The following is a 56887-nucleotide window of genomic DNA, read 5'->3' on the forward strand; positions in this document are numbered from 1 at the left end:
GCCGAAGGAGCGGGCGCCGATCGGTGTCCGCTCCGGCACGGTGATGACCGTTACCGGCCCCGTCGCGATCGCCGACATGGGTGTGACGCTGATGCATGAGCACATCCTGCTCGACGGCGCGAAATCCTGGAAATGCCCGTGCCATCCCGACGAGAAGAAGATCGCCGAGCAGCCCGTCAACATGGAGATTATCGGCGAGCTGCGGATGAACCCCTACATGAACCGCGACAACGTCTCGCTCGACAACAGCGACCTGGCCCTTTCGGAACTAGCGAAATACCGGGCGCTCGGTGGCCACACTGTGGTGGACGCCACCAATATCGGCATTGGTCGCGATCCGGTGAAGCTGGCGCGCATCGCCCGATCCTCTGGGCTGCGTGTTATCATGGGAACAGGCTTCTACCTGCAGCACACCCACCCCGACTGGCTGAAAGCGATGGACGTCGACGATGTCACCGAATTCCTGGTCAACGATGTCGGCGGGGGAGCGACACAGCCCGAAATCATGGCCGGCATCATCGGCGAGGTCGGCGTCAGCAAGGATTTCACCGACGAGGAGCGCAAGTCGCTGCAGGCTTCGGCGCGGGCGGCGAAAATCACCGGCGTACCGCTGACCATCCATCTGCCCGGCTGGGAACGGCTGGCGCACGACGTGCTTGACGTGGTCGAGGCGGAAGGCGCGGATCTGAGGCACACGGTGCTTTGCCATATGAACCCGAGCCACAACGATCTCGCCTACCAGAAAAGCCTGGCCGAGCGCGGCGCCTTCCTGGAATACGATATGATCGGCATGGATTTCTATTATGCCGACCAGGACGCCCAATCGCCGTCCGACGAGCAGAATGCACAGGCAATCCGCTCGCTGATCGACATGGGGTTGGTCGACCGAATTCTGCTGTCGCAGGATGTCTTCCTGAAAATCATGCTGACGCGCTTCGGCGGCTTCGGCTACGGCTTCATTCTCAAGCATTTCGTGCCGAGGCTGAAACGCCATGGCGTCGAGCAGTCGGCTATCGACCGCATACTCATCGACAATCCAAAGACCGTGTTCGCCGCCGGTCTCTGAGCCGCGGCCTCAAGCAGTAAGGAAGTATACATGTCCAGGAAGAAGGTTCTTCTCGCAGGTGAGTCCTGGGTCTCGACCGCGACCCACATCAAGGGCTTCGACCAGTTCCCGACCGTGACCTATCACACCGGCGCCGATGAATTGCTGGCCGCATTGAAGGACGGTCCGTTCGATGTCACGTTCATGCCGGCGCATGAGGCGCAGCGGAATTTCCCCCAGACCATGGAGACGCTTTCGGCCTACGACGCGGTCGTGCTTTCCGATATTGGCGCCAACACGCTGCTGCTTCATCCCGACACCTGGGTCCACTCCAAGCCCACGCCGAACCGGCTGCGGCTGCTGCGTGACTATGTTGGCAATGGCGGCGGCCTCTTGATGTTCGGCGGCTATTACAGCTTCCAGGGCATCAATGGCGGCGCGCGCTATCACAAGACGCCGGTCGAGGAGGTTCTGCCGGTCAACTGCCTGCCGGTGGACGACCGCGTCGAGGTTCCGGAAGGTTATGCGCCGGTTGTCACCGGCCCACACGACCATCCGATCCTGAAGGGGCTCGGCAAGGATTGGCCGATCCTGCTCGGCTTCAACGAGGTCACGGTCAAAGACGGCGCGGAAGTCCTCGCTACCGTGTCTTCCGACTACCGTTCGCTACCGCTGCTGGTGACCGGCAAATACGGCAAGGGCCGCACGCTGGCTTGGACCTCGGATGTCGGCCCGCACTGGCTGCCCTCGAGCTTCATCGCCTGGGATGGCTACAAGACATTGTTCGAACAGATGCTGGGCTGGGCAACGGCCAGGGACTGATCATGCGCGTCCATGTCGTCGGCAATGTCTGCGTCGATACGACGTTTCGGCTGGACCGGTTTCCGCAGCCGGGCGAAACGTTGAACGCGTCGAACCATACCGACGGACTTGGCGGCAAGGGTGCGAACCAGGCCGTGGCCACCGCCCGCACCGGTGCCGATGTCCGCTTCCACGCGGCGATCGGCAACGATGCCGCCGGAGCATGGATAAGAGACCAACTCAGCCGCGAGCTCGACGACAGCCATCTGACGATGCTGCCACTAACCAGCGACCGATCGACTGTTATGGTCGATGCGCGGGGAGAGAACCTCATCGTCACCGGCGCGAGTTGCGCCGCCGCCTTCGATCCGCTGACAGATAGCGATTTCCTGCCATCGATCGAACGCGGTGACATCGTGGTGATGCAGGGTAATCTGGATCCGGATGTGACGGTCGCTTGCCTGCTCGCGGCGCGCGCCGCGGGAGCCATGACGATCTTCAATCCGAGCCCGCTTGCGGCTGACTCCGCACCGGATCTGAGCAACGTCGGGCTAGTCATTGCCAACGCCGGCGAGGCAGCACATTTGACTGAAGGCGCAGAGCCTGCCGAGGCGGCCCGCGCGCTGATCCGACAAGGGGCCGATGCCGCGATCGTGACGCTTGGCGCGCAGGGCTGCCTGGTGGCCGACGGCGGAGGAAACATCGAATGGATCGCGGTGCCCAAGGTGGCTGTGATAGACACCAGCGGCGCCGGCGATGTCTTTTGCGGCTGCCTCGCCGGTTGTCTTGCGGCCGGCATCGACCTCACCAAAGCGGCGCGGATCGCCGTACGCGCCGCGGCCATCTCGGTCGGACGCGCCGGCACTCTCCAATCTTGCCCCGAGGGACCGGAGATGAAAACGCTCATGGAAACGACGGAAGCGGAAACCGCATGACAAAATCCCCCAAAGCCATCGGATCCAAACAGATCACGGACGACGCGCTGCGGTCGATTTTCGGCAGAAGCAAGGTGGTGATCGGCGTCGTTCACCTCGCCCCCCTACCGGGCGCGCCGCGCTACGACGGCGAGGCGGTGGAGATCATCTACCAGCGCGGCCTCGACGACGCCAAAGCCTATCTCGATGGCGGCTGCGATGGTGTGATCGTCGAAAATCACGGCGACGTGCCGTTTGCCAAACCGGATGACATCGGGCCGGAAACCTCCGCCTACATGTCCGTCGTCGCCGACCGCATCCGCCGTGAGCTTGGCCGGCCGATCGGCATCAACGTGCTCGCCAATGCCTCCATCCCCGCCCTTTCGATCGCCAGCGCCTCCGGTTCATCCTTCGTGCGTGTCAATCAATGGGCCAACGCCTACATCGCCAATGAAGGCTTCATCGAAGGCGAAGCGGCGCGCGCCATGCGGTTCCGCGCCAGGCTTCGGGCCAATGGCATCCGCATCTTCGCCGATGCCCATGTCAAGCATGGCGCTCATGCCATCGTCGGCGACCGGCCGGTCGAGGAACAGGTCAAGGACCTGGTGTTCTTCGATGCCGATGCTGTGATCGCCACCGGCCAGCGCACCGGCCACGCCGCCGACCTCGGCTATATCAGGATGATCAAGGACGCAGCTGGACTGCCGACGCTGGTCGGCAGCGGTGTCACGCCCGACAACGCCAACGACATCCTCGACATAGTCGACGGCGTCATCGTCGCCAGCTCGCTGAAATATGACGGCGTCTGGTGGAATGAGGTCGATCCGCAACGGGTGAAAGCGTTCATCGGCGGCCTCAAGCGGTGACTTTGGTGCCGGAGATCAACGGCGAGCGGCTGCTTGGACGGCTCGACGCCTTCGCCCGCATCGGCGCGACGCCAGCCGGAGGGGTCAATCGGCAGGCGTTCAGCATCGAGGACCGCAGTGCCCGGCGCCTGCTTGCGGAATTGGCACTGGCGCGCGGCTTCACGGTCTTTCAGGACGGCATCGCGAACCTCTTCATCCGCCGCGAAGGGTCGGATGCCACGCTGCCGCCACTCATGATCGGCAGCCATCTCGACAGCCAGCCCAACGGCGGGCGCTTCGACGGCGCGCTCGGCACGCTTTGCGCCTTCGAGGCGCTCGAAGCGCTGGAGGACGCGAAGGCTCAAACCAGGAGGCCGATCGAGGTGGTTGCCTGGGCCAATGAAGAAGGCAGTCGCTTCGTGCCGGGCGTCATGGGCTCCATGGCCTTCACCGGTGCGGATACCGACGCGTGGAAATCGACCGTCGGTGCTGACGGAGCGCCCCTGGCGACGGAGCTCGAAGCGACGATCGCGGCCTTGCCGGAGGCGAGACTTCGCCCGACCGGCATGCCGATATCAGGCTATATCGAGCTGCATATCGAACAGGGGCCTTCGCTGGAAAAGGAACTGGTGCCGATCGGTGTCGTCACCGCCGTTCAGGGCACGCGCTGGCTGGAAGTTTGCATCGAGGGCAGTGCCGGTCACGCCGGTACGACGGGCCTCGCCTATCGCAGGGATCCGATGGTTGCCGCGATTGCCGCGATACACAGGCTGCAGAAGACGATCATGCCGCTCGACGCCAGCGCGCGTCTGACGGTCGGCCGGATATTGGCTCAGCCGGGATCGATCAACGCCATACCGCAATCCGTGATCTTCACGGTGGATCTGCGGCATCCACGGCCGGAGCGGCTCGATGCCATCGAGGCCGAGGTGCGCGCGGTCTGCGCTGCGGAGGTGGAGGGCCAGCATTGCTCCGCAACGATCAGGCCGTCGTTCGATATGCCAGGGGCCGCGTTCTCTCCCGATATGATAAAAATCGTCGAAGATGCCGCCAGTGCCCTGCAGCTAACCCACAAACAGATGATATCGGGCGCGTTCCACGATGCGTTGTTCATCGCCCGCGTGGCGCCTACCGCGATGATCTTCGTGCCGTGCCGTGACGGGCTGAGCCACAATGAGGCGGAATATGTAGAGCCCGTGGATGCGATCACCGGCGCACGGGTCCTGTTGCAGGCAACGATCGCAGCCTCGGCGGCTCGGACAAGGTGATCTCGCCGACCTGAAACCGACCAGGCGCATTGTTTTCGGGGTATCGACGGCCTCCCCTGCCCCGTCGCGCCAACAAACCTTGCGGCTGTGTCCTCGGCGCCCTTGTGGGTATCGCCAAAATGGATGAATAGTCCGACAGGGCGCCGCCCTGAAATTGCCCGCTTGCGGTTTTCAGGTCGCGCCAGAGCCGAGCCGGGTTTTTGAATGGTCAACCCTGAACCACGCAAGAGAAGAGGTCCGATCGCCTCCCGCCTTCTGGCGCTGGACGCGTGGCTCGATTCCTCTCTCTATGAGATCGGGTTCAAGGCGCGCCAGTTCTGGGAGGCCGCGACGATCTTCTCGCGGCGCTTCCGTCTCAAGGGCTGGCGCCGTGGCTTCATCGAACTTTTGAGCGAAGGTTTTACACTCGGCGCCGGCGGCATGGTGGTGATGCTGGCGCTGGCGATACCCGCTTTCCAGGACACCACCGGCGACTGGCGTGCCCAGGGCGACTTCGCCGTCACCTTCCTTGACCGGTACGGCAACGAGATCGGCCAGCGCGGCATCATCCAGCGCGATTCCGTGCCGGTCGACGAGATGCCGGACCACGTCATCAAGGCGGTGCTCGCCACGGAGGATCGCAGGTTTTTCGATCATTACGGTATCGACGTGCTCGGCCTGTCGCGCGCGATCTTCGAGAATGTGCGGGCAAACTCGGTCGTCCAGGGCGGCTCGAGCATCACCCAGCAGCTGGCCAAGAACCTGTTCCTGACCAACGAGCGCACGTTCGAGCGCAAGATCAAGGAAGCCTTCCTGTCGCTGTGGCTGGAGGCCAATCTGTCGAAAAAGGAAATCCTGCAGCTCTATCTCGACCGCGCCTATATGGGCGGCGGCACATTCGGTATCGAGGCGGCGGCGGATTTCTATTTCGGCAAGAGCGTCAAGGACCTGAACCTTGCCGAGGCGGCGATGCTCGCCGGCCTGTTCAAGGCGCCGACCAAATACGCGCCGCACATCAACCTGCCGGCGGCGCGCGCTCGCGCCAATGTGGTGCTGTCCAACCTTGTCGATTCCGGTTTCATGACCGAAGGCCAGGTGCTGCAGGCAAGGCTGCATCCGGCCGATGTCGTCGATCGCGGCGAACAGAAAAGTCCCGACTATTTCCTCGACTGGGCCTTCGACGAGGTCAAGAAGATCGCCAAGCCCGGCCAGCACTCGCTGGTCGCTCACACCACCTTCGACGCCAACATCCAGAAAGCGGCGGAGGAATCCGTCGAGTTCCACCTGCGCCAGTTCGGCAAGGAATACAACGTCACCGAAGGTGCCGTGGTGGTCATCGAGACCAATGGTGCGGTGCGAGCGATCGTCGGCGGCCGTGACTACGGCGCCAGCCAGTTCAACCGCGCCACCAAAGCGCTGCGCCAGACCGGCTCGTCGTTCAAGCCCTATGTCTACGCCACGGCGATGGAACACGGTTTCACGCCGAACTCGATCATTTCTGGCGGGCCGATCAGCTGGGGCAACTGGTCACCGCATAATTACAGCGGCGAATCGGCGGGCAACATCACCCTGATCATGGCGATGGCCAAGTCGATCAACACGGTGCCGGTGCGGCTGGCCAAGGACCATCTCGGCATCGCGCCGATCAAAGCATTGGCGGAATCGTTTGGCGTGGAATCGCCGCTCGAAGGGCACAAGACGATGGTGCTCGGCACCTCGGGCATGACCGTGATGGACCAGGCGACGGGCTACAGCGTGTTCGCCCAGAACGGCTTCGTCGGCTCCCGGCACGGCATCACCCAGCTCGTCACGCGTACCGGCGACGTGGTTTACGACTGGACCAAGGACGCGCCGCCGCCGCACCGCGTGCTGTCCGAGCAGGCGCTGAAATCCATGAACACCATGCTGACGGCCGTGCCGGTGATGGGCACGGCGCGGCGGGCGCAAATTCCCAACATCGTCGTCGCCGGCAAGACCGGCACGACGCAGTCCTACCGCGATGCCTGGTTCGTCGGCTTCACCGGCAACTACACGGCGGCCGTGTGGCTGGGCAATGACGATTTCACACCGACCAAGAACATGACCGGCGGTTCGCTGCCGGCGATGGTGTGGCAGCGGCTGATGGTCTACGCGCACCAGAACATCGACCTGAAGCCGATCCCCGGCATCGACAAACCCTTCGCCGACGAGGAGATCGCGGCCAAGGCCGCCGAGGCGCAGAAGAAGAGCGAGGAGCAGGCAGCGGCCGATACCGCCGCCGAGCGGCCGCCGGTGCTGTCCAGCCGAACCACGCAGACGCTGAGGGACATGAGCCAGCTGTTCCAGACGGCGCCCAAACTCGACGCCCCCACTCCACCCGAAACGCTTTCGGCCCTGTGACATCCGCCCCGGCGCGAGCCGGGTCGGCAGGCAAATCCATCACGCCGGCTTGCCACAAGACCCCGCGCCGCGATATCCCCGAACTGCAATCCTTCGCGCACCCGGCCCTTCATGCTCAAGAACGCCTTCCTGATGCTGATCTCGCTTGCCATAGCCATTGGCGGGGGCGGCGCCAGCGTCTGGTATGCGCTGAGGATCCAGGACGGGGTCGGCGCAATCAGGATCGGCCAGTGGACCGCCTTCCCCGACATCGGCACACCGGCCGCGGACCCCTATTCCAAGGCGCGCGTGGCGCGCGAGGGGGTGCTGGCGCTCGGCCGCGCCGAAGGCCTGTCCTTCGTAGCGGAAAACGACGCCGCCGGCGACCAGCTCAAGCGGGAATGCGCCTACAGGATCGAGGGTGGATTTCCGACAGCCCGGTTCTGGACGCTTTATGCCGCCGATCGATCGCTCGGCGTCGTCGAGACCGGCAAATCGCGGCTTGCGGCACTTCAGTCCTACGAGGTGCTGCGCCAACCAGACAATTCCGTGATCATCTCCGTTGGCCATCACCCGATGCCGGGCAACTGGCTTCTGACCGACGGTTCCGGGAAGATGTATTTCGTCCTGACCTTCTACGACACGCCGATCGCCAGCAGCACCGGCCTGTCCGACGTTTCGCTGCCCAGGATCGTGAGGGCGGGCTGCGATGCGTAGTCTGCATGCCGCGCTGCGCAGGCTTCTGCACGCCGTCCTGCTGGGCCTCGTCGGCGCCGGCATTGTCCACATTATCGTCCTGCTTCTGGTGCCGGATTTTTCCGAACGTGACGCCTGGTCGCGTCTTTCCATGGCATCCGATCTCTACAGGATGAACCGGCTCGATGCCGAAGCCGGCGGCGCGCCGGTGGTGAAATCGGTCGACCCGCTGTTCTATGCCACAGCCTGCCGCTTCGACCTCGAGGAAGGAATGGTCCGGATCAAGGCGCCGGGAGACGTCCCCTTCTGGTCGGTGTCGGTCTATGACCGCAGCGGTCACAACATCTATTCCTTCAACGACCACACGGCGACCGGTGGCAAGCTGGATGCGGTCGTGCTGACGCCGGCGCAGATGATCGACGTGCGCAAGGACCTGCCCGAAGACCTCCAGGGAGCGATTTTCGTCGAAGCGCCCATCGACGAAGGCATCTTCGTCATCCGCAGCTTCGTGCCGGACGAGAGCTGGAAGCCGATCGTGTCGCGCTTTCTCGATCAGAGTTCCTGCGAGCTGCAGGATTTCTAGGGCTTCAGCAAGCTCAGTGGTGCGGCACGGGCGTCCGTGGCGATCCCGGCTTGTCCGGCCCTGCGGGCCGCGCTTCGCCGGTGCTGGACCGCTCATAGCGGATGCCGGGAAATATGATTACGGCCGCCGGTATTTCGGTGGTTTGCTTTGCTCGATTGGTCGGTGCCGCACGCGGCACGAAAGACAGTACCATGCCCATGGTTCGCGCATTCCTCTCGGTTTCCCCGGAGCACAACGCAACGCCTCCAAATATCATTAAGGCCGGCAGAGGGTTAACGGAGCGCTAACGGATCGCCGCTAACTTGATCTTTGTTCCCAGGTCAGAGAGTTCTGACCGAGGCAAACGCGAAACCGACATGTTCCGGTGGCGCGATGTCGAGTGTGTATCTGTCGTCAGGCGTATCGTTCGTGTCATCTTCGGACTTCAGGCAAATCGCGATAAGGACGGAATCGGGAAAAGCCGAAAGGCTGTTCCGCGCCGCCGTGTCGGCGTTCTGCTCGCTGACCCGACCGTCACGCCGCGAGATCGGCCAGCTCGAAGACCTGACGCTGCCGCTGTTCGACAGCGTATCCGTCGAATCGCGGCGCTACGTGGCAGCCGCCCTTTCCGAATGCGAATATGCACCCGCGGCCCTGGTGCGGCGCCTTTGCGAGGAACCGGTCGACATTGCCGCTCCGCTGCTCATCCGCTCGCGCGCGGTCAGCGATATCGACCTGATCGCGCTGATTGGCCGGCACGGGCTGCCGCATGCGCGCGCCATAGCACGGCGCAAGGACCTGAACCCAACCATCGCCGATCTGATCAGGGCGCTGGAAAGACCGACCCTGGTGCGGATGCGGGATCCGGAAGCAGCCCCGGCGCAAAGCCCTGCCGTGAAGACGCAAGCGACGGCGGACAGCGCGGAAACTCAGCAGACGCCCGGCCTTGCCGCCGAGAACGCGCGGCGCAGGCTGCGCTCCATGATGCACACCGGCGACGAAGCCCTGGCGGCGAAGGTCGATGCGTTCCCAGGTGCGGATACCTATATCAAACTGCGCGAGACGGCATTGACGGGAAACGCCGCGTTCTTCCAGACCGCGCTTGCCGATGCCCTCGACATTGATTTCTCGATCGCGCAATCGCTGACCGCCAACCAGAATTATGCGCCGCTGCTTGCGGCGCTGCGTTCGCTCGATTTCAGCGAGGACCGGGCATTCCTGATCACGGTTGCCGTCTATCCCGGCCTGTTCCCGCATCCGCAGGCCATCCGCACCTATCTCGACCGTTACCGCCTACTGCACCGCGATGCGGCCCTGGACAAAGTGCGGGGATGGAAAGCCAAAACCCCGTCCAGGGCGGCTCGCGATGCTTCGCCGACAAACGGCGACAGCCGCAAGGCCTCCAACAGCGACGAAGCCGACGCCCCCGGCCTCAGGGTGTCTTCACGGAAATAAGCTCCTCGACGGGAACATTCCCGGCCTCGATCTCGACCACCCAAATGTCGGGATCGAATTTTTTCTCGCGCTCAAGTCTCGCATCCAGCACGGACGCATCATCGCCGGCGGCGAGAAGGCTGAAAAAACGCTCTTCGGGCTTGGCCGAATCGTAGCTTGTCTGCGGTGCCGGCCCGTAGAGAGCCGTTTCACCCATCCTGCCCCGCGCCAGGATGAACACAGCCCCGGCCTCTGTCGCGCCGCGATTGACCACGGCGGCAAATCCGCCAGCGCCGAAAACCCGGCGCAACAGGGCCGAAACCCACAGATCAGCGGTTACGCGCATCGAAGACTCCCGACAACATGCGGGCTCTCTATCGAAATTTCCGATGCAGGGCGAGCCGTCGTTTCGGCTGTCAGTTGGTCAGGCCGATCTCGCGCATCTTGACGTAGACGATCTCGTCGGGTTCGCCGGTCTGCGGCAACCCGAACAGCGTCTGGAACTCCTTGATCGCCGCCTTCGTGCGTGCACCGACGACGCCATCCAGTTGCATGTCGTCATTGCCGAAGGCCTTGAGCCCGGCCTGAATCTTGACGATGCGGGGATCAGGCCCCTGCAAAGCGGCATTCGTCTGCGCCTCATTCGTCTGCAAGGACACGGGAACAGCGGCCGGCGCCATGTCGGGACGAGGCTGCGGCTTGGGCACGGCGGCCGTCTTCGGCGTTGCACCCAGTTGATCCAGCAGCAGCGCATCGATCTCGCCCGAGGCGTTCAGCCCGACCTTCTGCTGATAGGCCTGTATGGCCTTGCGCGTGTTGGGGCCGGAAATGCCGTCGACGGTACCGGAATAGAAATCGAGGTCCTTCAATATGCCTTGCACCTGCTCGACCACCGGGTCGCCCTTGATCGGGGCGGGCGCGGCATTGGGCCGCACGATGTTAATTGTCGTCTCCGGCTCGTCGGCTGCGGCGTGCGGAAAGCCCTGGAAATGACGCGTGGCGAAAAACGCCCCGGCGTGCGGGAAAGGCTGATACCATAGCGCGTTGGCCGAGACGTAGAACAGCGTCACCAGGAATGCGGTCGATCCTCCCACCAGGACGGGATTGCGCGAAATCATGCCGCCAACGGCGATGGCGCCGTCCTGCAAGGCGTTGCTGCGGCGTTTGACCGCCTTAGCCTGTTTTGCGGAGCGAGCCATTTCCGTCCCCTTTCGCCCTCGTCACCGGCATCGTCAGCACTCCGGTCGAGTTGGCGGGGCGTCCCTTCGGCCCGCAGACCGGCAGGCTGATGGTCACCGTGGTGCCCTTGCCCGGCATGCTTTCGATCGACATCGTGCCTTCATGCAAGGCCACCAGCCCCTTCACCAGGGAAAGGCCAAGACCCGTTCCCTCGAAACGGCGGGTATAGTCGTTCTGGATCTGCATGAAGGGTTTGCCGAGATTGGCGAAATCCTCCTCGGCAATGCCGATGCCGGTGTCCCTGACCCAGAAAAGCAGACGTGAGCCGATCCGCCTGGCGCCGACGACGACATCGCCGCCGTCGGGCGTGAACTTGATCGCGTTGGAAACGAGGTTGATGAGCATCTGCTGTACGGCGCGGCGATCGGCATTGATATCGCCTGCGTCTGGGGCGATCTGCGTCTGCAGGTCGATGTTCTTGGCCTGGGCCTGCAGCCGCATCATCGACTGGCACATGTCCACGGCTTCCATGAACCGGAACGGCTCCGGCTCGGTGGCGTAGACACCCGATTCGATCCTCGAGACGTCGAGGATGGATGTCACGACTGCCAGCAGATGCTGGCCCGAATCCCGCACGAGGCCGACATATTCCTTCTGGCGCGGATCCTTGAAGGCGCCGAACATCTCGTGCAGCAGCATGTCGGAGAAGCCGATGATGGCATTCAAGGGTGTGCGCAGTTCATGGCTCACCACTGCGAGGAAGCGGCCCTTGGCCACTTCGGCGGCGGCCGCCGTCTCATTGGCTTGCGCCAGTTCTTCGCGCAACCGCGCGGTCTCGTCGTTCTTGCGCAGGACAAGCGTGAAAACGTCGCTTTGTTCCTCGCCGCGCACCAGTTCGAGCGCGAATGGCTGGTAGTTGTCGGCCACCAAACCATTTCCGTTGTGGGCGCCGTTGCCACTCTGGGGCAACCTGATGCGCAATTCGAGGCGGCGCGATAGTGCGCCATCACGCATGTCGGCCAGGGCGCTGAGATAGGAGACACGGTCCGACAGGTGGACGCGGTCGAAGAGGCCCGTTCCGGACAACAATTCAGGTGGCAATTTCAGAAGCGTACGCGCCTTGGCGGACGCCTCCACGACTTCGCCGTGGCGGGTGACCCGAAAGACCACCGCGTCGATGATGTCTTCCAATCCGTCACCCGCATCGAGCGTAGGGGCCGCGCCGGCGGTGCCGCGAACAGCCGATATGCGCGGGAGGAGGGTCAGCGCCCACGCCAATGGCACCAGCCAGTGCCAGGCGGCGATGTGCGCGTCCGCGAATGGAAGGAAGGTGGCCGACAGGGACTGAAGGGCGATGGCGATGACGGCCGAGGCGCCCCCCCACACAGCAGCACGCCGCGAGGCGCCGATCCACCAGGCTTCGAATGGCAGCGCCAAGGCAAGCATGGCGACAGGTGAACTCAATCCGCCGGCGGCACCGATGAGACCGCCAAGGGCAATCGCCGCCATCGCCAGGGCGATCGGCCCGGCGGCGGCCATCTTGCCGGTCGCTGCTACCAGCAGAGCGACGAACCAGCACAGACCGAAGGCCGCGAAAATGGCGGCCATGGTCACGGCAGCCCCCATGCCCGACGTAACCAGCGTGACCGCGGCACCCGCTGCAAAGAACGGCGCGGCCAGCATCACGCCGATGAAACGGCGCTGGCGCTCGCGGTCGCTGCGCCCGAGAACGCTGGGATGAACCATGCGTTCACAACCGGCCGCCATTGCGCCAGGCAATTCAGCGTATCTGGCCTCGATCGGCATCAACTCAACGCACTCGCACTCGTCGTGAACAGCTCTGCTTTTGCAGATTGTCTTGGGTGGCTTTGAAACTCGCATCCAGCGTTTAAGGAATGGATAAGGCAGGGCCGACCAAGGCCTGCCCTGCGGCAAATATCGGGACGACAGCCGCCGAAAGCCCGGGCAAATGCAGCCATAGTAAACGGAGGGTTATTCGCGAACGCCCGTCATCAGCGGCCCAGAGGCAGGAACGGGATCGCCTCCATTTACGAAAAATCCGCTAGAAACAACCGGATAGACGGTTATCGGATGGTAACGAGAATCGTCCCGATATGAAACAAATCGAAAACAAAACGCTTCGTTTCGAATTTGCCTAAAATTTGAGGAAAATTCTCGGCGATCATGCAAGCCGTCCTTTGTGCCTGTGTGCCAACATCCTGCCCATAAAAGAGGTCCTGCCATATGATGCATGATCCGGTCACGACGAGAGGCAAGGCATGTTCTTCCTGATAAGAATGGCTTTCTGGTTTTCACTGGTGCTGCTGGCGCTGCCGCTGGGTTTCGGGTCCGATGAAACGGGCCAGCAAAGCGTCGGGCCGGTCCAGGCCCTGTTCGCGGCGCGAGACGCCGTCGGCGACATCGCCGGGATCTGCGAACGCAAGCCGGATGTCTGCGAAACCGGCAAATCGGCGATGCACACCATCACCGCACGCGCCAAGGAGACCGCCAAGATCGCGGCCGCCATGCTGGACGACAAGTCCGCCGGCCCCGACATCTCGACAGTGACGGGCAGCGTGCCGGAAGAAATCGTCCTGCCCCAAACGGTCAACCTGCCGATAAAGAATTAAGCCGTCTCGACGGCGCACCGCGGACCGTCCGCCCTCTCGACGCCCGCGGTGTCCTTGTTTTTCCGTGACGCGGCGCCGTCGCGTGACTATATCCGGGTCATGACGACCACGATCCAGACAATCCGCGACGACTTCTCGTTCCTCGAGGAATGGGAGGACCGCTATCGTTACGTCATCGAGCTTGGCGAAGCGCTGCCTCCCTTCCCCGATGCGGAACGCAACGCCGCCAACAAGGTGCCAGGTTGCGTCAGCCAGGTCTGGCTGACCACCGAACGGGGTCCGGGCGCCGATCCCGTCATCAGCTTCACGGGCGATTCGGACGCTCATATCGTGCGCGGACTGGTCGCGATCATGCTGGCGCTGTTTTCCGGAAAGACGGCCAGCGAAATCCAGAAAACCGACGCTGAAGCGACGCTGAAGGCACTCGGCCTCGACGAACACCTGTCACCTCAGCGCGCCAACGGCCTTCGCTCGATGGTCAAGCGCATCAAACGCGATGCCGAGATGGCGCTCGCGCAGACTGCCTGACAGGCTTCTGCCTCGATCTTCCTTGTTTTGACGCAACTCCCTAGGGAAAGCGCTACGCGCTTTTCCCGGGAAAACCGGTTCACACTTTTCCTGGAATTGCACTCGCCCGCAAAATCAAACGGCGCCCGAAGGCGCCGTTTGATTTCAGTTCTAATCCGGCAAGCCGCGACTACCGCGCTTTGCGCTTGCGGCCAAGGCCCATCTTCTTGGCAAGCTGCGAGCGGGCCGCCGCGTAGTTCGGGGCAACCATCGGATAGCTTGGGTCCAGGTTCCACTTTTCGCGATACTGATCGGGCGTCAGATCGTAGTGGGTCATCAGGTGACGCTTGAGCGACTTGAACTTCTTGCCGTCTTCAAGACAGACAATGTAGTCGTCATGAACCGAGCGTTTCGGGTTGACAGCCGGCTTCTGCTTGTCGGCAGGCGGCTGTTCGACGGTTCCGCCCACACGCCCGAGAGCGGCGTGGACATCGGATATCAGGTTCGGCAGTTCGCCGACCGGCACGGGATTGTTGCTGACATAGGCTGCCACCACATCGGCGGTGAGCTCAATCAGCGCATCATTGTTTCTGGAAGGTGTTTCGACAATATCCATGGTCTTCAGGCCCCAACAAGAGTTACGTCGATCTGTGCCCCTTTTTACAAACAGGGCATTGCACGAATTTTGCGCAGATAGAGCTGCGCCGATTCGTGTCACGGGGACATCAATGCGACCACACGTCAAGTAAGTCAATTCGCTCTCTGCATTATATTTACGAATGTTGGTCAACTATTGCGCGATCAGCTTCAATCTTTCGTGCACCATGTAATTTTTCGATATTTCCGTCGCCAAACGGACAAAGGCTGACGTTGGGTCAGCTAATCGTTACATTCGCGATAACTCACAAAACAAGTTTCAATGCTCCGGTTTGCTTAGCGACCACACCGACAAGCTTGGTTGTTCACACCTGTCCACGAAACCATAGGTTGCCAAACCATCCCGCCATCAATCAGGCTATTCCCCGGTCAAAACGGCGCGATGTATCCGCCATAGGCCCAGCCGGTGACGAAGACGCCGTTCTTGGCGGGGTCATGCCAGATTTCGCACCAGCGATAGCGAACCGTCTGCTGCTGTTTCCATGCCGGTTGATTGGCGATATCGAGCAGGTTTATGCCGCCGGTGCATCTCCCGGTCATCTGCAGGACGGCCCCGTTCGGGTAGGCGGCCTGTTTCTGGGATGTTCCCGACGGATATTTGCGCACATTGAGCGTGTCGCCGAACGGCACATTGGCCACTTGCCAAGCCGCGAATACGGTCGCATGAGACTGGCCGGCAAAGACCAGAGTTAGCGAAGCAACGGCGAAGGCCGCAGCAATACGAGACCGAATAGTCATCTTCCCTCCTCCCGGCCACCTCATGGGCCCACACCACCTCTACGCAACTGCTCTTGAACCCGCCCTGATCGGTGTGTTCATTCGTCATTCAAGATATTTCCAGAGCGAGACGCAATGACCAGGACTTCCCGATTTCCAATCGTCAGCGCCCCTTCCCCCGAGAAGAGGCCAGTCTCGGACACGCATCACGGCATCACGCGAACCGACGAATATGCCTGGCTGCGGGCGGATAACTGGCAGGAGATGTTCAGGGATCCCTCCTTGCTCGATCCTGGGATCCGCGCCGAACTCGAAGCCGAAAATGCCTACCAGTCGAAGCTGATGGCCGACACGTCAGATTTGCAAAAGCAGCTCTTCAAGGAAATGAAGGGCCGCATCAAGGAAGACGATTCATCCGTTCCCATGAAGGACGGGCCTTACGCCTATGGCTCTTCCTTCACGCTCGGCGGCGAGCAGCCGCGCTATTTCCGCATGCCGCGCGACGGCGGGCCCGAGCAGATCCTGCTCGACGGTGACGCCGAGGCCGAGGGCAAGGCCTATTTCCGGCTTGGCGGCGTCGATCATTCGGCCGATCATCGCAAGCTCCTGTGGGCCTTCGACGACAAGGGTTCCGAATTCTACACGCTGCGTGTGCGCGACCTTGCCGATGGCAAGGAACTGGCGGACCAGATTCCCGCCACCGGCGGTTCGGGCGTCTGGGACGCGGGCAATGACGGGTTCTTCTACACGCGTCTCGATCCAAACCACCGGCCGTCCAAGGTTCTGTTCCACGCGCTTGGACAGAACCCCGAAAGAGACCGCCTGATCTACGAGGAAACCGACCCCGGCTTCTTCATGGACGTCGACGGAACCCGCAACAATCAATGGATCATGATCGGCATCAACGATCACGAGACTTCGGAATACCGCCTGTTGAGCGCCAGCGATCCGTTTGCCGAACCCAAGCTGGTTTCGGCGCGCGAGACCGGCCTTCAATATGAACTTGAGGAAGGCGGCGACATATTCTTCATCCTGACCAATGCGGATGGTGCCAAGGACTTCAAGATCATGACGGCGCCGGCAAGCGATCCGGTCCGCGCCAACTGGCAGGAACTGGTGCCGCATGAACCGGGCCGGCTGATCCTGTCGGTGATCGGCTTCAAGGACCACATGGTCCGGCTCGAGCGCAAGGAAGGCCTGCCGCGTATCGTCGTGCGTGACCGTGCCAGCGGCGAAGAGCATCTGATTTTCTTCGATGAGGAAGCCTTCTCGCTCGGCCTTTCAGGGGCCCTGGAATACGACACCGAGATGATGCGCTTTTCCTACTCGTCGATGACGACGCCGTCGCAGATGTTCGACTACAACATGCGCACCCGTGAGCGCGTGCTGCTCAAGACCCAGGAAGTGCCGTCCGGCCATGACCCGCATCAATACGTCACGAGGCGGCTGATGGCGCCCGCGGCCGATGGTGAACTGGTGCCGATCTCGCTTCTGCATCACCGCGACACGCCGCTGGACAGCTCCGCGCCTTGCCTGCTCTACGGCTATGGTTCCTACGGCATTGCCGTTCCGGCCGCCTTCAATACCAACTGGTTCTCGCTGGTCGACCGCGGCCTCGTCTTTGCCATTGCCCATGTCCGCGGCGGCAAGGACAAGGGCTATGGCTGGTACGATGACGGCAAGCGGGCGCACAAGATGAACACCTTCACCGATTTCATCGCGTGCGCCCGCCATCTCGTGGCCGAGCGCTATACCGCGCATGACCGCATCGTTGCGCAGGGCGGCTCGGCCGGCGGCATGCTGATGGGCGCCATCGCCAACATGGCGCCGGATTGCTTCGGCGGCATCGTGGCCGAGGTTCCGTTCGTCGATGTGCTTACCACCATGCTCGACGCGACGCTGCCGCTGACCCCGCCGGAATGGCCGGAATGGGGCAATCCGATTGCGTCGGCCGACGATTACCGGACGATCGCCGCCTATTCGCCCTACGACAATGTCGCAGCACTCGACTACCCTCCGATCCTGGCGCTCGCCGGTCTTACCGATCCGCGCGTCACCTATTGGGAGCCGGCCAAGTGGGTGGCGCGGCTGCGTGACCGCAAGAGGGGCGCCAATCCGGTGCTGTTCAAAATCAACATGGATTCCGGCCATGCCGGTGCCTCCGGCCGGTTTTCGCGCCTGGAGGAGATCGCCTATACTTATGCCTTCACGTTGAAGGTAACGGACAAGGCATAGCTTACGGAGGAACGCCGCGATGATCGATCTGTCCACATTGATAGCCTATATCGCGGTTGTGTTCGGTTTTGTCTTCATTCCGGGTCCAGCCACACTGTTGACGATCGCGCGCGCAACGAGTTCGGGAACCAGGGTCGGGATCGCCACCGGCGCCGGGATCGCGGCCGGCGATGTGTTTCATACCGTGATGGCGATGGTCGGCATCTCGGCGATCATCGCTACTTCGGCGACGCTGTTCAGCATCATAAAGTATATCGGCGCGGCCTACCTCGTTTACCTCGGCATTCGCTCCATCATCGAGAAAGCGCCGACCGGTCCGACCGCCGGCGCGCTCGCGATCTCTGCCGGAAAGGCGTTTCGACAGGCCGTCCTGACCGAGGTGCTCAACCCCAAGACCGCGCTTTTCTTCCTCGCTTTCCTGCCTCAGTTCGTGCGGCCCGAAAACGGATCGGCGATGATTCAGTTAGCCGTATTGGGGACCATCTTCGTCATGCTGGGGCTTTTCAGCACGGTCGTGTTTGCCGTGAGCGCAGGGCGGCTGGGCAGTTTCCTGCGCCAAAATCCGACAGTGCTGAAATGGCAGGGCAAGGTTGTCGGCGGCATCTATTGCGCCCTGGGTGTCCGCCTGGCCTTGCAACAGCGCTGAGGCCAGGCGGCCCACGTCTGCCGATCATATTTTTTGAATTCCGCCCAGCTGATTTTCGCTCGCAATTGCAACGGTCGCGCGCTACCCAAGCACGATTTTCCCGGGCACGAAGCCCACATTCACACAAGGGTCCATTATGCTGCTCGTCGACGTCTATCTCGACAAATCGCCGATCCAGGGCATCGGTGTGTTTGCCAAGAACCACATTGCCAAGGGCACGCTGGTCTGGAAGCTCGACCCCCGGTTCGACCGGATCATCGATGTCGAGACCTATGAGGGCGAGACCGGGCCGGTAAAGAACTATCTCGACCGCTATTCCTACCCCGACCGGCGCGATCCGGCCTATATCGTCTTCGAAGCCGACGACGCCCGTTACATGAACCATGACGACGAGCCGAATTGCGATGTCTCGTCGCCCGAGGAAACCTACGCCTTGCGCGACATCGCCCCGGGCGAGGAAATGACCTGCAACTACAATCATTTCTTTGAGACGGGCTTCGATTTCCTCGGCGATCGTCACCTGCAGTCCGACGATTAGGCAAGTAGACTTGTAAGCGTGGAGCCACGGCCGGATTGAAGCCAGCTGGACCATGGCGAGGAGGCCCCAATTGGTAGACCCCCATGAGGAACTTTTCGCGACTGCTCAACCAGGCGAGCACTACAATCCCGGTGATCTCGCCGCCCAAGCCTTGGTGGCCTGACAGCTTTCCATTGCTCGGGCGTAGGCAGGGCGTGCCGTCGTGCGAGCGAGATAGTCCCGCTCGATAGGCCCGGGGACATAGTTGCCAGTTCGCAGGCCGAGCAGGAGGGCGTAGCTCACCGAGATATCGGCAGCAGTGAACCGCTCGCCGGCGAGATAGGGGCAATCCGCGAGGCGGCGGATAACCAACCCCAGCCGGCTCTCGAAGGTCTCCAATGCCCAGCGGGTAACCCGGGCATTTCGTTCGGCTTCGGGCGCCAGTTCGCGACCGACTAAGACGGCGTTCATCGGCCCGGCGAGCCCGGCCTCGCCTAAGTGAAGAAATTGCAGATAGGAGGCGAAGGCGAGATCGTGCGGGGCGACGGCAAGCGAGCCTGAGCCGTGGCGGGCGAGCAGGTACTCAAGAATCGCGATCGATTCGACCATGATCGTCTCGCCGTCCTGCAGCGCGGGAATGAAGCCGGCGGGGTTGATCGCGAGGAAGCCGCGATCATTCTCGACTGCGAGCAGATCGACCGGGCGCAGCCGATAAGCCAATCCTAATTCCTCGAGCAGCCAAACAACACGGAAGCCACGACCTTCGCCATAGACGGTGAGCATAGTTAAGCGTCCCTGGATTGGGCTGGATGTACTATCTCGCAGAGGTAAGCCAGTCGCGCAACGGACTATCAATGGCCCATAATGCACTCAGGGCTTGGCGCATATTCGTCATCCTACAGATGCGGGCCCTTCCCACTTTATGGATTCCCGACCTATTTCGTGCTTTTCTTGCGAGCCGGATAGCCGTTGGGGTGCGGCGGTATCGCCTTGAGATAGGCGGCAATCGCCGCGCGGTCGTCCGCCGTCAGCTCGGCCATGTTGCGCTGCACATCGACCATGGCGCCGCCGACGGAATCGAAATCCGGCGTGAACCCGGTTTCCAGGTAGTTTGCGATGTCGGATGCGGACCAGCTGCCGATACCCCCCTCGCCCGAAGTAAGGTTCGGCACGACGCCCGAACCCTCGGCGGCGACGGCGCCGGCCAGCCATTGGCCCTTCCTGGTGCCGCCAGCCAAGTCGCGCGGCGTATGGCATTCACCGCAATGACCCGGCCCCTCGACCAGGTAGCGGCCTGCCATCACGAGTTCCGGCGTGCCATCATGCAGGGGAATGACAGGCTGATCGCTGAGATAGAGGCGCTTCCACAGGCCAATGCCTCGCCGGATGTTGAACGGGAATGCCAGCGAATTGCCCGGCGCCTTGCCGGCGACGGCGGGAAGCGTCTTCAGGAAAGCATAGAGGTCGGCGACATCGGACGGCTTCATGCGCGCGTAGGAGACGTAGGGAAAGGCCGGATAGAAATGCTCACCCGTGGGCGAAACACCCTTCAGCATGGCATTGGCGAGATCCCCGACCGACCATGCGCCGATGCCATCCTTGGGATCTTGCGAAATATTGGGAGGCACGAAGGTGCCGAACGGCGTCTTGAGTTCAAGCCCGCCCACGAGTTGAAGCCGCGCATCGCCCCGCGACCCAGGCTTCGCATGGCATGAGGTGCAGCCGCCGGCATAGAAAATGCGCTTGCCCCGGACAACATCGCCTGGGCCGACGAGTTGCGCCAGATCCGCCCCATCAAGCCTGACGGGTGCCGACAGCAGCCACCCGGCGGCCGCGCCGGCGACGCCCAGAACGAGGGCCGCGCCGACGAGCTTCTTCAGCCATGCCATATCAGGCGATCAGCCCTTCTTGACCCTATAGCCCTGGTGGCAGGTGCCACAGTCCGAGCCGATGGTGCCGATCTGCGTCTTTAGCGCGTCGACGTCGGCCGGAGCAGCCGCGACCGCGGCCTTGACGTCGGCAAGATACTTATCCTCGGCCGTTTTGAAGCCGGCCATGTCTTCCCAGATCTTTGGCGCCGCCGTGGTGTCGCCGGTATCGCTGCCCTTCGGGAACAAGGCCTCTACGTCGAATTTCTCGGCATTTGCCTGCAACGCCTGCAACTGCGTCAGCACCGCGGCGGCATCAAAAGGTTCCTCGCCCTTGACCACTTTCGACAGGCCGCCGACGATCTTTCCGCGTTCCTTCATCAGTGCCTGCCGGCCGAGGACGGGATCGGCAAAGGCCGCCGACGCGGCGAGTGCGAGCATAGAGATGGCGATGACAAGCTTTCTCATTCATTTGGCTCCGTGATGAAGGCATTTCAGGACAGGACGTTAACGGGTGTGGGAGGAGGAATATTCCCTTCTCTCCGCATGAATTTGGACGAGTCTGGCTGCGGTGCGGCTTCGACTTAAAAGAAAAGGCCCGGGGGGCCGGGCCTTTTCGGAAGATCGATCAGGCATTTGCCTTTTCGTAGAGCTCGAGCACGTGATCCCAATTGATCAGGCTGTCGACGAAGGCCTCGAGGTATTTCGGCCGGGCGTTGCGGTAGTCGATGTAGTAGGAGTGTTCCCAGACGTCGACACCGAGGATCGGCGATGCGCCATGAACCAGCGGGTTTTCGCCGTTCGGCGTCTTCGAGATCGCCAGCTTGCCGTCCTTGACCGAAACCCAGGCCCATCCCGAACCGAACTGCGTCGTGCCAGCGGCGATGAAATCGGCCTTGAATTTGTCGTAGCCGCCGAGATCGCTGTCGAACGCCTTCTGCAGCGCGCCAGGCAGCTTGTTGCCGCCGCCGCCCTTCTTCATCCATTTCCAGAAATGGATGTGGTTGTAGTGCTGGGCGGCATTGTTGAAGAGACCGGCGTTCTTGCCGAACGACTGCTTGACCGCCTCTTCGACCGAAAGATCGCCGAGGCCGGCTTCGGCGGCGAGCTTGTTGCCGTTGTCGACATAGGCCTTGTGATGCTTGTCGTGGTGATACTCCAGCGTCTCTTTCGACATATAGGGCTGCAGGGCCTCATAGTCGTAGGGCAGAGCGGGCAATTCGAAAGCCATGGGTAGTACTCCCTCGTGGAAAATCCGGTGTGGATACCGGAGTAAGATAGGTCGGGATTGAGCTGGAGCAACTCCGGAAATGGAGCGCCGGTTCCCTTTCTAAGCGGGTTCCCGAAAACTGTCACACGCTTTTCCTGCGGCCAACCGCGCAGCGACAGAAAGGCCGGACCTCAGCCAGCTGACGTCGAATGCGCCCAATCCCAATAGAGTTCGCGTGCCTTCTTGGCCACCGGGCCGGGTTGCAGGTCGCGGTCCTCGACGCGGGTGACCGGCACCACCTTGGAGTGGTTGCCGGTCGAGAAGATTTCGTCGGCTTCGAGGAAATCCCGCACCGACAGCGTCTTTTCAGTCGTCCTGAACCCATAGTCGCCGAGCAGCGTCATCGTGCGCGAGCGGGTGATGCCGGACAGGAAGGTTCCGTTGGGCGCCGGCGTCAGCACGTGGCCGTCCTTGACCAGGAAGATATTCGAGCTTCCGGTCTCCGCGACATTGCCCAGCATGTCTAGCACAAGCGCATTGTCGAAGCCGCGCGCCTTGGCCTCGAGGATGGCGCGGCCGTTGTTGGGATAGAGGCAGCCGGCCTTGGCGTTGGTCGGCATGGTTTCGATGGTCGGGCGCCGGAACGGCGATACGGTCACGGAAAAGCCGGTCGGCGAGATCATCGGCGATTCATAGAGGCAGAGGCAGAAACGGGTCGAGGCGGGATCGGCCGGGACGCCCATGTAGCCGCCATGCTCGGCCCAGTACATCGGCCTGATGTAGACCGCCGTCTTGCCGTCGAATTTCTTCAATCCGTCCCAGGTCAGCCCGACGATCTGCTCGGGCGTCATGTTTGGCGCGAGGCCGAGCGCGATCGCCGAGGCATTGACGCGTGCGGCATGAAGTTCGAGATCGGGCGCCACGCCCTCGAACCAGCGAGCCCCGTCAAACACGCTGGTGCCGAGCCACATGGCGTGGCTGCGCGGCCCCAGAATGGCGACATTGCCTTCGTACCAATCGCCATCGACGAAAGTCCATGTCGCGGATTGCGCCGCCGCCGCCAGTGTCATCGCGTTTTCCTGTTCCGGTCGATCTTGTGTGACAACATTGGATGATGCTTTGGCCGCTGCCGTCAACCAGCATCGGGGAGTTTTGTTGAGGCCAGCGACGGGTGCGATGCAATCAAGGCTTGCACCTTGTCCCGCCTCGCCTCAAAACTGTTGCCATGCAATACGCCGCCTATGTTTTCGACGCCTATGGCACGCTGTTCGACGTGCATGCGGCCGTGCGCCGCCATGCAGACGCGATCGGCCCCGACGGCCAGCTCCTGTCCGAAATCTGGCGCGCCAAGCAGCTTGAATACTCCTGGGTACGCACGTTGATGGGCGCCTACGCCGACTTCTGGCAGTTGACGGAACAGGCGCTGGACTTCGCCTTGCGCAAGGTCCCTTCGGCCGATCCTAGTCTCAAGGCAAAGCTGCTGGAGGCCTATTGGAGGCTGGACTGTTATCCCGAAGTGCCGGCCGTGCTGAAGGCGCTCAAGGCCTCGGGCGCCAGGCTGGCGATCCTCTCCAATGGCTCGCCCGAAATGCTGGAGGCGGCGGTCAAGTCCGCGGCACTCGACCAGGTCCTGGACAACATCTATTCGGTCGATGCGGTGCGTCGCTTCAAGACCGATCCGGCGGTCTACGACATGGTCGCCACGGATTGGCGACTCTATCCCGGCGCGATCTCCTTCCAGTCTTCCAATCGCTGGGACATTGCGGGCGCCACCAAATTCGGCTTCCGCACGGTTTGGATCAACCGCTCCAACCAGCCGGAGGAATACCGGGACTTGCCGCCGGCCCTGATCCTGCCGTCGCTGGAGGCCCTCGTATCCGGTGGCTAGCGGACCTGTGGCCTCAACGCCACAGTGGCGGCGCAGTCACAGCTTCGCCTTTGTTTGTCCACGTTCGGGCCAGAATCGGAACCGCCTATCGCCTCAGGTGTTGTCAGGCACCCGCAGCGGACGTCGGCGTGTTGACGCTTTGTTGCGATTTGAGTCTTAAAGAAGGCAGCCATGTCCATAACCGAAATCGAATCCTATCGCCTGAGCCGTCGCGGCTTCCTCAACGCCGCAGCCCTGGGCGCCGCCTCGATCGCGGTTTCGGCATGCGCCACCACCGGCCCCGGGCCGGCCGAGCCGCCCCCACCAACCTATGTCGAGCCTCCGCTTGCCGACTATGCGTCGATGTACGCGGCGGTCAGCGATGGCGGCTTCGATCTGCCGGCCATCCCGGTCGACAGGATCGATCCGCAGTTCCTGCGCCAGATCGTGCCCGACCCGACCGGCCAGAAGCCGGGAACCATCGTCGTCGATACGACAGGCCATTTCCTCTATCTGGTTCGCCCGGGCGGCCAGGCCATCCGTTATGGCGTCGGTCTCGGCCGCGCCGGCTTCGAGTGGTCGGGCGACGCCGTCGTCCAATGGAAGCAGAAATGGCCGAAATGGACGCCGCCGGATGAGATGGTCGCCCGCCAGCCGGAATTGAAGCAGTATAGCGCCGACAATGGCGGCATGCCCGGCGGCTTGAAGAACCCGCTCGGCGCGCGCGCGCTCTATCTCTTCCAGGGCAATGTGGACACGCTCTATCGCCTGCACGGCTCGCCGGAATGGCGCTCGATCGGCAAATCGGTGTCGTCGGGCTGCGTGCGCCTGATGAATCAGGACATCATCGACCTTTACGACCGTGTGCCCTCCAAGACGCCGGTCATCGTGACCAGCGACGCCCGCCAGCCGATGGTGGCGTCGGCCAACCACAAGGCCATCCCGATCGACGCCGGCGTGCCGGATGGATCGGTCCTGCTCGGCCCGGTCAAAGCGGTGACGGACGCGATTTTCTAAGCTCACAGGACAGCGGCAACGCCGCTGCCCGATTCTACCGCCCCCGCGACAGGCTGCCCAATATTCCGCGCACGATCGCACGTCCGACCGAAGAGCCGACCGAGCGCACGACCGACTTGATCGCCGCTTCCGCCACCGTCTGGCGGTTGGACGGCCGCGGCGCAGGCGCGCGCCTGCCGCCGGACTGCGGCGCGGGATCGTCATTGCCGAAACCTGGAATGGTCCAGCGCGAGCCGCCGGTGCCTGCCTGCTGCGCCTGCGCCTCGGCGTCCTGCGCCTCCTTGGCCTTCTTCTGCAGCATCTCGAAAGCCGACTCGCGGTCGATGACCTGGTCGTACTGGCCGGTGACCGGGCTTTCCCCGATCAGCTTCTGCCGCTCGGCGGGGGTGATTGGTCCAAGCCGCGATGACGGCGGACGGATCAGCGTGCGCTGGACCATGGACGGAATGCCCTTGGCCTCCAGCGTCGAAACCAGCGCCTCGCCGGTGGCGAGCTGGGTGATGGCGGTGGCGCAGTCGAAGTCCGGATTGGGCCGGAAAGTTTCGGCCGCCGTCCTCACCGCCTGCTGCTCGCGCGGCGTGTAGGCGCGCAGCGCGTGCTGCACGCGGTTGCCGAGTTGGGCCAGGACCTTTTCGGGGATATCCAAAGGGTTCTGCGTGACGAAATAGACGCCGACGCCCTTGGAGCGGATCAGGCGGACCACCTGCTCGACCCGGTCGATCAGCACCTTCGGCGCCTCGTCGAATAAGAGGTGCGCCTCGTCGAAGAAGAACACCAGCTTCGGCTTGTCGGGGTCGCCGACTTCGGGCAGTTCCTCGAACAGCTCCGACATCAGCCAGAGCAGGAACGTCGCGTAGAGGCGCGGATTCATCATCAGCTTGTCGGCGGCGAGCACGCTGATGGCACCGCGACCGTCACGCGTGGTGCGCATGATGTCGGCAATCCGCAAAGCCGGCTCGCCGAAGAAATTCGCCGCGCCCTGCTGCTCCAGCACCAGCAGCGTGCGCTGAATGGCCCCTACCGATGGCTTGGTGACGTTGCCGTAACGGGCGCTGATCTCTTCGGCGCGTTCGGCGATGTTGGCGAGCAGCGCCTGCAGGTCTTTCATGTCGAGCAGCAGCAGGCCTTCCTCATCGGCGATGCGGAAGGCGATGTTCATGATGCCTTCCTGAGCGTCGGTCAGGTTCATCAGCCGCGACAGGAGCAGCGGTCCCATTTCCGAAATGGTCGCGCGGATGGGGTGGCCCTGCTCGCCGAACAGATCCCAGAAGATGACCGGAAATTCCTGGAAGTCGTAAGGGTCGAGCTTGACCTGTTCTGCCCGCTTGACAAGGAAATCCTGGGCGGTGCCCATCATGGCGATGCCGGAAAGGTCGCCCTTGATGTCGGCGCAGAATACCGGCACGCCGGCATTCGAAAAACCTTCGGCCAGGATCTGCAAGCTGACAGTCTTGCCGGTACCGGTGGCGCCAGTCACCAGGCCGTGGCGGTTGCCGTATTGCAGCAGCAGATTTTCGGCGCGCTGATAGCTGTCGTCGGGCTTGCGGCTGGCGCCGATGAAAATACTGGGATCGTCAGTCATATGTCGGGTCTCCGCAAACTGATGTATCTAAGGCCAGCCTTTGTCCGAAGGTATAGTGAGGCCGTCGCATAGCGACAATGACAATTGTCCAAAGCGAGGCCAATCATCCAATCAGGGCCAATCGTCCAAACCGGACCAATCGCCAGGAGCAGATTTTGGAACTTGCGAATTTCGATGGTGTTTGGCAATCGTCCATGGTCGGTCCACGCAAGCCAACCTATATCAGGTGGATCGAATATCAGGTGGTGGGATTTGGGCCTTGGATGCGCATTGCGATAACCTACCGGGGACCGTAGACTGGGCTGCCCGGGCTGGTGCGGCCACATAGAACGAGGACGATGAATGGGCGCCGGAGCCTTGACCAGGGATGTTGAGCCAACGGATGCGCAGCGTCAGCAATGGCTGGCCTTGGCGGAAAAAGCGTTGGCCGGCGCATCCTTTGAGGAAAAGCTGGTCTCGCACACCGACGACAACATCCGCGTCGAGCCGCTCTATGATCGCGCGACCGGAACGGAACCGATCGTGCGCGCCAATCCTCAATTGCCCTGGATCGTCAGCCAGCGCGTCGACGACCCCGATGTCGATCGCGCCAAGACCCAGGTCCTGGAAGATATCTCGCAGGGCGCGACGGGACTGTCGCTCGTCTTCGAGGGTGCTCCGAACGCGTTCGGCTACGGCCTGCCGAGGACGGCGCAGGCACTGGAGACGGTACTAGAGGGCGTACCCCTCAACCGGGTCCAGATCCGCATCGATACCCACCCGTGGAGCCGCCCCATGGCCGACTGGCTGGTGGCGTTCCTGAGCAAGCGCCGCTCCGATCCGGCAAAGCTCAACCTTTCCTTCGGCATCGATCCGGCGGCTATCCTCGCCGGCACCGGACGACTGCGCATGTCGATCGAGGCGCTGCAGGAATCGATGCCGCAATCGCTGGCGCATTTCTTCTCGATGGGCGTCCCCGGTGTGCTTCTGGAGGCGGACGGTCGCGTCTTTCACAATGCCGGCGCCACGGAAGCGCAGGAACTCGGCATCATGCTGGCTTCGGCGGTTTCGTATCTGAGGATGTTCGAGAAGGCGCGGCAGCCGCTCGTCTATGCCGCGCCTCATATCGGTTTCGCGCTCAGCGTCGACCAGGACCAGTTCCTGTCTATGGCCAAAGTGCGGGCCCTGCGCAGGCTGTGGGCACGGGTGCAGGAGGCCTGCTCGATCCCCAATTCCACGGCCAATATCCATGCCGAGACATCATTTCGCATGATGACGGCATTGGACCCCGAAAACAACATCCTGCGCACGACGATCGGCTGCTTCGCCGCGGCGGCGGGAGGCGCCGATTCGATCTCAATCCTGCCGCATACGATCGCACACGGCCTGCCAGCGGCTTTTGCCCGCCGCGTCGCGCGTAATGCGCAACTGATCATGGTCAATGAAAGCCATGTCGATCATGTCACAGATCCCGCCCATGGCTCCGGCGCGGTCGAAGCGCTGACGTCAGATCTTTGCGAAGCAGCGTGGGCGGAGTTGCAGGCGATCGAGGCAGAGGGTGGCGTGCTGTCCAGCCTTCGGGACGGACATATCCAGCAGCGCGTCCGCACTGCCGCCGCCCAGCGCGGCATTGCCTTCAAGTCAGGCGAGCGGGCCATTGTCGGCGCCACGCTGCACCCCTTGAGAAGCGAGCGTCCGGTCGAAACCCTGGACGCAGAGCGGCGACCTGCCTTCACCGAGGGTGTCGTGCTGTGCGAGGCACTGTCGCCGGTTCGCATCGAGCAATCCATCGGGGCTGCTTCTTGATTCCGGATTTCAGTCAGATCGGCTGGGTGCCGCCGCGCCGCGCACCGGTCGAGGTCAAGGGACAGCGGACGACGCCGGAAGGTCTTGTCGTCAAGCAGTTGTACAGTCAGGGCGACCTCAAGGGATTGCCGCATCTCGATACCTATCCAGGCCTGGCGCCGTTCGTGCGCGGCCCCTACCCGACCATGTATGTCCAGCAGCCCTGGACGATCCGGCAATATGCAGGCTTTTCGACCGCCGAAGAGTCCAACGCCTTTTACCGGCGCAACCTTGCCGCCGGCCAGAAAGGTCTTTCGGTTGCCTTCGATCTGGCCACGCATCGCGGCTATGATTCAGACCATCCGCGCGTGGCCGGCGATGTCGGCATGGCGGGTGTGGCCATCGATTCCATCCTCGACATGCGGCAGTTGTTCGACGGCATTCCGCTCGGCGACATGACCGTGTCGATGACGATGAATGGCGCGGTGCTGCCGATCATGGCGCTCTACATCGTGGCGGCGGAAGAACAAGGCGTCGCGCAGAAGGACTTGGCGGGGACCATTCAGAACGACATCCTGAAGGAATTCATGGTCCGCAACACCTACATCTATCCGCCGAAGCCCTCGATGCGGATCGTCTCGGACATCTTCTCCTACACCTCGAAGAACATGCCGAAGTTCAATTCGATATCGATCTCCGGCTATCACATGCAGGAGGCCGGCGCGACCGCCGACCTGGAGCTCGCCTATACGGTCGCCGACGGCATCGAATACGCCCGCGCCGGCGTCGCGGCGGGGCTCGACATCGACCGTTTCGCGCCGCGCCTTTCCTTCTTCTGGGCGATCGGCATGAACTTCTTCATGGAAGTGGCCAAGCTCAGGGCCGCCCGCCTGTTGTGGGCGACCCTGATGAAAAAGAATTTCGCGCCGAAGGACGAACGGTCACTGTCCCTGCGCACCCATTGCCAGACCTCCGGCTGGTCGCTAACGGCGCAGGATCCCTACAACAACATCATCCGCACCATGATCGAAGCGATGGCCGCGACCCAAGGGCATACCCAGTCGCTGCACACCAATTCCTTCGATGAAGCAATGGCGCTGCCGACCGATCATTCGGCGCGCATCGCCCGCAACACGCAACTCATCCTGCAGAAAGAATCCGGCACCACGCGGATCATCGATCCGTGGGGCGGTTCGGCCTATCTCGAGCGGCTGACACATGACCTGGCGGCGCGTGCGCTCGCCCATATCGAGGAGGTCGAGGCTCTCGGTGGCATGGCGGCGGCGATCGAAAAGGGCATACCCAAGCTGCGCATCGAGGAAGCCGCGGCGCGTACGCAGGCGCGTATCGATTCCGGCGAGCAGATGCTGGTCGGCGTCAATGCGCATCGCCCCGGGACCGATATCGAGGTCGACGTGCTGAAGATCGACAATGCCGAGGTCAGGGCCCGGCAACTCTCGAAGCTGCAACGGCTGAAAGGCACGCGTGACGTCGCCGCGGTCGAAAACGCGCTCGATGCGCTGACCCGTGCCGCCCAAGGCGAGGACAACCTGCTGGAGTTCGCCATTCGCGCCGCGCGCGCCAATGCCACTGTCGGTGAAATCTCGTTCGCCTTGGAAAGGGCTTATGGCCGCCATGTGGCCACGGTGCAGACCATTTCCGGTGTCTACCGCAAGGCGCTTGGCGACAATCCGGTGGTCAACCGGCTGCAGGACAAGCTTGATGCCTTCGAAAAGAAAAACGGCGGCAAGCCGCGCATTCTCGTGGCCAAGATGGGACAGGACGGCCACGACCGCGGGCAGAAGGTGATCGCCACGGCCTTCGCCGATCTCGGCTTCGACGTCACCGTCGGCGCCATGTTCCAGACGCCGGAAGAGATCGCGAAGCTGGCGATCCAGCATGACGTCCACATCATCGGCGCCTCATCGCTGGCAGCGGGTCACCTGACGCTGATCCCCGAATTGCGCGACACGCTGAAGAAGCTCGGCCGCGGCGACATGCTGATCGTGGCCGGCGGCGTTATCCCACCGCAGGACTATGACGCGGTGCTGCAAGCAGGTGCTGCGGAAATCTTCCCACCGGGCACGGTCATTCCGGAAGCGGCGGAGCGGCTGCTGGATCGGCTGCTGGCGGCAGGCTGATGCTGTTATAATTTCTGTTGCAACATCGAGTACGCTGCGTTATAATAAGCGTTGCAACAGGATGTTTCATCATGAACACAACAATTCGCAAGATCGGTAATTCGGAGGGTGTGATCCTGCCGAAGGACCTGCTCGATCGTCTGAATTTGAAGACCGGTGATCAGTTCCAGATCGTCGAAACGGATAAGGGAATTGCCCTTGAGCCCGTGGATGACAGTTTCGAGCGGCAGATGGAAGCCGCTCGTAAGGTCATGGACAAATACAAGGTCGCGCTTCAGAAGCTCGCGGAATGAGCTGGGAATTCCTGACCCGGCGCGCAGTCGAAGCCATGCATGCCGAGCAATTGCGCAGGCACGGCGGAGCACAAGGTCTGAGAGATGAAAATGCTCTTGAATCGGCGCTCGCCCGGGCCGAGAACAAGGCCAACTACGGAGATCCTTTAGTCGAGGATCTTGCCGCCGCCTATGTCTTCGGCATTGCCAGGAACCATGCCTTTGTCGACGGCAACAAACGGACAGCGATCGTCGCCGCCGGCGCATTTTTGATCGTGAACGGCCATGTCCTGACGGCCGACAACGGCACGCTTTACGAATTTGTCATGGCCGTCGCTGCCGGTGAGATCGACGAAGCGGGTGCCGCCGCATTCTTCCGCGACCATGTCGTCAAGCTTGAGGACTAACTCTCCGAGAGCTTGACGATCTCCCACTCCTTGCCGTTGACGTTGGCCACGTCGCCGACCTTCTTGCCAAACAAGGCGATCGCCATCGGCGAGACATGCGAGATGCTGCCCTTGGCTGGATTGGCTTCGTCCTCGCCGACGATCTTCCAGTGCACCTTCTTCCCGTCGTCACTTTCCAGCGTGACACCCATGCCGAAGCGGACAACATCGCTGCCGGGCTCCGGCACGGAAAGCTCGGCACTCTCGCGCCGCGCGGTCCAGTAGCGCAGGTCGCGCGACACGACCGCAATGCGCTCGCGGTCGGCTTTCCGCTCCGCTTTCGCCATGATATCGCGCAGATCGGCCAGATTGTCCTCGATCTGCGCCATGCCGCGCTCCGTCACCAGGTTACGATGCGTGCTGATCGGCCGCTCGCCAATGCCGGCGATGGCATTCTCGCTGTCTTCTTCGCGGGTAAAAGCTCTGCTCATTCCCTGAACTTAGGCGCCGGGTGGCTGCTCGGCAAGCCGTTGCCGCTGAGAGAAGAGGCGCGTCGAACGGGGCGGTTGTGGGCCGGCGCCGGGCCGAGCCGGCGACAGTTGACCTCACCAGACTGGCAGCAGCAGCTATGCGCACCTGACCGCCGAGCGCAACCGCGTCAGCTGATTGCTGCTTTCAATTCAAGGCCGGCGTCGGCCTCAGCGCCCCGACCTTGGCGCCGATCCGGCTTTCGATAGGCGCGTTCGCCAGTTCAAGCAGCTTCGCCGCCAAGGGTTCGTCCGCCCGCAGCAACCTGGCGACGACGGCGGCTGCGATTGCGTCGCCGGCGCGCCCGGCACCGTCATCGCATTTGACCGCGATACCGAGGCCGAGTTCCGGAATTGCGGCACAGTGGACGCCCTCGGCTCCGCCTTTCGCAAAAATTCGCCCGGGAGCGGCTTCCATCAGCAACAGGTCCGCACGGCCTGTGCCCGCGACGAAGAACGGCTCCGCCATGCAGGCGGAGAGCAGGCGCTTCGCGGCCTTCGCCCGCGCCGGGCCAAAGCCGTGGGCCGTGGCCATGCGGGCAAAGCCGAGCGCGAAACTCCTGAGCGGTACCGCATAGGTCGGGATCGAGCAGCCGTCGATCGCGCGTTCGTCGGGGCCGTGGACAGCGCCGGTGACTGCCTGCATGGCGTCGCGCACCATTTCCTGCAAGGCGTGATCCGGCCTCACATAGCCGCGATGGGCGATGTCTGAATGGACGCAGGTGCAGAGGAAGCCGGAATGCTTGCCGGAACAATTATTATGCAGCGCATTTGGTGAACCGCCGGCACGCGCGAGCGCAATCTCCGCGTCATGGTTCGAAGGCCAGTGGGTCCCGCATTCGAGCGCCGACCCGTCCAGCCCAGCCCTGGCCAGCATGGACCGCGCCAATTCGACATGCGCCGGCTCGCCGGAATGGGAGGCACAGGCCAGCGCCAGTTCGCGGTCGCCGAAGCCATAGGCATCGGCGGCACCCGTTTCGACAAGCGGCAGCGCCTGGATCGCCTTGACGGCGGAACGCGGAAAGACCGGCTTCGACGTGTCGCCGATCTCCAGGACCGGCTTGCCATCGGCATCGAAGACAGCGACCGCGCCCCGATGGGCGCTCTCGACAATGGCGCCGCGCAAAACCTCGATCAGGACCGGATTTGTCATGTCACCTCCCGCAAAATCAAAGTGTTACAGCGTCGTTTGCGCGCCCCAAACGGCGCGCGGCGCTGTAATGCGGGCGGTCTATCTGATCCGGTCGAGAATGGAAACGTAGTTGGCGACGGCCGCACCGCCCATGTTGAAGATACCGCCGAGTTTCGCGCCCGGCACCTGGATGCCGCCGGCTTCGCCGACAAGCTGCATGGCGGTCAAGACATGCATCGAAACGCCGGTGGCGCCGATCGGATGGCCCTTGGCCTTCAGGCCGCCTGAGGGATTGACCGGCAGGCGGCCGTCTTTTGCCGTTGTGCCATCCAGCGCCAACTTGGCGCCCTCACCCGGCTTCGCCAGTCCCATCGCCTCATATTCGATCAGTTCGGCGATGGTGAAGCAGTCATGCGTTTCGACGAAGGAGAGATCGTCGAGTGTCACGCCGGCGTTCTTCAGTGCACGGGTCCAGGCCTGTTCGCAACCTTCGAACGTCAGGATGTCGCGCTTCGACATCGGCAGGAAATCCTGCACATGCTCGTTGGCACGGAAGGCGACGGCGCGGCGCATCTTCAGCGCCGTCGCCGTGTCGGCAAGGATAAGGGCGGCGGCGCCGTCGGAAACCAGCGAACAGTCGGTGCGCTTCAGCGGACCAGCGACAAAGGGATTCTTTTCGCTCTCCTGCCGGCAGAAGTCATAGCCGAAATCCTTGCGCATCTGGGCATACGGATTGTCGACGCCGTTCTTGTGGTTCTTGGCGGCGATCATGGCGAGCGCATCCGACTGATCGCCATAGCGCTGGAAATAGGCCTGCGCGATCTTGCCGAAGACGCCCGCAAAACCGGCCGGCGTGTCGCCGTCCTCGGGCAGATAGGACGCCTTGAGCAGGTTCTTGCCGATCTCTGGCCCGGGCGTGGTCGTCATCTGCTCGGCGCCGACCACCAGAACGACCCGGGCAGCGTTTGAGTCGATGGCGCGGATGCCTTGCCTGACCGCTGCCGAGCCGGTAGCGCAAGCATTCTCGACCCGTGTCGCCGGCTTGAAGCGCAGCCGGTCATCGGCCTGAAGCACCAGGCTTGCCGTAAAATCCTGCGCCGAAAAGCCGGCGTTGAAATGGCCAAGCACGATCTCGTCGACCTCGTCCGGGCCGATGCCGGCATGATCGAGCGCGTCCGTCGCGACCTTGACGATCAGATTTTCGAGCGTCTCGCCCTCAAGCTTGCCGAAACGCGAATGCGCCCAGCCAACGATGCATGCGGTCATGGCGGTCTCCATCCTTGGCGCCAGCCTCGTCCATGGCTTCGCCGTTTATTGTTCAAATATAAACATTCTTCCCCGAACCGTGAAGGGCCGCAACGCAACAATCGCTTGGTGCAGGTCGCGTCAGCGTCGATTTTTTTATTGATTGACGCGTCAATAAAAAATAATCTCCGTACAAAATCGGGAACGACATGCCAAAAGTCGGAATGGAGCCATTGCGCCGTAAGGCGCTCATCGACGCGACGATCTCGGCGATCGGTCAACGCGGCTCGCTTGACGTGACCATGTCGGAGATTGCCGGCCGCGCCGGTGTGTCATCGGCTCTTGCCCATCACTATTTCGGCGCCAAGGATGAGCTGCTGTTCGCGACGATGCGGCACATCCTGGCTGAACTGACCACCGACATGCGCCGCGCGCTCCAATCCACCACTTCCCCGCGCGAGCGCGTCTCGGCCGTGGTCGCCGTCAATTTTTCCGACATCCAATTCCAGGCGGAGACCATCGCCGCATGGCTCGCCTTCTATGTCGAGGCGCAGCAATCGTCCTCGCTTCGCCGGCTGCTCAGAATCTACGCCCGGCGGCTGCATTCGAACCTGATGAGCGGATTGACCGGTATCCTGCCCAGGACCGAAGCCGACCGCGCCGCGGAAGCGACGGCTGCGATGATTGACGGGCTCTACATCAGGCGCGCGCTGAAGGACGGCGTGCCCGACGCCGCGACCGCGATCGCGCTGGTCGAGGATTATCTCGAAACCAAACTTGGCGGACGGCACAAACAGTGACAGCGAAGCGACCTAATTTCCTGATCGTCATGGTCGACCAGCTCAACGGGACCTTTTTCCCGGATGGGCCGGCGGAATTCCTGCACACGCCGCATCTGAAAGCGCTGGCCGCTCGTTCGGCGCGCTTTGCCAACAACTACACCGCCTCGCCGCTCTGCGCGCCGGGCCGTGCGTCGTTCATGAGCGGCCAGTTGCCGTCGCGCACCGGGGTCTATGACAATGCGGCCGAGTTCGCCTCGTCGATCCCGACCTTCGCCCATCATCTGCGTGCCGCCGGCTACTACACCTGCCTATCGGGCAAGATGCATTTCGTCGGACCGGATCAGTTGCACGGTTTCGAGGAGCGGCTGACCACCGACATCTATCCGGCGGATTTCGGCTGGACGCCGGACTACCGCAAGCCCGGCGAGCGCATCGAGTGGTGGTATCACAATCTGGGTTCGGTAACCGGCGCCGGCATTGCGGAAACCACCAACCAGATGGAGTATGACGACGAGGTCGTGTTCCTCGCGTCGCAGAAGCTCTATCAGCTTTCACGCGAACAGGACGATGCGGGTCATCGGCCATGGTGCCTCACCGTCTCGCTGTCGCACCCGCACGATCCTTATGTCGCGCGCAAGCAGTATTGGGATCTCTATGAGCATTGCCAGGCGCTGGACCCGGAAACCGGGTACATCGCGCATGACGAGCAGGATACGCACTCCCAGAGGCTGTACCACGCCAGCGACTATCCCTCTTTCGAGATCACGCCCGAGCAGGTGCGTCGTTCGCGGCGCGGCTATTTCGCCAACATCTCCTATGTCGACGACAAGGTCGGCGAGCTCCTGGACGTTCTCGCGCGAACGCGCATGCTCGACGATACGATCATCCTGTTCTGTTCGGATCACGGCGACATGCTCGGCGAGCGAGGGCTGTGGTTCAAGATGAGCTTCTTCGAAGGCTCGGCGCGGGTGCCATTGATGATTGCCGGCAAGGGCATTCGTGCCGGCCTGATCGAGGCGCCGGTCTCCAATCTCGACGTGGCACCAACGCTTTGTGACCTCGCCGGCATCGATATCGGGGCGATCGCGCCGTGGACCGATGGCCAGTCGCTGCTGCCGCTCACCAAGGGCGGGCAGCGCACGGCACCGGTATTGATCGAGTATGCCGCGGAAGGCTCCTATGCGCCGTTGGTGGCAATCCGCGACGGCAGATACAAATTCGTTCATTGCGAACTCGATCCGCCGCAATTGTTCGATCTCGAAACCGATCCGCTCGAGCGGGACAATCTGGCCGACGACCCGGCCAATGCGGGTCTTGTGGCGGCATTCATGGAAAAGGTGCGGGTGCGTTGGGACATGGCCGGCTTCGACGCCGCCGTGCGCGAGAGCCAGGCACGCCGCTGGGTCGTCTATCCGGCGCTGCGCAACGGCGCCTATTACCCCTGGGATTTCCAGCCGCTGCAGAAGGCGTCCGAGCGGTACATGCGCAATCACATGAACCTCGACAATCTCGAAGAGAGCAAAAGGTATCCGCGAGGCGAATGATGGCAGACCTTCTCGTCCCCTCGCTCGACCATCTCAGACAGGCTTATGCCGTCACCTCCCAGGCGACACAGGTCACGCCACTGCTGGAATCGACGGCGCTGGCCAGGGAAACCGGCGCGGCCCGGATCTTCATCAAGCCGGAATCGCTGCAATGGGCCGGATCCTTCAAGATTCGCGGCGCCTATTGGCGGCTGAAGCGGCTTTCGCCCGATGAGGCGAAGAAGGGCGTCGTCGCCTATTCCTCCGGCAATTTCGCGCAAGGGCTGGCCGCGGCCGGCCAGGCGCTCGGCATTCCGGTCACCATTGTCATGCCGATCGATGCGCCGGCTGCCAAGCGGGACGCCACCGCAGGCTATGGCGCGCGCGTCGTACTGACCGATCATGGCGATCGGGCTCGCGAGGAAGTCGCGGCCGCAAAGGCGCGCGAGATCGCGGAGACCGAAGATCTGGCCCTGCTGCATCCTTTCGACGATCCGGAGATCGTCGCCGGCCAGGCGGGTGCCGGCCTTGAAGCGCTCGACCAGCTATCGGCCAAGGACGCCAGCGCCGACCTGTTGTTCTGCTCTGTCGGCGGCGGTGGGCTGATCGGCGGCGTTTCACTCGCCTTCCACTATCTGTCGCCGGCGACCGGGATCATCGGCGTCGAGCCGGAAGGGTTCAACGGCATGGGTTCCTCGCTGGCGCATGGCAGCATCGAGACCATGCCGATCGGCCCGAAGTCGATCTGCGACGGGCTGATGTCGCGCCGGCCAGGCGACGCGCCGTTCGCCGCGGTCAAGACCGCGGGTGTCCGCGGCATCACCGTCGACGACCAGTCGGTGCGGCGCGCGATGCGGATCGCTTTCGAGCGGATGAAGCTGGTGCTGGAACCGTCGGGTGCGGCCTCGCTGGCGGCACTGCTCGGCGGCAAAGTGGATGTGGCGGGAAAGACCGTCCTTGTAATGGCTACCGGCGGCAACGTTTCGATCGCCGATTTTATGGCGCATATGAACCATGCTTGAAGCGGATTTCGTCATCATCGGCTCCGGCTCCGCCGGCTCGGCCATGGCCTATCGCCTGTCTGAGGACGGTAAGCATTCGGTCATCGTCATCGAATTCGGCGGCACCGATCTCGGACCTCTGATCCAGATGCCGTCGGCGCTGTCGATCCCGCTCAACATGAGCCTCTACGACTGGGGGTTCGCCAGTGAGCCGGAGCCGCATCTGGGCGGCCGCGTGCTGGCGACGCCGCGCGGCAAGGTGATCGGCGGCTCGTCCTCGATCAACGGCATGGTCTATGTGCGCGGCCACGCCCGTGACTTCGACCATTGGGCAGAACAGGGCGCCGCCGGCTGGGGTTTTGCTGACGTGCTCCCCTACTTCAAGCGCATGGAGGATTCGGACGGTGGCGAGGATGGCTGGCGCGGGCACGGTGGGCCGCTGCATGTGCAGCGCGGCTCGCGCCGCAATCCGCTCTATGGCGCCTTCGTCGAAGCGGGCCGGCAGGCAGGGTTTGAACTGACCGACGACTACAATGGCGCCAAGCAGGAAGGCTTCGGCCCGATGGAGCAGACCATTCTGGGCGGTCGCCGCTGGTCGGCGGCATCAGCCTACCTGAAGCCGGCGCTCAGGCGCAAAAACGTGAGTCTGGTCAAGGGCTTTGCGCGCCGGGTGATCATCGAGAATCAACGTGCCATCGGCGTCGAGATCGAAGCTCACAAACAGATTCAGGTCGTTAAGGCGCGACGCGAAGTGATCGTCGCGGCATCGTCGATCAATTCGCCAAAGATCCTGATGCTGTCCGGCATCGGCCCAGCCGGGCATTTGCGCGAAAACGGCATTGCCGTCGTGGCAGACCGGCCCGGCGTCGGCGGCAACCTGCAGGACCACCTGGAGCTCTATATCCAGCAGGAATCGACCAGGCCGATCACGCTGAATTCAGTGCTGAACCCGTTCTCCAAGGCGATGATCGGGGCGCAATGGCTGTTCTTCAAGTCGGGCCTGGGCGCCACCAATCATTTCGAGGCCGCCGCCTTCGTACGCTCACAGGCTGGCGTCGACTATCCCGACATCCAGTACCACTTCATCCCGGCGGCGGTTCGCTACGACGGCAAGGCGGCGGCGAAGTCGCACGGGTTCCAGGCGCATGTCGGGCCGATGCGCTCGAAGTCGCGCGGCTCGGTGACACTGCGCTCGCCGGACCCAAAAGCGAAGCCGGTCATCCGCTTCAACTACATGTCGCATCCCGACGACTGGGCGGAGTTCCGCCACTGCATCCGCCTGACCCGCGAAATCTTCGGCCAGTCGGCCTTCGATGCCTATCGCGGACAGGAACTCTCGCCGGGCAGCCATGTGCAGTCGGATGACGATCTCGACGTGTTCATTCGCGACCACGCCGAAAGCGCCTATCACCCCTGCGGCACCTGCCGAATGGGCCGCGTCGATGATCAATCGAGCGTCGTCGATCCGGAATGCCGCGTCATCGGCGTCGACGGATTGCGGGTCGCCGACTCCTCGATCTTCCCGCGCGTGACCAACGGCAACCTCAACGCGCCATCGATCATGACCGGCGAGAAGGCGTCCGATCACATCCTTGGCCGTACGCCGCTCGCGCCGTCCAACCAGGAACCATGGATCAATCCGCGCTGGCAGGCATCTGACAGATAGGCCATGATCCGCCGATAGAGTGAGCCGCCCGACAGCCGCCCGCCCAATAGCCGACGCGTGGGGCCGAAATGATTTGGAGACCTCCCATGCGCGCCCAGCCCACGGCTTCGCACTATGTCAACGGACGCTATATCGAGGACGACCGCGGCGCGCCGCTGCCGGTGATCTATCCCGCGACAGGCGAGACCATCGCCATGCTGCGTTCGGCGACGCCGAACGTGCTGGAACTCGCCATCGAGGCCGCACGCGCCGCACAGCCGGCCTGGGCGCGGCTTAAGCCTGTCGAGCGTGGCCGCATTCTGCGCCGTGCGGCCGACATTTTGCGCGCCCGCAACGCCGATCTTGCCCGCATCGAGACGCTCGACACCGGGAAAGCGATCCAGGAGACGCTGGTGGCGGACGCCCCTTCGGCAGCCGATTGCCTCGAATATTTCGCCGGCGCGGTCGCCGTCTTCAACGGCGAAGCGGTCGACCTCGGCGGACCCTTCGCCTATACGCGCCGCGAGGCGCTTGGCGTCTGCGTCGGCATCGGCGCATGGAATTATCCGATCCAGATCGCCGGCTGGAAATCGGCGCCGGCGCTCGCCATGGGCAACGCCATGGTATTCAAGCCATCGGAAAACACGCCGCTTTCGGCGCTGGCGCTGGCAGAGATATACTCAGAAGCCGGCCTGCCAGACGGGCTGTTCAACGTCGTGCAAGGCTATGGCGATGTCGGTGCCGGGCTTGTCGGCCATGATGTCGTCGCCAAGGTCTCGGTGACGGGCTCGGTGCCGACCGGGCGCAAGGTGCTGTCGCTGGCCGGCTCGACGATGAAGCACGCGACGATGGAACTCGGCGGCAAGTCGCCGCTGATCGTCTTCGACGATGCCGATCTCGAAAATGCCATTGGCGGCGCCATGCTCGGCAACTTCTATTCGACCGGCCAGATCTGTTCCAACGGCACGCGCGTCTTCGTCCAGAGCGGCATTCACGACCGCTTTGTCGAGCGGCTGGTCGAACGGACCAAGAAAATCCGCATCGGCGATCCGCTCGATCCGGAAACGCAGATGGGGCCACTGGTCTCCAAGGCGCAGCACGAGAAGGTCGTCGGCTATATCGCGGCCGGCAAGCAGGATGGGGCGACGCTGGCCTGTGGCGGCAACGTGCCGTCGCTGCAGGGCTTCCAGGGCGGCTTCTTCGTCGAGCCGACGGTGTTCACCGGCGTCAACGACACGATGCGGATCGCCCGCGAGGAGATTTTCGGCCCGGTCATGAGCGTGCTGAAATTCAACAGTGAGGACGAGGTGATCGACCGCGCCAACGACACCGAGTTCGGTCTTGCCGCGGGCGTTTTCACACGCGACCTGCCGCGCGCCCACCGCGTCATCGCCGAGTTGCAGGCCGGAACCTGCTGGATCAACGCCTACAATCTGACGCCGGTCGAAATCCCCTTCGGCGGCGTCAAGCAGTCCGGCATCGGCCGCGAGAACTCGCTGGCGGCGCTGGCGCTCTATTCGCAGATGAAGTCGATTTATGTCGAGACCGGGGACGTCGCCAGTCCGTACTGATCCTGTCTACTTGTCCACCGTGCGATCCAGATACTGGGTCAGCGCACAGACCAAGTGGTAGAAGATGCTCGCCGGCACGTCCGATGCCAGCGAGCGGCCGCGCTCATCGATCCGGTCGATCCACAGACCGAGCGGGGCCGGGTCGATGTGCCAGCGGAACAGCCGGCCGACGCGCGCCTCGATCTCCGGCTTCAGATCAGGGCCGCCCGAGCCATCCAGCGCGATCGCCGCCTTGAGCGCCTCGGCCTGCGGCCAGCTGCGCGATATCAGGTCGAGCGGCAGGCCCTGCCGCGAGACTGCCCCATAGGCAAGGCCGGTGGCACGGTTGAGGCCGTTGGCGATCGCCGAGGCATAGAGTTTTCGGGCAAAGACGCTTAGTTCGGCCTGGCCGCTGCGACCGGCGAAATCGACCAGCAGCGATGCCCATTCGAAGTGGTGGCCGGGTTCGGTCCAGGTTCCCTTCTCTCCGGAGACCGGTTTCCATTCGGCATCGAAATACTCGCCGAGCGTCCAGCTCTCAGAATCGAAGAAATGGCTGCGGAAGAGGTCGATGATGCGCGCCGCACGACGCAGATGCGCGCGCTCGCCGGTCGCCTGGTGCCAGGCTAGGAAAGCTTCGAGCAGATGCATGTGCGGGTTGGAGCGCCGCTCGCCCGTCCCGCCCGATGTCTCGAGGAAGCCGGTCATGCGGCTGTCCTCCAGATGCGCATCGAGGAAGGCGAAGGTCTCTTCGCCGAGCCGCAAGGCATCGGGATTACCCGACATATGCGCGTGCGCCAATGCCAGCAGGATGCAGGAATGATCGTAGGCATCCTCGACCGGGTCGGCGACGGAGCCATCGACATTCAGCGTGCGCACCCAACCGCCCCGTTCGGTGCGGCCGTGCCCCGCCATGAAGTCGATGCCATGCGCGATCAGCCGGTCGGCCGGGCCGGTCCAGCCGTGCTCCTTGGCAACCGCAAAAGCATAGATCTGCCTGGCCTGGGTGCGCATGCGCTTGGGTTTGATGAGCGGGTTAGCGTCGAAACCCAGCGCCTCGTGGAAGCCGCCATGGCGCTCGTCGACGCCTGATGTCGACCACAACGGCAAGGTCTCCTGGAACAGCCAGTGATGCACCCGTCGCCGCCAGGCGCCGCTTTGGATGACGCGGTCATGCGCGGGCGTAAATCTGGTTTCCAGCCGTCCCGATTTTTCGAGTTGTTCGACGATCTTCTTGACGTGCTGGCTATGACTGACCGGGGCAACGAAAGTGGCATCGGCGGTCGAAACGATGGCAACGTCCTTCATGCCGATCGCCGACAGCAGGCGGCCGTCGCTGCGGATATAGGAATTCTCGCAATCGATGGCGACGACATCACCGACAACGACATTGCCCTGGCCGTCGGCGGGACCGACATCGAGGAGCGATTGCCAGGAGCCGAGATCGTTCCAGCGGAAACCGGCCGGCACCATGGCTATGTCTTTCGCCCGCTCCATGATGGCATAGTCGATCGAGTTCGAAGGGATCGCCGCGTAGAGCTCCAGTGGCATATAAAGGCCGGACAGGTCCGATGTCGCCGCGTTGTAGGCCGCTTCGGTGGCGTGCCAGATATCGGGCTGGAATGCCTCGAAGGCGTCGCGCATGGCACCGGCCCGAAACAGGAAGATGCCGGTGTTCCAGTAGAAATTTCCCGCCCTGAGATAATCGTTGGCCGTCGCAAGGTCGGGCTTCTCGACGAAGCGCGAAACGTCGAATATCCCTCCCTTCTCGGCCGATACCTCGATATAGCCATAACCGGTTTCCGGCTGGGTCGGCTTGATGCCGAACACCACCAGGCGGCCGGCGCGCGCCGGCTGCGATCCCGCTTCGATGCTTTGCCAGAATTGCCCTGCCGTCGCTATTTCATGGTCCGAGGGCACCACCAGCACCAGGCTGTCGCCGAATTCCGACAAGGTGCGCAGGGTCGCCAGTGCGACGGCGGCGGCAGTGTTGCGTCCCGCGGGCTCGAACAGGGGGCCGCCACCTGCAAGATCGAGACCGGCCAAGTCGGCACGGACACGGTCGGCATGACGCTCCGAAGCAATCAGGAAGATCGGCGTCTCGCCAGCCGCTCTCGCCGTCAGGCGGCGCAAGGTCTTGGCCAGCATGGAACCATCGCCCGACAGATCGTGGAACTGCTTGGGATTGTCCTCACGTGACAACGGCCATAGCCGAGAACCGACGCCGCCGCTCATGACAAAACTGACGATCCGCTCGGTCATTCAGATCTCGCGCTCGGGAATTGGAGGTCGATTGAGTAGCACAGACGCCTTTTAAGCGGTATCTGCCCGATTGGAAATCCGCCCGGCCGCCAGTTCGATAAAGGCCTTTACCAAGGGCGAAAGGTGGCGGCTGCTCGGATAAAGGACGTGCAGTCCGCCGGCCGGTGTCGTGTAATCCTCGAGAACGCGCTGCAGGCGCCCCTGATCGATCAGTCCTTCGGCCATCGCCTGGGGCAATTGGGCGATGCCGAAGCCCGCGAGCGCGGCCGCAACCACCGCCTGCATTTCGTTGGCGGCGAAGCGCCCCGCGACAACGACCGTCTCCTGGCCTTGTGGTCCATCCAGAACCCAATGAGCAGCTGAGGCCGATGGGCCCGCGATGACGCATCGATGGCGCGCTAGATCCGCCGGACTTTCCGGCGTTCTGTATCGTGTTAGATAGTCGGGGCTTGCGCAGAGCAGCCTGCGCGTGGCGCCGAGCTTGCGGGCGATCAGCGTCGAATCCTGAAGGGTGCCTGTGCGGAAGGCAAGGTCGATACCGTCCTCGACCAAGTTGAGCTTGTCGTCGGTGAGGCGAAGCTCGACGTTGGTCTTCGGATACAGCGCCAGAAAGTCGACCACGGCGCGGATGAGGAAGTAGCTGCCAAAACCTACCGGGGCTGAAATGCGGATAGTGCCCGACGGTTCTGCCCTCGCCTCCGCGAGACGCAGATTCGCTTCCTCTATAGTCCGCAGTCCGTGGCTGCTCTGCTGATAATAGGAGCGCCCGGCATCCGTCAGGTTGAGGCTGCGTGTCGTGCGCTGCAGCAGGCGCACGCCGACCTCGCGTTCTAGCGCGGCGACACGGCGGCTGACCGTCGTCTTGGGTATGGCGAGCAGGCGCGCGGCGGCGGTGAAGCTGCCGGCTTCGACGACGCGAGCAAACACGACGATATCATTGAGATCAATCATTGTGCTCACAAGTGGAACAAAGTTTTCCAATTATAGGCAATTATGCATCAATCGGACAGGGCCTAATTTTTGCTCCGGACAAACAAGCCAGACAGAGAAGAAGGAGCAGACGAAATGACCAGCAAACGAAGCGTTCTTGTGACCGGCGCCACGGGCCAGCAAGGTGGCGCGGTTGCGCGTGCCCTGTTGGCTAGAGGCCATCGCGTCAAGGGACTGACGCGCAAACCGGACAGCGAGGGCGCGCGGCAACTGGCGTCGGCGGGCGCCGAGGTGGTGGCCGGCGATCTCGCTGACGCGGGCTCGGTCGTGAGCGCCGCAGAAGGCGTCGACACCCTGTTCCTGATGGGCAACAGCTATGAAGCCGGCCTCGAGGAGGAGACCCGTCTGGGGATCCTTGCCGCCGACGCTGCGAAGGCAGCCGGCGTCGGACACCTGATCTATTCCTCCGTTGCCGACGCGGACAAGAAGACAGGCATCCCGCATTTCGAAAGCAAATATCTGGTCGAGCGGTATATCGAGCAGCTCGGCATTCCCTATTCGATCAGCGCGCCGGTGGCCTTCATGGAGAATGCCGTTGCGCCGTGGTCGATCGGTGCGCTCAACCAAGGCATCCATGCCTTCGCGATGCCGCCCAAGCGGGTGCTTCAACTGGTCGCCCTGGCGGATATCGGCGCCTTCGTGGCCGCTCTGGCCGAGCGGCGAGAGCGGGTGTTCGGCAAGCGCTTCGATTTCGCCGGCGACGAATTGTCGGGCGAAGAACAGGCCGCAATACTGTCCGGCGCCATCGGCCACCCGATCCGCTATCAGGAAATACCGATCGCGGTTGCCCGTCAGCAAAGCGAGGACGCTGCGCTGATGTTCGAATGGTTCGACCGCGTCGGCTACGACGTCGATATCGCCACCTTGCACAGGGAATTTCCGGAGGTGCGCTGGCACGGCTTTGCCGACTGGGCGCGCGCGTTCGACTGGAGCGTTCTGACGACCAAAGCGCCAGAACGCTGAACTAGAAGGTCTGGTTGTAGGCGCCGACTTCCGGACTGCGGCGCAGCACGGCGTCGACGGCATCGAACATCTGCCGGCGACGCTCGGACGAGACCGGGCTTTCGACGACCACGACCAGTTCCGGCTTATTCGACGAGGCGCGCACCAGACCCCAGGTGCCGTCCTCGGCGACGACGCGCACGCCGTTGACGGTGACGAGGTCCACGATCTTCTGGCCCGCGAAACTGGAGCCGTCCCGCTTCATCGCCTGGAAATCGGAGACCACCCGTTCGACGACGTCGTACTTCACCTCGTCCGCGCAGTGCGGAGACATGGTGGGCGTGCCGAAGGTCAGCGGTAGCGCACGGTAGAGATCGGCCATCGAACTGGCCGGGTTGCGGTCCAGCATCTGGCAGATGGCGATTGCCGTGACCAACCCGTCGTCATAGCCGCGCCCGATCGGGGGGTTGAAGAAGAAGTGGCCTGACTTTTCGAAGCCGGCGACCGCGCCGAGTTCGGCCACGCGGCGCTTGATGTAGGAATGGCCGGTCTTCCAGTAGTCGGTAACGGCGCCATTGGCGTGCAGCACCGTGTCGGTGTTGAACAATCCGGTCGACTTGACGTCGACGACAAAGGTCGAACCCGGATATTGGCTGGAAATGTCACGCGCCAGCATGACGCCGACCTTGTCGGCAAAGATCTCGTTGCCTTCATTGTCGACGACACCGCAGCGATCACCGTCGCCATCGAAACCCAGCCCGACATCGGCCCCTGTCTCCAGCACCTTGTCCCTGATGGCATGCAGCATCCGCATGTCCTCCGGATTGGGATTGTAGCGCGGAAAGGTGTGATCGAGTTCGACATCGAGCGGGACCACTTCGCAGCCTATGCGCTGCAAGGCTTCCGGGGCAAAGGCGCCGGCAGTGCCGTTGCCGCAGGCGGCGACCACTTTGAGCTTTCGTGTGATGCGCTTGGCCCCGGTCAGGTCGTCGAGATAGGTGGCGCGAAAATCGCGGACGAAATCATAGGAGCCGCCGCCTGTAAGGTCGAAATCGCCGGCCAGCACGATCGCCTTCAGCGCGCTCATCTCCTCGGGCCCGAAGGTCAGCGGCCGCGCCGCTCCCATCTTGACGCCGGTCCAGCCATTTTCGTTGTGCGAGGCGGTGACCATGGCCACCGACTGCGTCTCCAGTGCGAACTGCGCGAAGTAGGCCATCGGCGACAGCGCCAGGCCGATGTCCTTCACCCGTGCGCCGGCCGCCATCAGCCCGGAAACCAACGCCAGCTTGATGCCAAGCGAATAGGAACGGAAATCATGTCCGGTGACGATATCAGATCCGGCGCCGAGACGCCGGATCAGTGTGCCGAGCCCCATGCCAAGCGCCTGGACGCCGATCAGATTGAGTTCCGGCGGCACCGTCGAACCGGGATGGCCGAACCACCAGCGCGCATCATATTCCCGAAAGCCGGATGCCTTGATCAGCGCCGCGGTTTCGAATTCGAAGCTGTTGGGCCAGGCCTCGGCGACGATTTTTGGGGGCAAGACAGCAGAGCTCCAGGCGGCAAAAGCACGATCTATCGAGGCAGCGGCTTAGCACACAAGGCTTTAAGCCGCGTTTATCCCGGATGGAAATCCGGGCTTTACGGCACTACCCGACGAAAGCGGACGAAATGCGACAGAAGGGCTGCCATTGCCGCTTGCAGGAACGAAGTGTGGCGGCTATAAGCCCGCGGTCTGGTCACGGAGTGTAGCGCAGCCTGGTAGCGCACCTCGTTCGGGACGAGGGGGTCGCAGGTTCAAATCCTGCCACTCCGACCAGAAACAACAATGGGTTAGCGCCGCGACGATGGCTACCCCATAGATATCCCGACAGAAATAGCTATGTGTCTACGTGGCGCGTCCCCGCCAGCGGGCGCACGCCCCGCCGCCGTCGAAATCCTACCGCTGCAGGCCGGCGCCATGCCGACATCTTCGCCGACACAAGCGGCATCGGCTACCGCCACCGCACCTCTGTCATCGAGGAGTTAGGCCGGTTCGTCGAGTGGTACCGGGTCTTCCACGTCTGACGAGCCGGATCGGCGAGGCTCTGGGCGTACCGGACCCTTTCGAGAGCGAGCATGGCTTTGCGAATCGAGGCATCATTTATCAGTGCCTTGATCGTTGCCGTGGCGAAGAGCCGACTTCTTGAGATAGGGCGCGATAGAAATCAGCGCTGTGACCAAGCTGCTGAAAACGATCCAGCCAACTATCTCTTTTTCCGATATCTTTCGATCATGTTTGATGCCTGTTGCCGGTGGCGTCCGCGAATGGACGATTTGCGCCAGATCGGCCCGGCTGCCATGCCGGATGGAATAGGCGCGGGTAATTTCCGCGCCGAGTAGAAAGACCTCCGATGAGTAGTAGACCCACAGCAGCACCACAAGCAGCGCCCCGGCAGCGCCATATGAGGAGGCAACCGCGCTTGTGCCAATATACCAGCCGATCAACGACTTTCCGATGGTGAACAAAAGCGCCGTGATCACGGCGCCGACGCCCACATCACGCCATTCGAGTGAACGGTCCGGCAGAACTTTGTAGATGGCAGCAAACATCAGTGCGATCAGAACAAAGGAGACGATGGTATTTATGGAGGCGAGGATAAACTCGCCAAAAGGCAGGTGAGCGTTGATCACTTGGGCAAGCGCCGATATCGCCGCGCTCGCAACCAGCGAGACCAGTAGTAGAAAGCCCAGCGCTCCCACCAAGCCCAGACTTGCCGCGCGAGCCCGCACCACGCGCGAAATGGAAAATCCGGTGGGTGGCACTTTCCACATCTGGTTCAGTGAAAGCTGCATCTCTCCGAACACCCCGGATGCGGTGACAAACAGAGTGATCAAGCCCAAAATGGTCGCCAAGGTCCCTGTAGTTCTCTGGGAGGCGCTTTCGATCGTTGCTTGCAGCAAGTCGGCACTTTGAGGACCCATGACGCCTGAAATCTGTGCCGACAATGCGATCTGGGCGGCATCGTTCCCGAAGCCCAGACCGGCGATGGCAACAACGATCAGCAGGATTGGAGCGAGCGAAGTGGTCGCATAGAAAGCCATCGCCGCCCCGTGGCTCAAGCAATTGTCGTCGACGAAGCCGCGGATGCTCTCGCTCAGCAGGTGCCAAAACGCAATCAGCGACCGTGACATTGTTAGCCTCAAGACTTTTCGCAGCTCGGCTGGAGAGTTCGCCGCAACACTGGCGGACAATCTTGCGGACGGATTATGACACCATGACTCCGTCCACACTTCCACGCGCTTCACTCACGATCCTCCCTTTGCTTCAACTCGCGACGTAACTCCGCGTTCCCAAGGCGGGCTCAAAGGAAAAGGTCAGCACATTGACGCCTGCTGTTTGTGCCGGCATCGCAAGATCACCGCTTCGGTGCCACCAGCACAGATGCGAGCGGCGAGAGCATTGATCCGGCTCTCAATTGCTGGTGCGTGGGCGGCGGGCCTTGCGGGAGCATCACCTCAACGCCGCGAAAATCGCTCACGCGATCGACCAGCGGAACACGCGGTGGCGTTGCAAAAATCGAAAAAAGCTGGCCAGTTGCTTCGCCGGAACCGTTACGGAATGAGATGACGCCCACAGGCAAACAGGAGGACAATCGATGAAAACCGCAATTCTGACTGCCGCCGTGGTTCTGGCCATGCCGGGTTTTGCCTCTGCCAAGGACAAATGCGCCGACGCCAAGGATCAGGTCACCATGAACCAGTGCGCCGATGCTTCGTTCAAGAAATCGGACAAGAAGCTAAACGAGCTCTACAAGCAGATCGAAACCCGCCTCAAGGACGACGCGGATGCCAAGAAGCTTCTTGTTCAAGCGCAGCAGGGCTGGGTTAAATTTCGCGATGCGGAGTGCCAATTCCAGGCTGCGGGGGCGGCTGGAGGAAGCATGGCACCGATGCTCATCTCGATGTGCATGGACAGCTTGACGCAATCCCGTGTCAAGAATTTCGAGGGTTACCTGAATTGCCAGGAAGGCGATGCGAGCTGCCCCGTTCCAACAGCGAACTGACGCCCACAATTGGTTTGATCACAATGCAGCGGGAACCAGAAACTCGCTGGGTTTTGCGGCACAATTTCGTCCAAAAAAGCCGTTTTGGATTCGCCTGATGGGGTGCGCCTGGTGGCGGGGCATAACCCGCCACAAGGTTGTTGGCAAAGGTGATGGCTTATTTGGAGCCGCCAAGTGCCTTCAATTTCTCGCAGAACTGAGCATGAGGCTTGCTCATCGCCGCGTCGTTGCATTCCTTCATCATCTTGTCCTGATCGGCCTTGGCCATCGCAGCCCAGGCCTTTTTCATATCGGCGTCCGGCTTCATCGTCTTCATGCTCGCGTCTGTGAAGAACGGGGCCATCATCTTGGGTTCATCGAGCGCGCCGGCAAGCGCCGCGCCGCCAACAATCGTGAAAGCAAGTGCGCCTAAACAGGCAGTTTTGAAGCTCATGAAATTATCCTTCCCTATTTTTGTGCCCGGACCGTCGTTTGCGATCAGGTGCGGTTTCTAACTCTATATAAGCAACATCTAAAAAACGGCGAATGTTGGGATGTCGCTTCACAAGTCAATCACATCCTTGAAACGAATGGCGCCGCGCGGCGGACTGTATCCGCCTTTTTCGGATTACTCAGCCGCCGATATGTCTGGCCTGCTGCCGCTGGCACTCAAGGATTTGACCAGAGCACAAGAACACCCCGGTCCTTGGCCGCCAGAATGCCATCGAACGGTTCGCAGCCTTGCTGGAACGCCAAGCGGGCCTGCGCAAGAGTGGCCGATGTCGCGACTGGATATTGGCGACTATCTCGGCCTCACCATCGAAACGGTGTCGCGGGTCTTCACCCGCCTCAAGGACAAAAGCATCATTCGCCTGCTCGGCTTGCGCAGCATCGAAATTCTAAAGCTGGACGTGCTGCCGAACATGGGCAATAACGCGCCTCGCTCGTCCAACAGTCACCCGCAAGGGCACGGTGCACGCCCCCTAGCGGAGGCCGAAAAAGCTCAATATCGCTATCACGATGACCACCGCTCCGATGAGCCAAATGATATTGTTCATGATCTCTCTCCTGTTGCCTGGTGAGCCCGCGCCTCTGGCGGAGGACGCGGGCCGATCAGCCTTTGCCTGCTGATCTTCAGCGGACCTCAAACCGTGATGCCTGCTGTGGAGATAAAACCATTAGGCTTATCTAATGTTCCGCCGCTTGACAGGATCTCGAAATAGCTAAGCGACTTGCTTCTGTGGGACAGAGACAGATTGGTCCTCACAGCAGCAGTTGCGCTGGCCTGCCCGCGCGGACGACGGGCGATGCGGCAGCGTAGCTGCCCGGGAGAACCAACCGTAATTATAGAAGAGCCGATGTCGCGACCATCCTCGGATGAGGACTCATGGAGTCCGTCGCCAAATGTTGCGATTTTTCTCCAGGTCTGGTCGCACGATCCGATAGCCAGCCCTTCGATTTACCATACGTCCCAGCTGTCCCGGGAAGCCCGGAACCAAAGGGATCAGCGGCAGTTGTATCCAGCGAAGGGCTAACAAAGGCAATGGAGAAATTGCAATGAAAACAGTGGCCATCTGCGCTTTGGCGCTTTCGCTGGGGTTCCCAGCTTTGGCATCGGCCGCCCAGACTGACGTTGTCATCAAGACCCATCATCGACATCATAGCCACGTCAGGATCATCAATGAGGAGGGCCAGCGCCTTCATCACCGTCACCATGGACAGATCGCGTTCTACGACAATGGCCGCCGGCATCACCATCGGAATACGGTCGTTGTCACCGGCTCCGTCTCCACTCACCACCGTCATCATCACCCGGTGGTGATGGAAAACAGCGGCTACTGATCGCCGACTGGTGGCCCGGCTCTCGATCAAGCCTGGCCACCAGGTGCGAAAGAGAACCGGGCCAATGCTGAGATCTCGTCATCGGCAATTCGTCGTCTCCTACGCCGGACGGGCCTGTTGCTGCACCAAAGGGGAACTTGGTGATCAATCAGCTAAGGACTACTCCAGCCACCATGAAGGTAATAGCCACAGCGAAGATCGGTGCGAGCAACCAGCGCGCCTGGCCAACACTCTTCTCCATCGGCTTCCTCCCATAATCTCGTAGCGGACAAACGGTGGCAAACAGCGGCTGTTCCGGGCGCCGCGGCCGGCAAGACCATTACGTCTTGGGGCAAGACCTAAGTCCCGCACCTCGCCAGACCGAAGCCCAGCCCTGGAACGTTTGCCCGCCCTCCAGAGTTCGGTTGGCTGGGCGCGAGGACCATCAAAAAAGAAGCGGACGTAGATGACCACGACAATCTCGAATCGTGACAACGCAAGATCCGATGCCTTGCAGCTGCGCGTGGCAGACCTCAGGAGCAGGATGCGCGACGCGCGGATCACCGAGGGCGAAATCAAGACCTTCCAAAAGGTCGCGGCCGTAATGGAGGACGGTCAAGGCCGGATCGATGGCGACGATTTGATCGCCGCATCCTTCGTTACCGACGTGCTGACGGACACGACGCGCCCTGAATGACTATGCCAACAATCAGCAGGCTTTTTGAATCCCATTCCGAAGCAGCCCGGATCGCCGGCAACCTTTTGGCGGCCGGGGTTCCTCGCGTACAGATCGCGATTATCGGGCCCTACCATGACGAAATCGGTGTCCTGAAATCTCCCGCTGTCATGCTTGGCGCCACCGCCGGGCTGTTGGCGTGCCTGAGCGCTTTTGCTGTCCACGGCATCAATCCTTTTGCGACCGGCCTGTCGGCGACGGCCCTGATAGGCTGCGGCTGCGTCCTCGGCGGGTTGCTCGGAGCCATGGCCGCGGGCGCCAGAAGGCTTGAGCGTCGAGGCGTCGGCGAAGGGGTTGTGCTGGTGACAGCCCATGTCGATGAGAATGCCACGGACATCGCCCAAATGGTGCTCGGTGGTGGTTGTGTCCCCATGACCGGATTGGACGCCGAAGCAGCGTAAGATTTCGATGACATTGAATAAACGGGCCGATACCCCAGTGCAGAGCGCGAGCACTGGGTATCGGCCCCTCAACCTTTGACGAGATGGGCATCGGCCCCTAGTTTGATCGATGAATATGAGGGGGCCGGTAAAACGGCGAACCGGACGCGGACATGAATTTGATCTCAACGACAGGATCGGCACCGGTTCTTCTGGCTACGGTGTTTCTTGTTGCCGGATGCTCCTCGATCGGCAGGACGGCCGATCCGACCAAATACGAGAGCATGAGCTGTACCGAGCTCAACAGCGCCGTGGGAAGCAGCGCGAGCGACATCTCGCAAACCGCGATCACCCGCGGCAAGGTCGCCAACACCAGAGTGCCGCGCTGGCTGCCTGGCGGATCGCGCGTGAAGATGGCGGTCGCCAACCGTGAAACGGCAAGGATCGACCGGTTGAAGCAACAGCAGGATGCCGTTGTCGCCGTGCGCGCACGCAAGTGCGCCAGCTCAGCCGGCTGAGCGAACAGGCCTCACCTACAGTGACTTGTCACGCGCTCAACCGGAAGCGCGTGACGTCGATCGCGGCGTTCATCAGCGTCTGTGTATAAGGCGCTTGCGGATTGCTGAAGATGGCCTCGGTCGGCCCCTCCTCGACGATCTTGCCCTGCTTCATGACGATGATGTAGTCGGCCATGGCGCGCACCACCGCGAGATCGTGGCTGATGAACAGGTAAGACAGTTCGTGGTCGGCCTGGAGCTTGCGCAGCAGTTCCACGATCTGTTTCTGCACCGAGCGATCGAGCGCCGAGGTGGGCTCGTCCAGCACGACCATCTTCGGCTTCAGGATCATGGCGCGGGCAATGGCGATGCGTTGCCGCTGTCCGCCGGAAAATTCGTGCGGGTAGCGGTTGCGGGCGTTGGGGTCGAGACCGACTTCGCGCAGGGCCTCGACCGCACGCTGGTCGCGCTGCTTTCCCGAAAGGTTCGGCTCATGGACCAGCAGCCCTTCGGTGATGACCTGGCCGACGGTCATGCGGGGCGACAGCGAGCCGAAGGGATCCTGGAAGACGAGCTGCATCTGGCGCCGCAGCGGTCGCATCTGCTGCCGGTTGGCAGTGGAAATGTCGCGATCGCCGAACCGAATGAGCCCATCGCTCGGCAAAAGCCGCAGCAAGGCGCGGCCGAGCGTCGATTTGCCCGAGCCGGATTCGCCGACGATGCCGATGGTCTGGTTGCGTTGCAACCGGATCGAGATGTGATCGACGGCCCGCAGCATCAGCGGTTCGCCGGCGAAAAACCCGCCACCGATCCTGAATGTGACTTCGACATTCCTGCCCTCGAGCACCACGGGCGCATTGGCGGGCGGAGGTGCCTTGGTTCCCGTCGGCTCGGCCGCCAGCAGCATCTTGGTGTAGGCATGCTGCGGGTTGGCGAAGATCGCTTCCGCCTCCCCTTCCTCGACGACCTCCCCCTGGCGCATGACATAAACCCGGTCGGCGAAGCGGCGGACGATGCCGAGGTCGTGGGTGATGAAGACGATCGCCATGCCAAGCTTGCGCTGCAACTCGGCCAGCAGCATCAGGATCTGCGCCTGGATGGTCACGTCGAGCGCCGTCGTCGGCTCGTCGGCGATCAGGATGTCGGGGTCGTTGGCGAGCGCCATGGCGATCATCACGCGCTGGCGCTGGCCGCCGGACATTTCGTGCGGATAAGATTTCATCCGCCGTTCCGGATCGGGAATATGGACGAGCCGCAGCAGCTTGAGCGCCTCATCATGCGCCTCTGTGGCGCTCAGGCCCCGATGCCGGCGGATCGGCTCGATCAGCTGGTTGCCGATCGAATAGAGCGGATCGAGCGAGGTCATCGGCTCCTGGAAGATCATGCTGATCTTGCGGCCGCGGACCTTGTTCAGCTCGGATTTGCTCAACGTCAACAGGTTGCGGCCGCGATAGTCGACACTGCCCGACGCCTCGCCATTGGAGGCCAACAGGCTCATCGCCGCCATCATCGTCTGGCTCTTGCCGGAGCCGGACTCGCCGACGACTGCGACGGTTTCGCCCGCATTCACGTGGATGTTGATACCCTTGACCGCTTCGACCGCACCGTCGAGCGTGCGAAAGCGGACGCGGAGGTCCTTGACGCTGAGGATCGTTTCGGGCGTGGCCATGTCAGCGTTCCCCATCTTTATCGATCCCTTGGGTCGAGCGCGTCGCGCAGGCCGTCGCCGACGAAGTTCAGGGCGAACAGCGTGGAGACGAGGAAGAAGGCGGGAAACAGGAGCAGCCAGTTGGCGGTGCCGATGTTCTTGGCGCCAACCGAGATCAGCACGCCCCAGCTGGTCATCGGCTCCTGGATGCCAAGGCCGAGGAACGACAGGAAGCTCTCCAGGATGATGACCTGCGGCACCAGCAGCGTCATGTAGATCACCACGGGGCCAAGCAGGTTGGGGATGACATGGCGCAGCAGGATGCCGCGCTGGCCGATGCCCATGGCTTCCGCCGCCTGGACATATTCCTGCCGGCGGATGGACAGCGCCTGGCCACGCACGATGCGCGCCATGTCGAGCCACAGCACGGCACCGACCGCCAGGAACATCAGCACGAAGTTGCGGCCGAAGAACACCACCAGCATGATGACGAAGAAGATGAACGGCAAGGAATAGAGCACGTCGACGATGCGCATCATCACCTCGTCGACCTTGCCGCCGGAAAAGCCGGCGGCGGCGCCATAAATCACACCAATCACCACCGCCACGATGCCCGCGAGCAAGCCGATGGCAAGCGAGATGCGCCCGGCCATCAGCGTGCGCGACAAGAGATCGCGGCCAGTGTTGTCGGTTCCGAACAGGAAATACTGCTGCTTGACCGATGCGCTCATCGTCACTTCGAGGCCGTCGGTCGACTTGCTCTCGATCTTGGTGTCGTCGAAGGCATCGGAACGGTCGAGGTAGCGGATGTTGCGGTCGTCGATCGGCTTGGCCGACTTGACCGTGACGAAGACCTTATTGCCCTCCTGGTGCCACTCCTTGACGTCGACGCGCATGCGTTTGATCGCTTCGGTGAGCGCCGTCTCGATCATATCGGGTTTCGGGTAGGCCGACAGGCTTGGCGGCATGCGCACATAGTCGGCGTAGATGGTCGTGTATTGATGCGGCACGAACCACGGGCCAAAGACGCTGACGACCCCGATCAGAACGAGGTAGTAGAGGCTGAACATGGCGGCGCGGTTGGCCTTGAGGCGCGCCCAGGCATCACCCCAAAGCGAGCGACCGACGACGGCGGGAGCGGTGGCTGCGATGTCAGTCATAGCGCACCCTCGGGTCGACGATCGCGTACATGACGTCGACGATCAGGTTGAAGATGATGGTGAAAATGGCGATCACCACCACCGTTCCCATCACCAGCGTGTAATCGCGATTGAGCGCGGCATCGACGAAATAGCGGCCAACGCCCGGAATGGAGAAGATCGTCTCGACGATGACCGAGCCGGTCAGCAGTGCCGCCGCCGCCGGGCCGGTGAAGGAGACGATCGGCAGGATGGCGCCGCGCAAGGCGTGCTTGACCACCACCGACCAGTCGGAGAGGCCGAGCGCTCGCGCCGTTCGGATATGGTGGGATCGCAGCGATTCGATCATCGAGCCGCGCATCAGGCGGGCGACGATGGCGATCTGCGGCAAGGCGAGCGTCAGCACCGGACCTACCTTGTTGATGAAAGCGCCATCGCCCCATCCCCCGATCGGCAACAGCCTCCAGGTCAGCCCGAACAGGAGCTGGATCACCGGCGCGATGACGAAGGTGGGGATGGTGCTGCCGGCGGTCGCCAGCGCAATCACCGTATAGTCGCCAAGCTTGTTCTGGTTGAGCGCGGCAATGGTGCCGAGCACGCTGCCGAGCAGCAGCGCCAGGATCAGCGCCGAGGCACCGAGTTGGACGGAAATGGGCAGGCCCTTGGCAAACAGTTCGGTGACGGTGAAATCCGGCATGTTGTAGCTCGGGCCGAAATTGCCGCGCAGCAGATTGCCGAGATAGTGGACATATTGCAGCCAGAGCGGATCGTTGAGACCGAACTGGGCTTCAAGATTGGCCTTGATCTCGGGGCTAAGTCCCCGCTCCTGGTTGAATGGACCGCCCGGCGCGACGCGCATCAGGAAGAACGCCATCGTCACGATGACGAACAGCGTCGGGATGGCGGTCAAAAGCCGCCGGAATACGTATCGCAGCATCGGTGCCCCGCTTGATCTGGAGCACGCCCGTCCACCCGGACGATTGCGCTCCAGCCTTCAAATCTTCGCACCGAAATTTCCGAAAATCGATTCCGCTTCCCGGGCCGATGCGATGGCAAACCAGCGCCGCCGCGCATTCAGTTGCGCGGCGGCTTGGCCAGGGATCAGTCCTTGCTGACGAAGCGTGACGGATGCACGTCCATCACATTGTCGACGAAGCCATGCAGCTTCGAGGAAACGATGTCGTGGTAGCTGTAGTAGAGGAGCGGGATCTGGCCGACATCGTCGATCAGGATGCGCTCGGCGGCGGAGAGGTCCTTCATGCGCTCTTCAGGCTTGCCGCCGGCGGCCGCGGCCTTGTCCATTGCCGCTTCGTATTGCGGACTGTTGTAGTTCGAATAGTTGTTGCCGCTGGCCTTGCGCGTGATGCCGAGGAAGGTTTCCGGATCCTTGTAGTCGGCAATCCAGGCGGCACGCGCCACGTCATAGTCGCCCTTCTGCTCGAGGAAGGAGTAGTGGGTCTTGGTGTCGGTGTTGAGCAGCGTGACGTCGACGCCAAGCGGCTTCAACTGTTCCTGGATCGCCACAGCGGTGTTCTTGTGGTTTTCCGAGGTGTTGTAGCGGATCTCCATCTTTAGCGGATGCTCGGGCGTGTAGCCAAGCTTCTCAAGGATTTTCTTGGCCGCGTCCTCGCGGTCGATCTGCGGCATGTCGGCGTATTTGGCCATTGCGGGCGTGTAGCCCTCGATGCCGGGAGGCACCATCGAATAGCCGGGCAGCATAGAGTTCTGCCAGACCTTTTCAGCGATGAAGTCACGGTCGATCGCCATCGAGATGGCGTTGCGCAGCTCGGGGTTGTTCCACGGCGCCTTGTCGGTCTTGATCGCATAATAGTAGGTGCCGAGATACGGCCCGACATGGATCTGGTCGCCGAACTTGGTCTTGAGGTCGGCGAGCTGTTCGGTCGGCAGATCGTCATAGCTATCGAGTTCGCCGGCCTCGAAGCGC

The 56887-nt window shown here is 62.4% G+C and carries 54 protein-coding genes, 1 tRNA gene and 1 pseudogene (2 of these 56 only partly in view); 33 read left to right on the plus strand and 23 right to left on the minus strand.

Annotated features, from left to right (window positions below):
* The 9 genes from M653_RS0114205 to M653_RS0114245 form a co-directional block, all read left to right on the plus strand.
* Positions 1–1066, plus strand: the 3' portion of a protein-coding gene (locus M653_RS0114205) for a phosphotriesterase (protein WP_027143948.1). It extends 23 nt beyond the left edge of the window; the window shows 1066 of its 1089 coding nt (coding positions 24–1089); its start codon lies off the left edge, out of view; its stop codon occupies positions 1064–1066.
* 30 nt (positions 1067–1096) lie between these two features.
* Positions 1097–1867, plus strand: coding sequence for a glutamine amidotransferase (locus M653_RS0114210; RefSeq protein WP_027143949.1), 771 nt, complete (start codon positions 1097–1099; stop codon positions 1865–1867).
* A 2-nt stretch (positions 1868–1869) separates the two neighbouring features.
* The gene (locus M653_RS0114215) at positions 1870–2781 is read left to right on the plus strand and encodes a ribokinase (RefSeq protein WP_027143950.1); all 912 of its coding nucleotides are present in this window, start codon (positions 1870–1872) and stop codon (positions 2779–2781) included.
* On the plus strand, positions 2778–3626 hold the full coding sequence (locus M653_RS0114220; protein WP_027143951.1) for a BtpA/SgcQ family protein: 849 nt from the start codon (positions 2778–2780) through the stop codon (positions 3624–3626). Before M653_RS0114215 ends, M653_RS0114220 begins: the two co-directional genes overlap by 4 nt.
* Positions 3623–4873 carry a Zn-dependent hydrolase gene (locus M653_RS0114225; protein WP_027143952.1) on the plus strand — a complete coding sequence of 417 codons (1251 nt, stop codon included), beginning with the start codon at positions 3623–3625 and terminating at the stop codon, positions 4871–4873. Before M653_RS0114220 ends, M653_RS0114225 begins: the two co-directional genes overlap by 4 nt.
* Before the next feature lie 204 nt (positions 4874–5077).
* Positions 5078–7231, plus strand: a complete 2154-nt coding sequence (locus M653_RS0114230; protein ID WP_027143953.1) for a penicillin-binding protein 1A — start codon at positions 5078–5080, stop codon at positions 7229–7231.
* 111 nt (positions 7232–7342) lie between these two features.
* Entirely contained in the window at positions 7343–7927 is a 585-nt protein-coding gene (locus M653_RS0114235; protein ID WP_027143954.1) for a DUF1214 domain-containing protein, read from the plus strand.
* Complete coding sequence (locus M653_RS0114240) at positions 7920–8489, plus strand: DUF1254 domain-containing protein (protein WP_027143955.1); 570 nt, start codon at positions 7920–7922, stop codon at positions 8487–8489. Before M653_RS0114235 ends, M653_RS0114240 begins: the two co-directional genes overlap by 8 nt.
* A 408-nt stretch (positions 8490–8897) precedes the next feature.
* A complete protein-coding gene (locus M653_RS0114245; RefSeq protein ID WP_027143956.1) occupies positions 8898–9923 on the plus strand; it encodes a hypothetical protein in 1026 nt (341 codons plus the stop codon).
* On the opposite strand, the gene M653_RS0114250 is transcribed toward M653_RS0114245, so the two are convergent.
* The 3 genes from M653_RS0114250 to M653_RS0114260 form a co-directional block, all read right to left on the minus strand.
* Positions 9901–10248: a DUF1491 family protein gene (locus tag M653_RS0114250; protein WP_027143957.1), complete on the minus strand. Its 348-nt coding sequence runs from the start codon at positions 10246–10248 to the stop codon at positions 9901–9903. The two genes, M653_RS0114245 and M653_RS0114250, sit on opposite strands and share 23 nt — an antisense overlap.
* 70 nt (positions 10249–10318) lie before the next feature.
* The gene (locus tag M653_RS0114255) at positions 10319–11101 is read right to left on the minus strand and encodes a peptidoglycan-binding protein (RefSeq protein ID WP_027143958.1); all 783 of its coding nucleotides are present in this window, start codon (positions 11099–11101) and stop codon (positions 10319–10321) included.
* Positions 11076–12827, minus strand: coding sequence for a PAS domain-containing sensor histidine kinase (locus M653_RS0114260; protein WP_027143959.1), 1752 nt, complete (start codon positions 12825–12827; stop codon positions 11076–11078). The genes M653_RS0114255 and M653_RS0114260 overlap by 26 nt, the downstream gene beginning before the upstream one ends.
* 533 nt (positions 12828–13360) lie before the next feature.
* On the opposite strand from M653_RS0114260, the gene M653_RS0114270 reads away from it, so the two are divergent.
* Positions 13361–13711 (plus strand): DUF5330 domain-containing protein, encoded by a 351-nt coding sequence (locus M653_RS0114270; protein ID WP_027143961.1) that lies wholly within the window; start codon positions 13361–13363, stop codon positions 13709–13711.
* Between the two features lie 99 nt (positions 13712–13810).
* A complete protein-coding gene (locus tag M653_RS0114275; protein WP_027143962.1) occupies positions 13811–14239 on the plus strand; it encodes a SufE family protein in 429 nt (142 codons plus the stop codon).
* Between the two features lie 169 nt (positions 14240–14408).
* On the opposite strand, the gene M653_RS0114280 is transcribed toward M653_RS0114275, so the two are convergent.
* Both M653_RS0114280 and M653_RS0114285 read right to left on the minus strand, forming a co-directional pair.
* Positions 14409–14834 (minus strand): MucR family transcriptional regulator, encoded by a 426-nt coding sequence (locus tag M653_RS0114280; protein ID WP_027143963.1) that lies wholly within the window; start codon positions 14832–14834, stop codon positions 14409–14411.
* A 410-nt stretch (positions 14835–15244) separates the two neighbouring features.
* The gene (locus M653_RS0114285) at positions 15245–15613 is read right to left on the minus strand and encodes a hypothetical protein (RefSeq protein ID WP_027143964.1); all 369 of its coding nucleotides are present in this window, start codon (positions 15611–15613) and stop codon (positions 15245–15247) included.
* Between the two features lie 114 nt (positions 15614–15727).
* On the opposite strand from M653_RS0114285, the gene M653_RS0114290 reads away from it, so the two are divergent.
* The 3 genes from M653_RS0114290 to M653_RS0114300 all read left to right on the plus strand — a co-directional run bounded on the left by M653_RS0114290 (position 15728) and on the right by M653_RS0114300 (position 19011).
* Complete coding sequence (locus M653_RS0114290) at positions 15728–17827, plus strand: S9 family peptidase (protein WP_027143965.1); 2100 nt, start codon at positions 15728–15730, stop codon at positions 17825–17827.
* A 19-nt stretch (positions 17828–17846) separates the two neighbouring features.
* Positions 17847–18473 (plus strand): LysE family translocator, encoded by a 627-nt coding sequence (locus tag M653_RS0114295; RefSeq protein ID WP_027143966.1) that lies wholly within the window; start codon positions 17847–17849, stop codon positions 18471–18473.
* Positions 18474–18609: 136 nt separating this feature from the next.
* Positions 18610–19011 carry an SET domain-containing protein-lysine N-methyltransferase gene (locus M653_RS0114300; protein WP_027143967.1) on the plus strand — a complete coding sequence of 134 codons (402 nt, stop codon included), beginning with the start codon at positions 18610–18612 and terminating at the stop codon, positions 19009–19011.
* Between the two features lie 120 nt (positions 19012–19131).
* Here the strand turns inward: M653_RS0114300 and M653_RS0114305 are convergent, their stop codons facing one another.
* From M653_RS0114305 to M653_RS0114325, 5 genes are all read right to left on the minus strand, one after another.
* A complete protein-coding gene (locus tag M653_RS0114305; RefSeq protein WP_027143968.1) occupies positions 19132–19773 on the minus strand; it encodes a glutathione S-transferase family protein in 642 nt (213 codons plus the stop codon).
* Between the two features lie 152 nt (positions 19774–19925).
* Complete coding sequence (locus M653_RS0114310) at positions 19926–20879, minus strand: cytochrome c (RefSeq protein ID WP_027143969.1); 954 nt, start codon at positions 20877–20879, stop codon at positions 19926–19928.
* Between the two features lie 9 nt (positions 20880–20888).
* The gene (locus M653_RS0114315) at positions 20889–21326 is read right to left on the minus strand and encodes a cytochrome c (protein ID WP_027143970.1); all 438 of its coding nucleotides are present in this window, start codon (positions 21324–21326) and stop codon (positions 20889–20891) included.
* Positions 21327–21486: 160 nt separating this feature from the next.
* Complete coding sequence (locus tag M653_RS0114320; RefSeq protein WP_027143971.1) at positions 21487–22089, minus strand: superoxide dismutase; 603 nt, start codon at positions 22087–22089, stop codon at positions 21487–21489.
* Positions 22090–22259: 170 nt separating this feature from the next.
* Positions 22260–23138 (minus strand): branched-chain amino acid aminotransferase, encoded by an 879-nt coding sequence (locus M653_RS0114325; RefSeq protein ID WP_027143972.1) that lies wholly within the window; start codon positions 23136–23138, stop codon positions 22260–22262.
* Positions 23139–23293: 155 nt separating this feature from the next.
* Here M653_RS0114325 and M653_RS0114330 point away from each other — a divergent pair, with 155 nt between their 5' ends.
* Together M653_RS0114330 and M653_RS0114335 are read left to right on the plus strand one after the other, a co-directional pair.
* Positions 23294–23956: a haloacid dehalogenase type II gene (locus tag M653_RS0114330; RefSeq protein WP_027143973.1), complete on the plus strand. Its 663-nt coding sequence runs from the start codon at positions 23294–23296 to the stop codon at positions 23954–23956.
* A 171-nt stretch (positions 23957–24127) separates the two neighbouring features.
* Positions 24128–24952: a L,D-transpeptidase gene (locus tag M653_RS0114335; RefSeq protein WP_027143974.1), complete on the plus strand. Its 825-nt coding sequence runs from the start codon at positions 24128–24130 to the stop codon at positions 24950–24952.
* Positions 24953–24986: 34 nt separating this feature from the next.
* Here the strand turns inward: M653_RS0114335 and M653_RS0114340 are convergent, their stop codons facing one another.
* Complete coding sequence (locus tag M653_RS0114340) at positions 24987–26534, minus strand: helicase HerA-like C-terminal domain-containing protein (protein WP_027143975.1); 1548 nt, start codon at positions 26532–26534, stop codon at positions 24987–24989.
* Between the two features lie 342 nt (positions 26535–26876).
* Between M653_RS0114340 and M653_RS0114350 the strand changes: the two genes are divergently transcribed.
* From M653_RS0114350 to M653_RS0114365, 4 genes are all read left to right on the plus strand, one after another.
* Complete coding sequence (locus M653_RS0114350) at positions 26877–28319, plus strand: methylmalonyl-CoA mutase subunit beta (RefSeq protein WP_027143977.1); 1443 nt, start codon at positions 26877–26879, stop codon at positions 28317–28319.
* Positions 28316–30439 carry a methylmalonyl-CoA mutase gene (gene scpA, locus M653_RS0114355; RefSeq protein WP_027143978.1) on the plus strand — a complete coding sequence of 708 codons (2124 nt, stop codon included), beginning with the start codon at positions 28316–28318 and terminating at the stop codon, positions 30437–30439. Before M653_RS0114350 ends, scpA begins: the two co-directional genes overlap by 4 nt.
* A gap of 71 nt (positions 30440–30510) precedes the next feature.
* On the plus strand, positions 30511–30732 hold the full coding sequence (locus tag M653_RS0114360; RefSeq protein WP_027143979.1) for an AbrB/MazE/SpoVT family DNA-binding domain-containing protein: 222 nt from the start codon (positions 30511–30513) through the stop codon (positions 30730–30732).
* A complete protein-coding gene (locus tag M653_RS0114365; protein ID WP_027143980.1) occupies positions 30729–31118 on the plus strand; it encodes a type II toxin-antitoxin system death-on-curing family toxin in 390 nt (129 codons plus the stop codon). Before M653_RS0114360 ends, M653_RS0114365 begins: the two co-directional genes overlap by 4 nt.
* Here the strand turns inward: M653_RS0114365 and greA are convergent.
* The 3 genes from greA to M653_RS0114380 all read right to left on the minus strand — a co-directional run bounded on the left by greA (position 31115) and on the right by M653_RS0114380 (position 34022).
* A complete protein-coding gene (greA, locus tag M653_RS0114370) occupies positions 31115–31588 on the minus strand; it encodes a transcription elongation factor GreA (RefSeq protein ID WP_027143981.1) in 474 nt (157 codons plus the stop codon). The two genes, M653_RS0114365 and greA, sit on opposite strands and share 4 nt — an antisense overlap.
* Before the next feature lie 184 nt (positions 31589–31772).
* Positions 31773–32777: an asparaginase gene (locus M653_RS0114375; protein WP_027143982.1), complete on the minus strand. Its 1005-nt coding sequence runs from the start codon at positions 32775–32777 to the stop codon at positions 31773–31775.
* A gap of 78 nt (positions 32778–32855) precedes the next feature.
* Entirely contained in the window at positions 32856–34022 is a 1167-nt protein-coding gene (locus M653_RS0114380) for an acetyl-CoA acetyltransferase (RefSeq protein WP_027143983.1), read from the minus strand.
* 188 nt (positions 34023–34210) lie between these two features.
* Here M653_RS0114380 and betI point away from each other — a divergent pair, with 188 nt between their 5' ends.
* The 5 genes from betI (at position 34211) to betB (ending at position 40523) form a co-directional block, all read left to right on the plus strand.
* The gene (gene betI / locus M653_RS0114385) at positions 34211–34801 is read left to right on the plus strand and encodes a transcriptional regulator BetI (RefSeq protein WP_027143984.1); all 591 of its coding nucleotides are present in this window, start codon (positions 34211–34213) and stop codon (positions 34799–34801) included.
* A complete protein-coding gene (gene betC / locus M653_RS0114390; protein ID WP_027143985.1) occupies positions 34798–36327 on the plus strand; it encodes a choline-sulfatase in 1530 nt (509 codons plus the stop codon). Before betI ends, betC begins: the two co-directional genes overlap by 4 nt.
* Complete coding sequence (locus M653_RS0114395) at positions 36324–37328, plus strand: threonine/serine dehydratase (protein WP_032935318.1); 1005 nt, start codon at positions 36324–36326, stop codon at positions 37326–37328. The genes betC and M653_RS0114395 overlap by 4 nt, the downstream gene beginning before the upstream one ends.
* On the plus strand, positions 37321–38973 hold the full coding sequence (gene betA, locus M653_RS0114400) for a choline dehydrogenase (RefSeq protein WP_027143987.1): 1653 nt from the start codon (positions 37321–37323) through the stop codon (positions 38971–38973). Before M653_RS0114395 ends, betA begins: the two co-directional genes overlap by 8 nt.
* Before the next feature lie 86 nt (positions 38974–39059).
* Positions 39060–40523: a betaine-aldehyde dehydrogenase gene (gene betB / locus M653_RS0114405; protein WP_027143988.1), complete on the plus strand. Its 1464-nt coding sequence runs from the start codon at positions 39060–39062 to the stop codon at positions 40521–40523.
* A gap of 6 nt (positions 40524–40529) precedes the next feature.
* Here the strand turns inward: betB and M653_RS0114410 are convergent, their stop codons facing one another.
* Both M653_RS0114410 and M653_RS0114415 read right to left on the minus strand, forming a co-directional pair.
* Positions 40530–42764: a mannose-1-phosphate guanylyltransferase/mannose-6-phosphate isomerase gene (locus M653_RS0114410; protein WP_027143989.1), complete on the minus strand. Its 2235-nt coding sequence runs from the start codon at positions 42762–42764 to the stop codon at positions 40530–40532.
* 51 nt (positions 42765–42815) lie between these two features.
* Positions 42816–43715: a LysR family transcriptional regulator gene (locus M653_RS0114415; protein WP_027143990.1), complete on the minus strand. Its 900-nt coding sequence runs from the start codon at positions 43713–43715 to the stop codon at positions 42816–42818.
* 114 nt (positions 43716–43829) lie between these two features.
* Here M653_RS0114415 and M653_RS0114420 point away from each other — a divergent pair, with 114 nt between their 5' ends.
* Positions 43830–44717, plus strand: coding sequence for an NmrA/HSCARG family protein (locus tag M653_RS0114420; RefSeq protein ID WP_027143991.1), 888 nt, complete (start codon positions 43830–43832; stop codon positions 44715–44717).
* Position 44718: 1 nt separating this feature from the next.
* Here M653_RS0114420 and M653_RS0114425 read toward each other — a convergent pair whose 3' ends face one another.
* Complete coding sequence (locus M653_RS0114425; protein ID WP_027143992.1) at positions 44719–46239, minus strand: phosphomannomutase/phosphoglucomutase; 1521 nt, start codon at positions 46237–46239, stop codon at positions 44719–44721.
* A gap of 199 nt (positions 46240–46438) precedes the next feature.
* Between M653_RS0114425 and M653_RS0114430 the strand changes: the two genes are divergently transcribed.
* Positions 46439–46515, plus strand: a tRNA-Pro gene (locus M653_RS0114430).
* A gap of 320 nt (positions 46516–46835) precedes the next feature.
* On the opposite strand, the gene M653_RS01000000132540 is transcribed toward M653_RS0114430, so the two are convergent.
* Entirely contained in the window at positions 46836–47870 is a 1035-nt protein-coding gene (locus M653_RS01000000132540; RefSeq protein WP_051442677.1) for a YihY/virulence factor BrkB family protein, read from the minus strand.
* Between the two features lie 464 nt (positions 47871–48334).
* Here M653_RS01000000132540 and M653_RS0114445 point away from each other — a divergent pair, with 464 nt between their 5' ends.
* A complete protein-coding gene (locus M653_RS0114445; RefSeq protein ID WP_027143994.1) occupies positions 48335–48742 on the plus strand; it encodes a lysozyme inhibitor LprI family protein in 408 nt (135 codons plus the stop codon).
* Between the two features lie 157 nt (positions 48743–48899).
* On the opposite strand, the gene M653_RS0114450 is transcribed toward M653_RS0114445, so the two are convergent.
* Positions 48900–49175, minus strand: a complete 276-nt coding sequence (locus tag M653_RS0114450) for a hypothetical protein (RefSeq protein ID WP_027143995.1) — start codon at positions 49173–49175, stop codon at positions 48900–48902.
* A 187-nt stretch (positions 49176–49362) separates the two neighbouring features.
* Here M653_RS0114450 and M653_RS1000000137655 point away from each other — a divergent pair.
* The 5 genes and pseudogenes from M653_RS1000000137655 to M653_RS0114480 all read left to right on the plus strand — a co-directional run.
* A pseudogene (locus M653_RS1000000137655) lies at positions 49363–49647 on the plus strand (helix-turn-helix domain-containing protein); the annotation flags it as partial.
* A gap of 631 nt (positions 49648–50278) precedes the next feature.
* Positions 50279–50563 carry a hypothetical protein gene (locus M653_RS1000000135575; RefSeq protein ID WP_084636677.1) on the plus strand — a complete coding sequence of 95 codons (285 nt, stop codon included), beginning with the start codon at positions 50279–50281 and terminating at the stop codon, positions 50561–50563.
* 457 nt (positions 50564–51020) lie between these two features.
* Positions 51021–51239: a hypothetical protein gene (locus tag M653_RS0114470; protein ID WP_032935322.1), complete on the plus strand. Its 219-nt coding sequence runs from the start codon at positions 51021–51023 to the stop codon at positions 51237–51239.
* 2 nt (positions 51240–51241) lie between these two features.
* Positions 51242–51679, plus strand: a complete 438-nt coding sequence (locus tag M653_RS0114475; protein ID WP_027143999.1) for a hypothetical protein — start codon at positions 51242–51244, stop codon at positions 51677–51679.
* Between the two features lie 152 nt (positions 51680–51831).
* The gene (locus tag M653_RS0114480; protein ID WP_027144000.1) at positions 51832–52176 is read left to right on the plus strand and encodes a hypothetical protein; all 345 of its coding nucleotides are present in this window, start codon (positions 51832–51834) and stop codon (positions 52174–52176) included.
* 28 nt (positions 52177–52204) lie between these two features.
* Here the strand turns inward: M653_RS0114480 and M653_RS0114485 are convergent, their stop codons facing one another.
* The 4 genes from M653_RS0114485 to M653_RS0114500 all read right to left on the minus strand — a co-directional run.
* Complete coding sequence (locus M653_RS0114485; RefSeq protein ID WP_027144001.1) at positions 52205–53824, minus strand: ABC transporter ATP-binding protein; 1620 nt, start codon at positions 53822–53824, stop codon at positions 52205–52207.
* Between the two features lie 17 nt (positions 53825–53841).
* Positions 53842–54963: an ABC transporter permease subunit gene (locus M653_RS0114490; RefSeq protein ID WP_027144002.1), complete on the minus strand. Its 1122-nt coding sequence runs from the start codon at positions 54961–54963 to the stop codon at positions 53842–53844.
* Positions 54956–55879 (minus strand): ABC transporter permease subunit, encoded by a 924-nt coding sequence (locus M653_RS0114495; protein ID WP_027144003.1) that lies wholly within the window; start codon positions 55877–55879, stop codon positions 54956–54958. Before M653_RS0114495 ends, M653_RS0114490 begins: the two co-directional genes overlap by 8 nt.
* A 164-nt stretch (positions 55880–56043) precedes the next feature.
* A protein-coding gene (locus tag M653_RS0114500; protein ID WP_027144004.1) for a peptide ABC transporter substrate-binding protein crosses the window boundary here: on the minus strand, positions 56044–56887 show its 3' portion. The gene runs 749 nt beyond the window's last position; only the last 844 of its 1593 coding nucleotides appear in the window; the start codon falls outside the window, past its right edge; it ends in the stop codon at positions 56044–56046.

The organism is Mesorhizobium sp. WSM3626, from assembly GCF_000513935.1.
Classification (GTDB): Bacteria; Pseudomonadota; Alphaproteobacteria; order Rhizobiales; family Rhizobiaceae; genus Mesorhizobium; species Mesorhizobium salmacidum.

Coding starts and splice junctions, on each gene's coding strand:
- M653_RS0114210 (WP_027143949.1), top strand. CDS start 1,097: ATGTCCAGGAAGAAGGTTCTTCTCGCAGGTGAGTCCTGGGTCTCGACC.
- M653_RS0114215 (WP_027143950.1), top strand. CDS start 1,870: ATGCGCGTCCATGTCGTCGGCAATGTCTGCGTCGATACGACGTTTCGG.
- M653_RS0114220 (WP_027143951.1), top strand. CDS start 2,778: ATGACAAAATCCCCCAAAGCCATCGGATCCAAACAGATCACGGACGAC.
- M653_RS0114230 (WP_027143953.1), top strand. CDS start 5,078: ATGGTCAACCCTGAACCACGCAAGAGAAGAGGTCCGATCGCCTCCCGC.
- M653_RS0114235 (WP_027143954.1), top strand. CDS start 7,343: ATGCTCAAGAACGCCTTCCTGATGCTGATCTCGCTTGCCATAGCCATT.
- M653_RS0114240 (WP_027143955.1), top strand. CDS start 7,920: ATGCGTAGTCTGCATGCCGCGCTGCGCAGGCTTCTGCACGCCGTCCTG.
- M653_RS0114250 (WP_027143957.1), bottom strand. CDS start 10,248: ATGCGCGTAACCGCTGATCTGTGGGTTTCGGCCCTGTTGCGCCGGGTT.
- M653_RS0114255 (WP_027143958.1), bottom strand. CDS start 11,101: ATGGCTCGCTCCGCAAAACAGGCTAAGGCGGTCAAACGCCGCAGCAAC.
- M653_RS0114260 (WP_027143959.1), bottom strand. CDS start 12,827: ATGGTTCATCCCAGCGTTCTCGGGCGCAGCGACCGCGAGCGCCAGCGC.
- M653_RS0114270 (WP_027143961.1), top strand. CDS start 13,361: ATGTTCTTCCTGATAAGAATGGCTTTCTGGTTTTCACTGGTGCTGCTG.
- M653_RS0114275 (WP_027143962.1), top strand. CDS start 13,811: ATGACGACCACGATCCAGACAATCCGCGACGACTTCTCGTTCCTCGAG.
- M653_RS0114280 (WP_027143963.1), bottom strand. CDS start 14,834: ATGGATATTGTCGAAACACCTTCCAGAAACAATGATGCGCTGATTGAG.
- M653_RS0114285 (WP_027143964.1), bottom strand. CDS start 15,613: ATGACTATTCGGTCTCGTATTGCTGCGGCCTTCGCCGTTGCTTCGCTA.
- M653_RS0114290 (WP_027143965.1), top strand. CDS start 15,728: ATGACCAGGACTTCCCGATTTCCAATCGTCAGCGCCCCTTCCCCCGAG.
- M653_RS0114295 (WP_027143966.1), top strand. CDS start 17,847: ATGATCGATCTGTCCACATTGATAGCCTATATCGCGGTTGTGTTCGGT.
- M653_RS0114300 (WP_027143967.1), top strand. CDS start 18,610: ATGCTGCTCGTCGACGTCTATCTCGACAAATCGCCGATCCAGGGCATC.
- M653_RS0114305 (WP_027143968.1), bottom strand. CDS start 19,773: ATGCTCACCGTCTATGGCGAAGGTCGTGGCTTCCGTGTTGTTTGGCTG.
- M653_RS0114310 (WP_027143969.1), bottom strand. CDS start 20,879: ATGGCATGGCTGAAGAAGCTCGTCGGCGCGGCCCTCGTTCTGGGCGTC.
- M653_RS0114315 (WP_027143970.1), bottom strand. CDS start 21,326: ATGAGAAAGCTTGTCATCGCCATCTCTATGCTCGCACTCGCCGCGTCG.
- M653_RS0114320 (WP_027143971.1), bottom strand. CDS start 22,089: ATGGCTTTCGAATTGCCCGCTCTGCCCTACGACTATGAGGCCCTGCAG.
- M653_RS0114325 (WP_027143972.1), bottom strand. CDS start 23,138: ATGACACTGGCGGCGGCGGCGCAATCCGCGACATGGACTTTCGTCGAT.
- M653_RS0114330 (WP_027143973.1), top strand. CDS start 23,294: ATGCAATACGCCGCCTATGTTTTCGACGCCTATGGCACGCTGTTCGAC.
- M653_RS0114335 (WP_027143974.1), top strand. CDS start 24,128: ATGTCCATAACCGAAATCGAATCCTATCGCCTGAGCCGTCGCGGCTTC.
- M653_RS0114340 (WP_027143975.1), bottom strand. CDS start 26,534: ATGACTGACGATCCCAGTATTTTCATCGGCGCCAGCCGCAAGCCCGAC.
- M653_RS0114350 (WP_027143977.1), top strand. CDS start 26,877: ATGGGCGCCGGAGCCTTGACCAGGGATGTTGAGCCAACGGATGCGCAG.
- M653_RS0114360 (WP_027143979.1), top strand. CDS start 30,511: ATGAACACAACAATTCGCAAGATCGGTAATTCGGAGGGTGTGATCCTG.
- M653_RS0114365 (WP_027143980.1), top strand. CDS start 30,729: ATGAGCTGGGAATTCCTGACCCGGCGCGCAGTCGAAGCCATGCATGCC.
- greA (WP_027143981.1), bottom strand. CDS start 31,588: ATGAGCAGAGCTTTTACCCGCGAAGAAGACAGCGAGAATGCCATCGCC.
- M653_RS0114375 (WP_027143982.1), bottom strand. CDS start 32,777: ATGACAAATCCGGTCCTGATCGAGGTTTTGCGCGGCGCCATTGTCGAG.
- M653_RS0114380 (WP_027143983.1), bottom strand. CDS start 34,022: ATGACCGCATGCATCGTTGGCTGGGCGCATTCGCGTTTCGGCAAGCTT.
- betI (WP_027143984.1), top strand. CDS start 34,211: ATGCCAAAAGTCGGAATGGAGCCATTGCGCCGTAAGGCGCTCATCGAC.
- M653_RS0114395 (WP_032935318.1), top strand. CDS start 36,324: ATGATGGCAGACCTTCTCGTCCCCTCGCTCGACCATCTCAGACAGGCT.
- betA (WP_027143987.1), top strand. CDS start 37,321: ATGCTTGAAGCGGATTTCGTCATCATCGGCTCCGGCTCCGCCGGCTCG.
- betB (WP_027143988.1), top strand. CDS start 39,060: ATGCGCGCCCAGCCCACGGCTTCGCACTATGTCAACGGACGCTATATC.
- M653_RS0114410 (WP_027143989.1), bottom strand. CDS start 42,764: ATGACCGAGCGGATCGTCAGTTTTGTCATGAGCGGCGGCGTCGGTTCT.
- M653_RS0114415 (WP_027143990.1), bottom strand. CDS start 43,715: ATGATTGATCTCAATGATATCGTCGTGTTTGCTCGCGTCGTCGAAGCC.
- M653_RS0114420 (WP_027143991.1), top strand. CDS start 43,830: ATGACCAGCAAACGAAGCGTTCTTGTGACCGGCGCCACGGGCCAGCAA.
- M653_RS01000000132540 (WP_051442677.1), bottom strand. CDS start 47,870: ATGTCACGGTCGCTGATTGCGTTTTGGCACCTGCTGAGCGAGAGCATC.
- M653_RS0114445 (WP_027143994.1), top strand. CDS start 48,335: ATGAAAACCGCAATTCTGACTGCCGCCGTGGTTCTGGCCATGCCGGGT.
- M653_RS0114450 (WP_027143995.1), bottom strand. CDS start 49,175: ATGAGCTTCAAAACTGCCTGTTTAGGCGCACTTGCTTTCACGATTGTT.
- M653_RS1000000135575 (WP_084636677.1), top strand. CDS start 50,279: ATGAAAACAGTGGCCATCTGCGCTTTGGCGCTTTCGCTGGGGTTCCCA.
- M653_RS0114475 (WP_027143999.1), top strand. CDS start 51,242: ATGCCAACAATCAGCAGGCTTTTTGAATCCCATTCCGAAGCAGCCCGG.
- M653_RS0114480 (WP_027144000.1), top strand. CDS start 51,832: ATGAATTTGATCTCAACGACAGGATCGGCACCGGTTCTTCTGGCTACG.
- M653_RS0114485 (WP_027144001.1), bottom strand. CDS start 53,824: ATGGCCACGCCCGAAACGATCCTCAGCGTCAAGGACCTCCGCGTCCGC.
- M653_RS0114490 (WP_027144002.1), bottom strand. CDS start 54,963: ATGACTGACATCGCAGCCACCGCTCCCGCCGTCGTCGGTCGCTCGCTT.
- M653_RS0114495 (WP_027144003.1), bottom strand. CDS start 55,879: ATGCTGCGATACGTATTCCGGCGGCTTTTGACCGCCATCCCGACGCTG.